General features: G+C 64.2%; 54 protein-coding genes, 1 tRNA gene and 1 other RNA gene (1 of these 56 running past the window's edge). 21 read left to right on the forward strand and 35 right to left on the reverse strand.

Annotation, left to right across the window (positions count from 1 at the left end; all coding sequences use genetic code 11):
* Together ACO2Q4_RS11445 and ACO2Q4_RS11450 are read left to right on the forward strand one after the other, a co-directional pair.
* Nucleotides 1-467 carry the 3' portion of a class I SAM-dependent methyltransferase gene (locus tag ACO2Q4_RS11445; protein WP_423319400.1) on the forward strand. The gene continues 292 nt to the left of window position 1, outside the view, so the window shows 467 of its 759 coding nt (coding positions 293-759); the start codon falls outside the window, past its left edge; the stop codon is at nt 465-467.
* Nucleotides 464-886, forward strand: coding sequence for a thioesterase family protein (locus ACO2Q4_RS11450; RefSeq protein WP_423319402.1), 423 nt, complete (start codon nt 464-466; stop codon nt 884-886). The genes ACO2Q4_RS11445 and ACO2Q4_RS11450 overlap by 4 nt, the downstream gene beginning before the upstream one ends.
* 129 nt (nt 887-1015) lie before the next feature.
* On the opposite strand, the gene ACO2Q4_RS11455 is transcribed toward ACO2Q4_RS11450, so the two are convergent.
* Nucleotides 1016-1099 (reverse strand) — tRNA-Tyr (locus ACO2Q4_RS11455).
* A 163-nt stretch (nt 1100-1262) separates the two neighbouring features.
* On the opposite strand from ACO2Q4_RS11455, the gene rlmB reads away from it, so the two are divergent.
* The 3 genes from rlmB to ACO2Q4_RS11470 all read left to right on the forward strand — a co-directional run bounded on the left by rlmB (nt 1263) and on the right by ACO2Q4_RS11470 (nt 3220).
* A complete protein-coding gene (rlmB, locus tag ACO2Q4_RS11460; protein ID WP_395133834.1) occupies nt 1263-2060 on the forward strand; it encodes a 23S rRNA (guanosine(2251)-2'-O)-methyltransferase RlmB in 798 nt (265 codons plus the stop codon).
* Nucleotides 2061-2167: 107 nt separating this feature from the next.
* A complete protein-coding gene (locus ACO2Q4_RS11465; protein WP_423319405.1) occupies nt 2168-2581 on the forward strand; it encodes a YHS domain-containing (seleno)protein in 414 nt (137 codons plus the stop codon).
* Nucleotides 2582-2767: 186 nt separating this feature from the next.
* The gene (locus tag ACO2Q4_RS11470; RefSeq protein WP_311758963.1) at nt 2768-3220 is read left to right on the forward strand and encodes a CoA-binding protein; all 453 of its coding nucleotides are present in this window, start codon (nt 2768-2770) and stop codon (nt 3218-3220) included.
* Nucleotides 3221-3308: 88 nt separating this feature from the next.
* Here the strand turns inward: ACO2Q4_RS11470 and ACO2Q4_RS11475 are convergent, their stop codons facing one another.
* Nucleotides 3309-4328, reverse strand: coding sequence for a ribose-phosphate pyrophosphokinase (locus tag ACO2Q4_RS11475; RefSeq protein ID WP_311758962.1), 1020 nt, complete (start codon nt 4326-4328; stop codon nt 3309-3311).
* A gap of 104 nt (nt 4329-4432) precedes the next feature.
* On the opposite strand from ACO2Q4_RS11475, the gene ACO2Q4_RS11480 reads away from it, so the two are divergent.
* Together ACO2Q4_RS11480 and ACO2Q4_RS11485 are read left to right on the forward strand one after the other, a co-directional pair.
* On the forward strand, nt 4433-5032 hold the full coding sequence (locus ACO2Q4_RS11480) for a 2-hydroxychromene-2-carboxylate isomerase (RefSeq protein ID WP_311758961.1): 600 nt from the start codon (nt 4433-4435) through the stop codon (nt 5030-5032).
* Nucleotides 5033-5037: 5 nt separating this feature from the next.
* Complete coding sequence (locus ACO2Q4_RS11485) at nt 5038-5799, forward strand: alpha/beta fold hydrolase (protein WP_395133830.1); 762 nt, start codon at nt 5038-5040, stop codon at nt 5797-5799.
* 5 nt (nt 5800-5804) lie between these two features.
* Here ACO2Q4_RS11485 and ACO2Q4_RS11490 read toward each other — a convergent pair whose 3' ends face one another.
* The 7 genes from ACO2Q4_RS11490 to ACO2Q4_RS11520 all read right to left on the reverse strand — a co-directional run bounded on the left by ACO2Q4_RS11490 (nt 5805) and on the right by ACO2Q4_RS11520 (nt 12217).
* Entirely contained in the window at nt 5805-6155 is a 351-nt protein-coding gene (locus ACO2Q4_RS11490) for an H-type lectin domain-containing protein (RefSeq protein WP_311759061.1), read from the reverse strand.
* Between the two features lie 96 nt (nt 6156-6251).
* A complete protein-coding gene (locus tag ACO2Q4_RS11495) occupies nt 6252-6698 on the reverse strand; it encodes a F0F1 ATP synthase subunit epsilon (protein ID WP_311758959.1) in 447 nt (148 codons plus the stop codon).
* 9 nt (nt 6699-6707) lie between these two features.
* The gene (gene atpD / locus ACO2Q4_RS11500) at nt 6708-8132 is read right to left on the reverse strand and encodes a F0F1 ATP synthase subunit beta (RefSeq protein ID WP_311758958.1); all 1425 of its coding nucleotides are present in this window, start codon (nt 8130-8132) and stop codon (nt 6708-6710) included.
* Nucleotides 8133-8148: 16 nt separating this feature from the next.
* Complete coding sequence (locus tag ACO2Q4_RS11505) at nt 8149-9024, reverse strand: F0F1 ATP synthase subunit gamma (protein ID WP_311758957.1); 876 nt, start codon at nt 9022-9024, stop codon at nt 8149-8151.
* A gap of 12 nt (nt 9025-9036) precedes the next feature.
* Complete coding sequence (gene atpA, locus ACO2Q4_RS11510) at nt 9037-10572, reverse strand: F0F1 ATP synthase subunit alpha (RefSeq protein WP_395133828.1); 1536 nt, start codon at nt 10570-10572, stop codon at nt 9037-9039.
* Entirely contained in the window at nt 10572-11129 is a 558-nt protein-coding gene (locus tag ACO2Q4_RS11515) for a F0F1 ATP synthase subunit delta (protein WP_423319409.1), read from the reverse strand. The genes atpA and ACO2Q4_RS11515 overlap by 1 nt, the downstream gene beginning before the upstream one ends.
* Nucleotides 11130-11416: 287 nt before the next feature.
* On the reverse strand, nt 11417-12217 hold the full coding sequence (locus ACO2Q4_RS11520) for a class I SAM-dependent methyltransferase (RefSeq protein WP_311758954.1): 801 nt from the start codon (nt 12215-12217) through the stop codon (nt 11417-11419).
* 51 nt (nt 12218-12268) lie between these two features.
* Here ACO2Q4_RS11520 and gloB point away from each other — a divergent pair, with 51 nt between their 5' ends.
* Both gloB and clpA read left to right on the forward strand, forming a co-directional pair.
* Nucleotides 12269-13015, forward strand: coding sequence for a hydroxyacylglutathione hydrolase (gene gloB, locus ACO2Q4_RS11525; protein WP_423319411.1), 747 nt, complete (start codon nt 12269-12271; stop codon nt 13013-13015).
* 263 nt (nt 13016-13278) lie between these two features.
* Complete coding sequence (gene clpA, locus ACO2Q4_RS11530) at nt 13279-15600, forward strand: ATP-dependent Clp protease ATP-binding subunit ClpA (protein ID WP_311758952.1); 2322 nt, start codon at nt 13279-13281, stop codon at nt 15598-15600.
* Between the two features lie 147 nt (nt 15601-15747).
* Here clpA and mfd read toward each other — a convergent pair whose 3' ends face one another.
* A complete protein-coding gene (mfd, locus tag ACO2Q4_RS11535; protein ID WP_423319413.1) occupies nt 15748-19203 on the reverse strand; it encodes a transcription-repair coupling factor in 3456 nt (1151 codons plus the stop codon).
* Nucleotides 19204-19247: 44 nt separating this feature from the next.
* Nucleotides 19248-19811 carry a hypothetical protein gene (locus ACO2Q4_RS11540; protein WP_423319415.1) on the reverse strand — a complete coding sequence of 188 codons (564 nt, stop codon included), beginning with the start codon at nt 19809-19811 and terminating at the stop codon, nt 19248-19250.
* 179 nt (nt 19812-19990) lie between these two features.
* On the opposite strand from ACO2Q4_RS11540, the gene hemB reads away from it, so the two are divergent.
* Together hemB and ACO2Q4_RS11550 are read left to right on the forward strand one after the other, a co-directional pair.
* Nucleotides 19991-20989, forward strand: coding sequence for a porphobilinogen synthase (gene hemB / locus ACO2Q4_RS11545; protein WP_311758949.1), 999 nt, complete (start codon nt 19991-19993; stop codon nt 20987-20989).
* Nucleotides 20990-21059: 70 nt separating this feature from the next.
* On the forward strand, nt 21060-21632 hold the full coding sequence (locus ACO2Q4_RS11550; RefSeq protein ID WP_311758948.1) for a YSC84-related protein: 573 nt from the start codon (nt 21060-21062) through the stop codon (nt 21630-21632).
* 72 nt (nt 21633-21704) lie between these two features.
* Here the strand turns inward: ACO2Q4_RS11550 and ACO2Q4_RS11555 are convergent, their stop codons facing one another.
* Entirely contained in the window at nt 21705-22349 is a 645-nt protein-coding gene (locus ACO2Q4_RS11555) for a lytic transglycosylase domain-containing protein (RefSeq protein WP_311758947.1), read from the reverse strand.
* Nucleotides 22350-22591: 242 nt separating this feature from the next.
* Here ACO2Q4_RS11555 and ssb point away from each other — a divergent pair, with 242 nt between their 5' ends.
* Nucleotides 22592-23116, forward strand: coding sequence for a single-stranded DNA-binding protein (gene ssb, locus ACO2Q4_RS11560; protein ID WP_311758946.1), 525 nt, complete (start codon nt 22592-22594; stop codon nt 23114-23116).
* A gap of 152 nt (nt 23117-23268) precedes the next feature.
* Here ssb and rpmG read toward each other — a convergent pair whose 3' ends face one another.
* From rpmG to ACO2Q4_RS11600, 8 genes are all read right to left on the reverse strand, one after another.
* The gene (rpmG, locus tag ACO2Q4_RS11565) at nt 23269-23436 is read right to left on the reverse strand and encodes a 50S ribosomal protein L33 (protein ID WP_311758945.1); all 168 of its coding nucleotides are present in this window, start codon (nt 23434-23436) and stop codon (nt 23269-23271) included.
* 215 nt (nt 23437-23651) lie between these two features.
* An RNA gene (rnpB, locus tag ACO2Q4_RS11570) (RNase P RNA component class A) lies at nt 23652-24021 on the reverse strand.
* A gap of 58 nt (nt 24022-24079) precedes the next feature.
* The gene (locus tag ACO2Q4_RS11575) at nt 24080-24856 is read right to left on the reverse strand and encodes an STAS/SEC14 domain-containing protein (protein WP_423319418.1); all 777 of its coding nucleotides are present in this window, start codon (nt 24854-24856) and stop codon (nt 24080-24082) included.
* A gap of 54 nt (nt 24857-24910) precedes the next feature.
* Nucleotides 24911-27307, reverse strand: coding sequence for an ATP-dependent helicase (locus ACO2Q4_RS11580; protein WP_423319420.1), 2397 nt, complete (start codon nt 27305-27307; stop codon nt 24911-24913).
* A 59-nt stretch (nt 27308-27366) separates the two neighbouring features.
* Complete coding sequence (gene folE2, locus ACO2Q4_RS11585; protein ID WP_311758942.1) at nt 27367-28335, reverse strand: GTP cyclohydrolase FolE2; 969 nt, start codon at nt 28333-28335, stop codon at nt 27367-27369.
* 96 nt (nt 28336-28431) lie between these two features.
* Nucleotides 28432-29604, reverse strand: coding sequence for an O-succinylhomoserine sulfhydrylase (gene metZ / locus ACO2Q4_RS11590; protein WP_311758941.1), 1173 nt, complete (start codon nt 29602-29604; stop codon nt 28432-28434).
* A gap of 64 nt (nt 29605-29668) precedes the next feature.
* A complete protein-coding gene (locus ACO2Q4_RS11595) occupies nt 29669-30274 on the reverse strand; it encodes an inner membrane-spanning protein YciB (protein WP_423319422.1) in 606 nt (201 codons plus the stop codon).
* A 92-nt stretch (nt 30275-30366) separates the two neighbouring features.
* Nucleotides 30367-31488, reverse strand: a complete 1122-nt coding sequence (locus ACO2Q4_RS11600; protein WP_423319424.1) for a DUF1223 domain-containing protein — start codon at nt 31486-31488, stop codon at nt 30367-30369.
* Between the two features lie 254 nt (nt 31489-31742).
* On the opposite strand from ACO2Q4_RS11600, the gene acnA reads away from it, so the two are divergent.
* Entirely contained in the window at nt 31743-34514 is a 2772-nt protein-coding gene (acnA, locus tag ACO2Q4_RS11605; RefSeq protein WP_423319426.1) for an aconitate hydratase AcnA, read from the forward strand.
* Between the two features lie 117 nt (nt 34515-34631).
* On the opposite strand, the gene ACO2Q4_RS11610 is transcribed toward acnA, so the two are convergent.
* Both ACO2Q4_RS11610 and rpsD read right to left on the reverse strand, forming a co-directional pair.
* Nucleotides 34632-35243, reverse strand: coding sequence for a hypothetical protein (locus ACO2Q4_RS11610; protein WP_311758937.1), 612 nt, complete (start codon nt 35241-35243; stop codon nt 34632-34634).
* A gap of 172 nt (nt 35244-35415) precedes the next feature.
* On the reverse strand, nt 35416-36036 hold the full coding sequence (gene rpsD / locus ACO2Q4_RS11615) for a 30S ribosomal protein S4 (protein ID WP_311758936.1): 621 nt from the start codon (nt 36034-36036) through the stop codon (nt 35416-35418).
* 188 nt (nt 36037-36224) lie between these two features.
* On the opposite strand from rpsD, the gene ACO2Q4_RS11620 reads away from it, so the two are divergent.
* The 5 genes from ACO2Q4_RS11620 to ACO2Q4_RS11640 all read left to right on the forward strand — a co-directional run bounded on the left by ACO2Q4_RS11620 (nt 36225) and on the right by ACO2Q4_RS11640 (nt 40106).
* A complete protein-coding gene (locus ACO2Q4_RS11620; RefSeq protein ID WP_311758935.1) occupies nt 36225-36596 on the forward strand; it encodes a HesB/IscA family protein in 372 nt (123 codons plus the stop codon).
* Between the two features lie 114 nt (nt 36597-36710).
* Nucleotides 36711-37454 carry a triose-phosphate isomerase gene (gene tpiA, locus ACO2Q4_RS11625; RefSeq protein ID WP_423319429.1) on the forward strand — a complete coding sequence of 248 codons (744 nt, stop codon included), beginning with the start codon at nt 36711-36713 and terminating at the stop codon, nt 37452-37454.
* Nucleotides 37455-37585: 131 nt separating this feature from the next.
* Entirely contained in the window at nt 37586-38635 is a 1050-nt protein-coding gene (locus tag ACO2Q4_RS11630; RefSeq protein WP_311758933.1) for a methionine ABC transporter ATP-binding protein, read from the forward strand.
* Nucleotides 38625-39299: a methionine ABC transporter permease gene (locus tag ACO2Q4_RS11635; protein ID WP_311758932.1), complete on the forward strand. Its 675-nt coding sequence runs from the start codon at nt 38625-38627 to the stop codon at nt 39297-39299. The genes ACO2Q4_RS11630 and ACO2Q4_RS11635 overlap by 11 nt, the downstream gene beginning before the upstream one ends.
* Nucleotides 39300-39323: 24 nt before the next feature.
* Nucleotides 39324-40106 carry a MetQ/NlpA family ABC transporter substrate-binding protein gene (locus ACO2Q4_RS11640; protein ID WP_423319432.1) on the forward strand — a complete coding sequence of 261 codons (783 nt, stop codon included), beginning with the start codon at nt 39324-39326 and terminating at the stop codon, nt 40104-40106.
* Nucleotides 40107-40195: 89 nt separating this feature from the next.
* Here the strand turns inward: ACO2Q4_RS11640 and ACO2Q4_RS11645 are convergent, their stop codons facing one another.
* Nucleotides 40196-41698, reverse strand: coding sequence for an acetyl-CoA hydrolase/transferase family protein (locus ACO2Q4_RS11645; protein ID WP_423319434.1), 1503 nt, complete (start codon nt 41696-41698; stop codon nt 40196-40198).
* A gap of 131 nt (nt 41699-41829) precedes the next feature.
* Nucleotides 41830-42255, reverse strand: coding sequence for a DoxX family protein (locus ACO2Q4_RS11650; protein WP_311758930.1), 426 nt, complete (start codon nt 42253-42255; stop codon nt 41830-41832).
* A gap of 107 nt (nt 42256-42362) precedes the next feature.
* On the opposite strand from ACO2Q4_RS11650, the gene ACO2Q4_RS11655 reads away from it, so the two are divergent.
* On the forward strand, nt 42363-43277 hold the full coding sequence (locus tag ACO2Q4_RS11655) for a LysR substrate-binding domain-containing protein (protein ID WP_423319436.1): 915 nt from the start codon (nt 42363-42365) through the stop codon (nt 43275-43277).
* Here ACO2Q4_RS11655 and ACO2Q4_RS11660 read toward each other — a convergent pair.
* The 10 genes from ACO2Q4_RS11660 to coxB form a co-directional block, all read right to left on the reverse strand.
* Nucleotides 43237-44652, reverse strand: coding sequence for an FAD-binding oxidoreductase (locus ACO2Q4_RS11660; protein WP_423319438.1), 1416 nt, complete (start codon nt 44650-44652; stop codon nt 43237-43239). The two genes, ACO2Q4_RS11655 and ACO2Q4_RS11660, sit on opposite strands and share 41 nt — an antisense overlap.
* 3 nt (nt 44653-44655) lie before the next feature.
* Nucleotides 44656-45237, reverse strand: a complete 582-nt coding sequence (locus ACO2Q4_RS11665; RefSeq protein ID WP_311758927.1) for a GNAT family N-acetyltransferase — start codon at nt 45235-45237, stop codon at nt 44656-44658.
* A complete protein-coding gene (locus ACO2Q4_RS11670) occupies nt 45237-46502 on the reverse strand; it encodes a M16 family metallopeptidase (protein WP_311758926.1) in 1266 nt (421 codons plus the stop codon). Before ACO2Q4_RS11670 ends, ACO2Q4_RS11665 begins: the two co-directional genes overlap by 1 nt.
* Entirely contained in the window at nt 46499-47887 is a 1389-nt protein-coding gene (gene thrC, locus ACO2Q4_RS11675) for a threonine synthase (RefSeq protein ID WP_423319440.1), read from the reverse strand. The genes ACO2Q4_RS11670 and thrC overlap by 4 nt, the downstream gene beginning before the upstream one ends.
* 9 nt (nt 47888-47896) lie before the next feature.
* Entirely contained in the window at nt 47897-48568 is a 672-nt protein-coding gene (locus ACO2Q4_RS11680) for an SURF1 family protein (RefSeq protein ID WP_423319442.1), read from the reverse strand.
* 65 nt (nt 48569-48633) lie between these two features.
* On the reverse strand, nt 48634-49458 hold the full coding sequence (locus tag ACO2Q4_RS11685) for a cytochrome c oxidase subunit 3 (protein WP_311758923.1): 825 nt from the start codon (nt 49456-49458) through the stop codon (nt 48634-48636).
* 33 nt (nt 49459-49491) lie between these two features.
* Entirely contained in the window at nt 49492-50076 is a 585-nt protein-coding gene (locus ACO2Q4_RS11690) for a cytochrome c oxidase assembly protein (protein WP_311758922.1), read from the reverse strand.
* Nucleotides 50073-50342 (reverse strand): hypothetical protein, encoded by a 270-nt coding sequence (locus tag ACO2Q4_RS11695; RefSeq protein WP_311758921.1) that lies wholly within the window; start codon nt 50340-50342, stop codon nt 50073-50075. Before ACO2Q4_RS11695 ends, ACO2Q4_RS11690 begins: the two co-directional genes overlap by 4 nt.
* Entirely contained in the window at nt 50342-51259 is a 918-nt protein-coding gene (gene cyoE / locus ACO2Q4_RS11700) for a heme o synthase (RefSeq protein ID WP_395133789.1), read from the reverse strand. Before cyoE ends, ACO2Q4_RS11695 begins: the two co-directional genes overlap by 1 nt.
* Before the next feature lie 9 nt (nt 51260-51268).
* Entirely contained in the window at nt 51269-52165 is an 897-nt protein-coding gene (coxB, locus tag ACO2Q4_RS11705; protein ID WP_423319445.1) for a cytochrome c oxidase subunit II, read from the reverse strand.
* A 161-nt stretch (nt 52166-52326) separates the two neighbouring features.
* Here coxB and tldD point away from each other — a divergent pair, with 161 nt between their 5' ends.
* Nucleotides 52327-53748 carry a metalloprotease TldD gene (gene tldD / locus ACO2Q4_RS11710; RefSeq protein WP_423319447.1) on the forward strand — a complete coding sequence of 474 codons (1422 nt, stop codon included), beginning with the start codon at nt 52327-52329 and terminating at the stop codon, nt 53746-53748.
* Nucleotides 53749-53909: 161 nt separating this feature from the next.
* Nucleotides 53910-55022 (forward strand): DNA-processing protein DprA, encoded by a 1113-nt coding sequence (gene dprA / locus ACO2Q4_RS11715; RefSeq protein WP_423319449.1) that lies wholly within the window; start codon nt 53910-53912, stop codon nt 55020-55022.
* A 165-nt stretch (nt 55023-55187) separates the two neighbouring features.
* Here dprA and ACO2Q4_RS11720 read toward each other — a convergent pair whose 3' ends face one another.
* A complete protein-coding gene (locus ACO2Q4_RS11720) occupies nt 55188-56126 on the reverse strand; it encodes a hypothetical protein (RefSeq protein WP_423319451.1) in 939 nt (312 codons plus the stop codon).
* Nucleotides 56127-56187 lie beyond the last annotated feature (61 nt).

Genomic DNA, 56187 nt, shown 5'->3' on the forward strand with positions numbered 1-56187 from the left:
ACGGGGCCGACCTGATCGCAGCCGCGCAGGCCGCACATTGGTTCGACCGCCCCGCATTCTATGCCCAAGCGCGCCGCCTTGCCGTCCCGGATGCGATCATCGCCCTGATCAGCTATGGCGTCCTGCATCTTGACGACAACGCCCTGAACGACCGGTTTACAAAGTTCTACCGCGACGAGATCGACCCGTTCTGGCCAGCAGAGCGCAAGCTGGTCGACGGCGGCTACGCCGATATCGAGTTCCCGTTCGACGAACTGCCTGCCCCCACCCTTGCCATCGAACGAGATTGGGAACTGGGCGAGTTCCTGGGCTATATCTCGACCTGGTCCGCCGTGCGCCGCGCCGTCGATGCGGGACAGGACGGCATCCTGACCGACTTCGTCCGGGAACTTTCCGACCTTTGGGGTGACGACCGGCACGCGCATCGCGTCACCTGGCCCATCAACATGCGGGTAGGACGGATATGAGCACTCCCGCCCTTGGTTTGCTTCACCGCGAGACCATGCGAGTTGAGGCGCGCCACACAGTCCCCGCCATTGCGCCCGACTGGCCCGGCTTTGCCGACATGCCCCCGGTCCTCGCCACGGCGATCATGGTGGGGTTCATGGAGCAGACCTGCATCACAGCGCTTCGCCCATACCTGCAGGCAGGGCAGCATACCGTCGGAACCCGCGTGGACATGAGCCATGTCGCCGCAACTCCGGTCGGAATGCGGATCACGGCAGAGGTCGAACTTACCTCGGTTCAAGGACGGACGTTGACGTTCCGGGTATCCTGCCACGACGATGCTGGCCTGATCGGCGAAGGGACCCACAACCGTGCCATCATTGACGTCGAACGGTTCCTGGCCCGCGTCGCAAGCAAGCAGGGTGAAGCGGGGGCATAGCCGGCAAGCATTGAAAATGCGCGATCACAGCACCCGTCGCGCATCCATAACGCATTGTTTCCTTGGGATTCATGCGCCGCGCATCTGGGCGTTCATCCACCATCTTCAATATCATGTCATATTGGGAAATGGTGGGCGACCCTGGAATCGAACCAGGCATGGGTCTCCCCGGCGGAGTTACAGTCCGCTGCCGCACCTTGCAGCACGTCGCCCGCCGAACGCCTCGGCGTGGGGGGTGATTACCCATAGGGGGCGGGGGCGTCAAGCGCTGAAACGGGGAAAAATCATCCTGCCGGCAAGAACTGTGCAGGACCCAGCGAAAGGTTGCATTTGTCGGCGATTTCTGCGCTACCACTAACGCAAGCAAGGAAGCGTCATGGCCGAGAAACCGCAGAAAACGAAGAAGCCCACCTGGGTAATCGACAAGGAACGTGCGCGCCGTGCCGCTGCCGCCGAAACTGTCTGGCTGTTCGGCCTGCACGCGGTCCGCGACGCGCTGGCCAACCCCGCCCGTGAAAAGCTGCGCCTTGTCGTGACCCAGAACGCGCTGGACCGGCTGGGACCCCTGCCCGATGGGATCGAACCAGAGATCGCGGATGCGCGCAGCTTCGACAAGTCCGTGCCCCTTCCCCCAGAAAGCGTCCACCAGGGGGCCGCGCTTGAGGTGAAGCCCCTGAAATGGGGCAACCTGGCAGATCTGGCGCTTTCGGGTCCGGGCAGGCCGCTGCTGGTTGCGCTGGACCGCGTGACCGATCCGCATAACGTCGGCGCGATCCTGCGCTCGGCCGAGGTGTTTGGCGCGCGCGCGGTCATCGCGCCGTCGCGCCACAGCGCGCCTGAAACCGGCGCATTGGCCAAGACCGCCTCGGGCGCGCTGGAGCGACAGCCCTATCTGCGGGTGGGGAACCTTGCGGACGCACTGATCGAATTGAAAGAGATGGGCTATCTGGTCCTTGGGCTTGACGGCACCGGAGAAGAGAGCCTGCCCGACGCGCTGGCCACCCTGTCTGGCCGTGCCCTCTGCCTGGTCCTTGGGGCCGAGGGACCCGGCCTGCGCGAACGCACACGTGAGACCTGCGACAAGATCCTGCGCATTCCCTTTGCTGCGGATTTCGGATCGCTCAACGTCTCGAACGCGGCGGCAGTCGGGCTGTACGCGGCCTCACGCATCTGAGGCTGGGAATCACAACGCGGATAGCTGTGCCCCACGCAGGTTGAGATTCGGGCGGGGATTTGTCAGATCAATAGCATATCCCCATTCGCATTGCCCTCCTCACTGCCATGATTCGAACTATCGCCCTGCTTCTGTCCCTGACCTTCGCGAGCCATGCCGCGCAGGCGCAGGAATGGGCATTGGACGGCATGGATCCCGTTTCCTATAGCCGTGAGGGCGCGGCGATTCCGGGACGCTCGGACATCGTGACCATGTGGCGCGGCAAGTCCTGGCATTTTGCGACCGAGGACAACCGCACCGCGTTCGAGGCCAATCCCCGTGCATTCGCGCCGGGATTGGGCGGGCTTTGCGTCGTGGCTTTGTCCGAGGGTCGGTCCGAGCCGGGTAACCCGCGCTATTTCGCCGTGATCGGCCAGCGGACCTATCTTTTGCGGTCCGAAGCGGCACGGAGGCGCCTTCTGGCCGACCCGCAGCACGTGCTGATGCAGGCCAAGGCGGTCTGGGCGCGCCTTCATCCGTAAATTTTTCACAAAATGGTGAAGCCTGTGGAACTTTCGGGCCACAGTGCGCATTTATTTGGGGAACATGGGCACGGAACGCTCATGTTCAGATCACTGTCCCTCGTTCCGCGACTTGCGCCCGGCCAGATACACTGGACCGGGCGCTTTTTCCATGCCACTTTAGTTTGAGATCTGGGGGAGGATCACATGCAGTATGCCATACTTCGCGACATCGGTGTTTCGCCGATGGACGATGACATTGCACGAATCGCCCGCGAAACACGCTGTATCGCCATGGTCGGTCTGTCGCCGAACGAGTTGCGCCCCGCTTGGGGCGTGGCACGGTTTCTGAAGTCCCAAGGGTACCGAGTGATTCCCGTAAATCCGTTTCATGCAGGCACCGAGATCCTGGACGAGCCCGTCTTTGGCAGCCTTGCGCAGATTCCCGCCGATATTCGCGTCGATATGGTGGATATTTTCCGGCGGGCCGAGGCCATCCCCTCGATCGTCGATGAGGCGCTTGCCCATCTGCGTGATGTGCGGACGATCTGGATGCAACTTGGCATCTTTCACGAGCCCGCCGCGCAGCGCGCGCGCGCCCGCGGCCTGACTGTGATCGAGGATCGCTGTCCGAAAATCGAGTTCCCGCGCTTCCTGTAACGGGACCTTCCTGCAACGGAAAAGCCCCGGCCGCCATCTGGCCGCCGGGGCTTTCGGACGTGGATGGGCCACGCCGCGATACCGTCTGTCAGAAGCCGGTATAAAGACCTTCGTAGATCGGACCGAGCGTATCGACCTCGAAGAGCGAACTGACCGAAGTGCCGTTCCAGATGTTCAGGATAGCCTGCGCGAACATCGGTGCGGTCGGCACGATGCGGATGTTGCTGGCCGAACGAACCTTGTCGCCCGGCTCGATCGAGTCGGTGATGACCAGCGATTTCATTACGGATTTCTGCACGCGCTCGACCGCGGGGCCGGACAGCACGCCGTGCGTGATATAGGCATGAACTTCGACCGCGCCATGCTCGGTCAGCACTTGCGCCGCTTTGCACAACGTCCCGGCCGTGTCACAGATGTCGTCGACGATAATGCAGGTCTTGCCCGTCACGTCACCGATCACGGTCATCTCGGCAATTTCGCCCGGCTTTTCGCGACGCTTGTCGACGATGGCAAGGGGCGCTCCGATCCGCTGCGCCAGTTCGCGCGCACGCGCGACGCCGCCGACGTCGGGGGAAATCACCATCAGGTCCGACAGGCGGTCCTTGAAATGGTGCTTGATGTCCAGCGCAAAGACCGGAGCGGCGTAAAGGTTGTCCACCGGGATATCGAAGAAGCCCTGGATCTGTGCGGCGTGCAGGTCCAGCGTCAGGACCCGGTCGACGCCCGCCTCGGTCAGCAGGTTCGCAACCAGCTTGGCGCTGATCGGCGTGCGCGCCTTGGCGCGGCGGTCCTGCCGGGCATAGCCGAAATAGGGGATCACCGCCGTGATGCGCGATGCCGACGAACGCTTCAGCGCATCCGTCATGATCAGCAGTTCCATCAGGTTATCGTTCGCGGGATTCGAGGTCGACTGGATGATGAACATGTCCTCGCCACGGACGTTCTCATAGACCTCGACGAAGATTTCCTGGTCGTTGAAACGTTCGACGCGCGCCTCGATCGGAGCGACGTTCATGCCGCGATGCATCGACATGCGCCGGGCAATGGCATTGGCCAGCGGCCGGTTGGCATTGCCCGCAATAAGCTTGGGTTCGGTCATGGCCGGCATGGCTTGCTCCGTCTATCAGAATTGGCTGGATTATTGCTGGATTCGTGCGATTGCACACCGCTTATCACCGGGTTAGCTTGCCCGCAAACCCCGGAGGCCCGCTTATGGCGCATATCGACTATTACTTTGGGACACAAAGCCCCTGGACGTATCTTGCCGGTGCCCGGCTTGAGGAAATCGCCGCACGGCACGGGGCCGAGATCACTTACAAACCCGTCGACCTGCTTCAGCTTTTCGACCGGACCGGCGGCGTTCGTCCGGCGAACCGCCATCCTTCGCGGCTGGAGTATCGCGATCAGGAATTGCGGCGCTGGTCCGACCTGTTGGGACTGCCCCTGAACATGCGTCCCGCCTTCTGGCCGGTAAACGCCGCCCCCTCGGCCTATGCCGTGATTGCGGCACAAAAGGCTGGCGGAGGGGATCTGGCCGGGCTGGTGCAAAGCTTTGTCCGCGCCGTCTGGGCCGAACAGCTGGACATCGCCGATGATGAGGTCATCCGCGCCAAACTGTCTGGCGCGGGCTTTGATCCGGGTCTCGTCAACAGCGGGCTTTTCATCGGCGCACAGGTATATGAGCGCAATCTTGAGGAAGCCGTCGAAGCCGGTGTCTTCGGCGCTCCCTTCTATATCGTGCGCGAAAGCAACGAACGTTTCTGGGGACAGGACAGGCTCGACTTCCTGGACCGGCACCTCGCCGCGCTGTGATCGACATGAGCCCAAGAACATGGCCGGGCAACCAGGATCGCCCGGCGCTGGCGCTGCATTGCATGATGGGCAATGCCAGCTATTGGCGCCCCATCGCCGCGCAGCTTCAGGATCTGGTGCAGATAACTGCGCCTGACATGCCCGGCCACGGCGCCAGTCCCGACTGGGATGGCGGCCCACCAGACTTTCACACCACCGTCACCCGGCAGGCGGCGGCCCTGATCACGCGTCCGCTGGACCTGATCGGGCACAGCATCGGTGCGACGGTCGCCCTGCGCATCGCGGTCGCGGCACCCGAGGCCGTGCGCAGCCTGACACTGATCGAACCGGTTCTTTTCGCAGCCTCGCCCGATCCCGACGATACCGAGGAATTGCAGGAAATCAGCGAGATGGCGCAAAATGGTGCGCCCGAGGATGCGGCGCGGCGCTTTCTGACGACATGGGGTGGTCTCGATTGGGACATGCAGACCCCGGCTGCTCGCAAGCGATTGGCGCGGCAGATGGCAATGGTCGTTTCCGGCAATGACACCCTGCTGCATGACAGCGCCAATATCCTGCGGCCGGACGGGCTGGAATCAATCGACGCACCGGTGATGCTGATCATGGGGCAGGATTCGCCGAACTCGATTCCCTCGATCGCCCAGGCCTTGGCATCGCGTCTTCAGGATGTCGGCCGGGCCGTGGTTCAGGACGCCTCGCACATGCTGCCGATCACGCATCCGACCCAGACGGCCGAACTGATCCGGCTGAACCTTGAGCGCGCCTGAAAGACCTAGTCGTCCTCGAAATCGTCATTGTGGCGCAACGGCCCGATCGCCATCCAGCTGGCCCGGACGCGGGCAACGCGGGTGTCGCCCCAGGTGCGAAACTCGATCTGGAAACCGTCGCGGCTGACCTCGGCCGCGCGCAGGTCGGCGCGCTGGTTCGCATTGGCGCCGATGTCCCACATCACCATCGACACCTGCACGCTCGGCGGTTCGACAAAGGGTTCGCTAAAGCGAACCTCGCGGCGTTCCAGTCGCGGCCCCTCGCCCGTCCACATCGCGCTGCCGTCTTCGAATGCCGAGAACATGTCCACGACACCGCTGGCCACACCGACCGCGAAGTGATCGAATCGCCGCAAAACCGTTACCTCCGGTGCATATTTCAACGCTGCCTTCAAAACTAGTAAAGCCCCGGAACCTCCGGGGCTTACTGTTGTCTGGCATCGCAGCGCCGCTTAGTGCAGGAAGTTCGACTTTTCCGGGTCCAGACCGATATGGGTGCCAAGGGCCTCCATATCCGCAAGCAGCTTGACGGCTGCTGCGACGATCTCTTCGCCCGTGCTCGAACGCTCCTTCGCGACCTTCACCTGACGCTGGGCCTGAGCCATCATCTCGTTGAAGATCTCTTGCGTCATTTCGGCGCGCGGATGGCCACGCTCGGCCAGAAGGGTGACGGATTCGTTGTTGATCTCGGCGAAGCCGCCGGTCACCGCGAATTCCGTCTCCGACCCGTCAGCCTTGACCACGGTCACAAGACCGGGCCGCAGGTTGACGATGGCCGGCGCATGGCCGGGCATCGCCGTCAGGTCGCCATCGGCGCCGGGCAGGCGCACCTCGCGCACGGGAACGGAAAGCAGGTTCCGTTCCGGCGAGACGAGGTCGAACTGCATCGTGTCGGCCATGTTGCCCCCTTACGCCGCGTCAGCGGCGAGACGCTGAGCCTTGGCTTTCACTTCCTCGATGCCACCGACCATGTAGAAGGCGGCTTCCGGCAGGTGATCGTACTCGCCATTGACCACAGCCTTGAACGACTTGATCGTGTCTTCCAGCGGAACCTGGACGCCGTCCGAGCCGGTGAAGACTTTCGCAACGTCGAAGGGCTGGGACAGGAAGCGCTGGATCTTCCGGGCGCGGGTCACCGTCAGTTTGTCCTCTTCCGACAGTTCGTCCATGCCAAGGATGGCGATGATGTCCTGCAGCGACTTGTACTTCTGCAGGATACCCTGAACCGAACGCGCGACGTTGTAGTGATCTTCACCGACAACCGCCGGATCAAGGATCCGCGAGTTCGAGTCGAGCGGGTCGACGGCCGGGTAGATCCCGAGTTCCGAGATCGCGCGCGACAGAACGGTCGTGGCGTCAAGGTGGGCGAAGGTCGTGGCCGGAGCCGGGTCGGTCAAGTCATCGGCCGGGACGTAGACGGCCTGGATCGAGGTGATCGAGCCCTTCTTGGTCGAGGTGATGCGTTCCTGCATCGCGCCCATGTCAGTGGCCAGCGTCGGCTGGTAGCCCACGGCGGACGGGATACGGCCCAGCAGCGCCGACACTTCCGAACCAGCCTGGGTGAAGCGGAAGATGTTGTCGACGAAGAACAGAACGTCGGTGCCGGAGGCATCGCGGAACTGTTCGGCCAGCGTCAGACCGGTCAGCGCGACGCGCATACGGGCTCCCGGCGGCTCGTTCATCTGGCCATAGACCAGCGCCACTTTCGATTCCGGCAGATTGTCCGGAACGATAACGCCCGATTCGACCATCTCGTGATACAGGTCGTTGCCTTCACGGGTCCGTTCGCCAACGCCCGCGAACACCGAGTAGCCCGAGTGCACTTTCGCGATGTTGTTGATCAGTTCCATGATCAGAACGGTCTTGCCCACGCCTGCGCCGCCGAACAGGCCGATCTTGCCGCCCTTGGAATAGGGTGCCAGCAGGTCGATGACCTTGATGCCGGTGACCAGGATTTCCGAAGCCGTCGCCTGCGAGGCGAAGTCCGGAGCCGGCTGGTGGATCGCACGCTTGTCGGTGACGGTCAGCGGCGCACCTTCGTCGACGGGCTCGCCCACGACGTTCAGGATGCGGCCCAGCGTCACGTCGCCCACCGGAACCATGATCGGCTCGCCCAGGTCGGTGACCGGCAGACCACGGACCAGACCTTCGGTCGCGTCCATGGCGATGGTGCGGACGGTGTTTTCGCCCAGATGCTGCGCGACTTCCAGAACCAGGCGCTTGCCGTTGTTCTCGGTCTCAAGAGCGTTCAGAATCGCGGGAAGTTGGCCGTCGAACTGTACGTCCACGACGGCGCCGATCACCTGCGTGATTTTTCCTTTGGCCTCTGCCATGTTATACCCCTACGTGTCAGAGCGCCTCGGCGCCCGAGATGATTTCAATCAGTTCCTTGGTGATCGCAGCCTGACGCGAGCGGTTATACTCGGTGGTCAGGCGGTCGATCATGTCGCCCGCGTTGCGCGTGGCGTTGTCCATGGCGCTCATCCGCGCGCCCTGTTCGGACGCCGCATTCTCCAGCAGCGCCGCGAAGACCTGCGTTGCCACCGAACGGGGCAACAGGTCGGTCAGGATCGCGTTTTCGTCCGGCTCATAGTCGTAGAGCGCCGAGGCACCGGCCTCGGCCGTCTCGTCGAGAACGGCGGGGATGATCTGCCGGGCAGTCGGAATCTGGCTGATGACGGATTCGAACCGGTTGTAGAACAGCGTGGCCACGTCGAACTGGCCCGCGTCGAAGCGTTCCAGGATCTCGTCGGTGATGCCGCGCGCATTGTCATAGCCAATGCGTTTGACTTCGCTCAGATCGACGTGATGGACGAACAGGTCGCCGAAATCACGTTTCAGCTGCTCGCGGCCCTTCTTGCCCACGGTCAGGATGGTCACCTCTTTGCCCTGCGAGCGAAGCTCGGCAAGGTGCTGACGGGCAAGCTTGACGATGGACGAGTTGAACCCGCCCGCAAGCCCGCGCTCCGAGGTCATCACCACCAGCAGGTGACGGCGATCGTCGCCGCTTCCCGCCAGCAGGCGCGGCGCCGCGTCCGAGCCGGCCGCCGAAGCGGTCAACCCGGCCATGACAGCAGCCATCCGATCAGCATAGGGCCGCGCGGCTTCCGCCGCTTCCTGCGCGCGGCGCAGTTTCGCGGCGGCGACCATTTGCATCGCCTTGGTGATCTTGCGCGTGTTCTTAACGCTGCCGATCCGGTTCTTTAGATCCTTGAGGCTGGGCATCTATCCCTCCCCTCAGGCGTAGGTCTTGGCGTAACCGTCCAGCGCTGCCTTGATCGATGCTTCCAGCTCGCCCGCGATCTTGCGGTCGTTCCGGGTCATGTCATCAAGCAGATCGGCTTTCTGGTTGCGCAGATACTGGATCAGGCCCTGCTCCCACTTGGTCACGTCCTTGACCGGAATGGCATCGATATAGCCTTTGGTACCGGCATAGATGACGATCACGATCTCGGCGTTGGTCAGCGGCGAGTATTGCGGCTGCTTCATCAGCTCGGTCAGGCGCGCACCGCGGTTCAGCAGCTTCTGCGTGGCGGCATCCAGGTCCGAGCCGAACTGCGCGAAGGCAGCCATTTCGCGATACTGGGCCAGTTCCAGCTTGACCGGGCCGGCAACGGATTTCATCGCCTTGGTCTGTGCGGCCGAGCCGACGCGCGACACCGACAGACCGGTGTTAACGGCCGGGCGGATGCCCTGGAAGAACAGTTCCGTTTCCAGGAAGATCTGGCCGTCGGTGATCGAGATCACGTTGGTCGGGATATAGGCCGACACGTCGCCTGCCTGGGTTTCGATGATCGGCAGGGCCGTCAGCGAACCGGCGCCGTTGTCTTCGTTCAGCTTGGCCGAACGCTCCAGCAGGCGCGAGTGCAGATAGAAGACGTCGCCCGGATAGGCTTCGCGTCCCGGCGGACGGCGCAGCAGCAGCGACATCTGGCGATAGGCAACGGCCTGCTTGGACAGGTCATCATAGATGATCAGGGCGTCCATGCCGTTGTCGCGGAAATATTCGCCCATGGCGGTCGCCGAATAGGGCGCCAGGTACTGCATCGGAGCCGGGTCCGATGCGGTCGCGGCGACGACGGTCGTATAGGCCATCGCACCGGTTTCTTCCAGCTTCTTCACCAGCTGCGCGACGGTCGAACGCTTCTGACCCACGGCGACGTAGATGCAGTGCAGCGTCTTCATGCCATCGGCTTCGCGGCCGTTGTAGTTCTGCTGGTTCAGGATCGTGTCGAGCGCGATCGCGGTCTTGCCGGTCTGGCGGTCGCCGATGATCAGCTCGCGCTGGCCGCGGCCGACGGGGATCATGGCGTCAACCGATTTCAGGCCGGTCGCCATCGGTTCGTGAACCGATTTGCGCGGCATGATGCCGGGGGCCTTCACGTCGGCAATGCGGCGCTCGACGTTTTCCAGCGGGCCCTTGCCGTCGATCGGGTTGCCGAGCGCGTCGACGACGCGTCCCAGCATACCCTTGCCGGCGGGAACTTCCACGATGGCGCCGGTACGTTTGACGGTGTCGCCTTCCTTGATCGAACGGTCGTCGCCGAAGATCACGATGCCGACGTTGTCGGTTTCAAGGTTCAGCACCATGCCGCGGATGCCGCCCGGGAATTCGACCATCTCGCCAGCCTGGACCTTGTCCAGGCCATAGACGCGGGCGATACCGTCACCGACGGACAGCACCTGCCCGACCTCGGCCACCTCGGCGTCCTGACCGAAATTCTTGATCTGATCCTTGAGGATGGCCGAGATTTCGGCTGCCTGGATTCCCATTATCCGACCTCTTTCATAGCATTCTGGAGGGAGGCGAGCTTCGAGCGGATCGAGCTGTCGATCATCTGCGAGCCCAGTTTGACGATCATGCCGCCGATGAGGCTCTCATCGACGCGCGTGTTCAGCTTGACTTTCTTGCCCGATTTGCTGGCGAGAGTCTCGGCCAGGCGGGTCTTCTGGTCCTTGGTCAGCTCCTGCGCGCTGACGACATCGGCGGTGACTTCGCCCTTGGCTTCGGCGATCAGGCCGCGCAGCTTGGCGATGAATTGGGGCAACGTGAACAACCGGCGGTTCCGGGCCAGCAGGCGCAGCGTGTTCGCCAGCTCGACCGACAGCCCCATGCGTTCGGCCAATGCGGAAATCGCGGCCTCCTGCGCGTTGCGGTCGTAAAGCGGCGAGACGGTCAGGTCACGAAGATCCGCGCTTTTACCATAGGCGGCAGCCAGGTCGTCGACTTGCGTGGACAGGGCATCAAGACCCGAATCCTTCACCAGTTCGAAAAGGGCCTGTGCATAACGCCCGGCGATATCAGCGGAAATCGAAGCGGAATTGGCCACGGTCATCCTTCCGGTTTGCGCAAGCTCCGCTGGCGGGCCGGTCAGTGGAACCGGTCTGTCACGGAGCGCAGGTCAAGAGGAACTCCAAGCCGTGCCCGACCGAACGTTCCCGAAAATCTGCCGCGTCCTTAGCAGGTGATTTCTTGTGCCGCAACCGCATTGCACACGGAAAAGCGAGCGTTTCCGCCCTTAGTTCGATGACGCCGCGTGGTATGGAAGAACGGTGGCGCTAACGCCACGCGGCGATCCGCCGACACTTACCATTCCGAGAGGAAGTTTGCCGAAATTCAACCGTCGCGGGAAAGCTGTCCCTTGCCTTCGCGGACGTGTTTTCCGCGCCCAGTGGCGGGCTTCGGACGGGCGATGCCCTCCAGCACATCCAGCGGGCTTGGCACGCTGACGCGTCTTGTCTTGCCGATGGGGGCCTGCACCTGCTTGCTGAACTCGGCCAGGGTCACGCCCGCCACCAGCATCTGGCTGATGCGCAGTCCGGTCCGCTCCCACATCTGTGCGCTGCGCAGCCAGAAGCGCCGGTCCGAGGGCGGGATGTAAAGCGCGGCCCCCGTCGCCTCGGTGACGAATCCCGCGCTGCGCGCCAGCGCTTCCAGCTGTCCGGCGGTGTAGCTTCTTCCGAAGCCGAACGGCGTCGCATCCGAACGCGCCCACAGCCCGGCCCGATTGGTGGCCATGACCAGCATTCTGCCGCCGGGACCAAGGACGCGCGACGCCTCGGCCAGCAGCGCCTGCGGGTTGTCGCCGGATTCCAGCGCGTGAAGCAGCACCAGGCGATCGACGCTGCCCGTATCCAGCGGCCACGCGGTCTCTTCGCACAGGACCGAGCAGTTCGGCAGGCCGGGCGGCCAAGCCATCACCCCTTGCGGCCCCGGCATCAGGCTGATGACCCGACGCGCGCGGCCCCGATAGGGTCGCAGCAGTGGCGCGGCAAAGCCGTATCCTGCCACGGTCATGCCCGCGGATTGGTCGGGCGGCCAGGATTGCGTCAGCCGGTCGCGCAGCACCTTTTGCACCACGCGCCCCAGCGCCCGGCTGTAGTAGAACTTTCGCAGCTCGATCACGTCCTGATGCATTGCGCCTCTCGTTCCGTCGGGCCAGACTGCTGCAAAGTAAAGGAATTGCCAATGCCGCTGGAACTGGTTCCCGTCCGCTGCCTGACCGACAACTATGCCTGGCTTCTTCATGGAAACGGGCAGACCGCACTGATCGACGCGCCCGAGGCCACGCCGATCCTGGCCGAATTGAAAGCGCGCGGCTGGACGCTTAACCTGATCGCCCTGACCCATCATCATGCAGATCACATCCAGGCCGTCCCCGAGATCGTGGCAGCGACCGGGGCAAAGGTCATGGGAAATCCCGCGGATGCCGCCCGTCTGCCCCGCCTGGACCTGCAGGCCGCGGTCGGCGCCAGCGTCGAGATCTGCGGCGAAGCCGCCGAAGTGATCGATGTTTCCGGCCATACGATCGGCCATGTCGCCTTTCACCTGCCCCAGTCCGGCATGGCCTTCACGGCAGACAGCCTGATGGCACTGGGCTGCGGCCGCCTGTTTGAGGGATCGGCCGAAATGATGTGGGAAAGCCTGTCTCGGCTGAACGCCCTGCCCGGCCAGACGCTCATCTGTTCGGGGCATGACTATTGCCGCGGTAACGGCGCGTTCGCGCTTTCCGTCGATTCCGGGAATGATGCATTGCGGCAACGCCTGGACGACACAGCTGCGGGTCGCCGCCCCTGCGCACCTGCGACGCTGGATGACGAACGCGCGACCAATCCCTTTCTGCGCCCGCGCGAATTGCGGGACGGGCTGGGCATGACAGGCGCATCGGATGCCGATGTTTTTGCAAGACTTCGCACGATGAAGGACACGTTCTGACCCGGTCCTTGCGGCATACCAGAAGCATTGCAGCAGGTGCGGCGCCCCATGTTGCCCCTGTCCACCCCGGTTGCGGATGCTTGAAAAGCCAGCACCCGAACATCACATCCTATTCAACCGCCGGAGTTTCGGCATGAGCGGATGCAGATACCGCTTGAATTGCGCGAAATTCCACCAAATTCTAACCTTATGGTGACAGTCTGGTCAGGTGGACCGCCAGATTTGGTGGCCCAAACCGCCAGCAGACTGACAGGAGCTGAACCGTGCCGTCCTTTTCGAACACGCTGGAACAGGCCATTCATTCCGCGCTGGCATTGGCCAATGAGCATCGGCATGAACTGGCGACACTCGAACATCTTTTGCTGGCGCTGACCGACGAACCCGATGCCGTGAAGGTCATGCGGGCATGCAACGTCGACCTGGACGAATTGCGGCGGATGCTGGTGGAATTCATCGAAGATGATCTTTCGACCCTCATCACCGATGTCGAAGGGTCGGAGGCCGTCCCGACCGCCGCATTCCAGCGGGTGATCCAGCGCGCCGCGATCCATGTCCAGTCCTCGGGCCGGACCGAGGTGACGGGCGCCAATGTGCTGGTCGCGATCTTTGCCGAACGCGAATCCAATGCCGCATTCTTTCTCCAAGAACTGGACATGACCCGTTACGACGCGGTCAACTTCATCGCGCATGGCGTGGCGAAGAATCCGTCATTCTCGGAAAGCCGTCCCGTTCAGGGGGCCGATCAGCCGGGCGAGCAGGCCCAGGCGGAGCAAGCGCCGGCCAAGGACGAATCCGCGCTGGCGAAATACTGCGTCAATCTGAACAAGAAAGCCTCGCGCGGGGATGTCGACCCGCTGATCGGCCGCGCGGACGAGGTGGAGCGCTGCATCCAGGTTCTGTGCCGCAGGCGCAAGAACAACCCGCTTCTGGTGGGCGATCCCGGCGTGGGCAAGACCGCCATCGCCGAGGGGTTGGCGCTGAAGATCACGCGGGGCGAGACCCCCGACGTGCTGGCCGGTTCGACCATCTTCTCGCTCGACATGGGCGCGCTTCTGGCCGGAACCCGCTATCGCGGCGACTTTGAGGAACGGCTGAAAGCCGTTGTGAAAGAGCTTGAAGATCACCCCGACGCCATTCTTTTCATTGACGAGATCCACACCGTCATCGGCGCCGGCGCGACCTCTGGCGGGGCGATGGACGCCTCGAACCTGCTGAAACCGGCGCTGTCGGGCGGCAAGCTGCGCTGCATGGGCTCAACCACCTACAAAGAATTCCGTCAGCATTTCGACAAGGATCGCGCGCTGTCCCGCCGCTTCCAGAAGATCGACGTGAACGAGCCGAACGTGCCCGACACGATCAAGATCCTGATGGGACTGAAACCCAGCTTCGAAAAGCATCACGACCTGCGCTATACCAACGACGCGATCAAGACCGCGGTTGAGCTTTCGGCGCGCTACATCCATGACCGCAAGCTGCCCGACAAGGCGATCGACGTGATCGACGAAGCAGGCGCGGCGCAGCATCTGATCTCGGAGAGCAAGCGCCGCAAGACCATCGGCCCGAAAGAGATCGAGGCAGTGGTCGCCAAGATCGCGCGCATTCCTCCGAAGAACGTGTCCAAGGACGATGCGGCGGTGCTGCGCGACATGGAGGCCACCCTGAAGCGCCTGGTCTTCGGGCAGGATGCCGCGATCGAGGCGCTGTCCTCGTCGATCAAGCTGGCGCGGGCGGGACTGCGCGAGCCTGAAAAGCCGATCGGGAACTACCTCTTCGCGGGTCCCACCGGCGTCGGCAAGACCGAGGTGGCCAAGCAGCTCGCCTCGACCCTGGGCGTCGAGTTGCTGCGTTTCGACATGTCGGAATACATGGAGAAACACGCGGTCAGTCGCCTGATCGGCGCGCCTCCGGGTTATGTCGGCTTCGACCAGGGCGGGCTTCTGACCGATGGCGTGGACCAGCATCCGCATTGTGTGCTGCTGCTGGACGAAATCGAAAAGGCGCATCCGGATGTCTTCAACATCCTGCTGCAGGTCATGGACCACGGAAAACTGACCGACCATAACGGTCGCCAGGTCGATTTCCGCAACGTGATCCTGATCATGACTTCGAACGCGGGCGCCGCAGACCAGGCCAGGGCCGCGTTCGGCTTCGGCCGCGAACGCCGCGAGGGTGAGGATACCGCCGCGATCGAGCGGACCTTCACCCCCGAATTCCGCAACCGTCTGGATGCGGTCATCAGCTTCGCGCCCCTTTCGCGCGAAGTGATCGTCCAGGTTGTCGAGAAATTCGTGCTGCAGTTGGAAGCCCAGCTCATCGACCGTGGCGTCCATATCGAACTGACCTCCGAGGCTGCCCATTGGCTTGCCGAGAAGGGCTATGACGACAAGATGGGCGCGCGTCCGCTGGGCCGCGTGATCCAGGAAACGATCAAGAAGCCGCTGGCCGAGGAACTGCTGTTCGGTCGCCTGACCAAAGGCGGCGTCGTCCGGGTCCGGATCGAGGATGACAAACCCGTCTTCGACATCACCGGTCCCGAGGCGCCCCGGATCAGCAATTCCAAACCCCCGCTGCTGACGGCGGACTGACCGTCAGACCAGAACCAGAAAGGGCGGCGCGAAAGCGCCGCCCTTTTCTCATTCCAGGATCATCCGCAAAGCTGCCCGCCCCGATCCCTTCACTGTTTCGAAAATACCCCGGGGGTCCGGGGGCAGCGCCCCCGGCGCAAGGCGCAGTCAGCCCCGCGCCTTCCCTTCCTTGATCTTCGCCGCCAGATCCTTGGCCACCCCAAAGGCGCCCTTGATGCGGTCCGCGTCGCTCGGCCAGTCGCGCAGAACAACGATCTTGTTGTCGGTGACTTTCGCCTGTCCGCGCTGGTCGTGAATGAACTCGACAAGTCCGGCGGGATTGGGGAAGCGGTCGCCGTGGAACTGGATCGTCACGCCCTTGGGGCCGGCGTCCAGCTTGGAAATATTGGCCCGCTTTGCCATCGCCTTGATGCGGATCACCAAAAGCAGCGTGTTCACCTCGCGCGGCAGCGGGCCGAAGCGGTCGATCAACTCCGCCGCGAAACCCTCCAGCTCGACCTTGGTGGTCAGCTCGGCCAGTCGACGATACAGCCCCAGCCGAACGTCCAGATCGGGGATATAGCTTTCCGGGATCGTCACCGGCACGCCAAGATTCAGCTGCGGCGCCCATTCGTCCTCGGGTGTGCCCTCGATCTCGCCGGATTTCAGCTTGGCGATCGTCTCTTCCAGCATCTGCTGGTAAAGCTCGAAGCCGACTTCCTTGATATGGCCCGACTGCTCTTCCCCCAGAAGGTTCCCTGCCCCGCGCAGATCCAGATCCTGCGAGGCAAGGTTGAAGCCAGCGCCAAGACTGTCGATCGAGCCAAGGAATTTCAGCCGCCGCATCGCCTGTGGCGTCAGGGGCACTCGCGGTTTCGTCGTCAGATAGCAATAGGCCCGGATCTTGGACCGCCCCACCCGGCCACGGATCTGGTAAAGCTGGGCAAGGCCGAACATGTCGGCGCGCCAGACCACCATCGTGTTCGCGGTGGGAATATCCAACCCGGATTCCACGATACTCGTTGCCAGAAGCACGTCCGCCCCGCGGTCGTAAAAGCCATTCATCCGCGTGTCGAGATCGCCCGCGGCAAGCTGGCCGTGGGCCACGATATAGCTGACCTCGGGGACATGTTCCTTTAGCCAGTCCTCGACCTCGGGCAAGTCCGTCAGACGCGGGACGACGAAGAAGCTTTGCCCGCCACGATACTTTTCGCGCAGCAAGGCTTCGCGAATGGTCACGCTGTCGAATTCGCTGACATAAGTACGGATCGCAAGGCGGTCGACGGGGGGTGTCCCGATGATCGACAGGTCGCGCACCCCGGTCAGCGACAATTGCAGCGTTCGCGGAATCGGCGTCGCGGTCAGGGTCAGGACGTGGATGTCGCTGCGCAGTTCCTTCAGCCGCTCTTTGTGGGCCACGCCGAAATGCTGCTCTTCGTCGACGATCAGCAGGCCAAGGTTCTTGAACCGCACCTGCTTGGCCAACACGGCATGGGTGCCGACGACGATGTCGACCGTGCCTTCGGCCAGTCCCTTGCGGGTCTCGGACGCGTCCTTGGTCGAGACAAAGCGCGACAGCGGTCGCACATTGATCGCGGTGCCGCGGAAGCGTTCGGCAAAGGTGCGGAAATGCTGACGCGCCAGCAGGGTCGTCGGCGCAACGACCGCGACCTGATACCCCTGCGAGGCCGCGACGAAGGCCGCGCGCATCGCAACCTCGGTCTTGCCGAATCCGACATCCCCCACGACCAGACGGTCCATCGGTCGACCCGCGGCGAGATCTTCGGCGACATCGACAATGGCGCTGGCCTGATCCTCGGTCTCGGCATAGGGAAAGCGCGCGGCGAAGCTTTCGATCTCGTGACGCTCGGGCTCCAGGACCGGGGCGGGACGCAGCAGTCGTTCCGCCGCGACGCGCATCAGCTTGTCCGCGATCAGCTTGATGCGTTCCTTGAGCCGGGCCTTGCGCGCCTGCCAGGCTCCGCCGCCCAGCTTGTCGAGCAGCCCCTCTTCATGTCCATAGCGGGTCAGAAGCTCGATATTCTCGACAGGGAGATACAACCGGTCGCCGCCGGCATATTCCAGCGCCACGCAATCGTGCGGAATCCCAAGCGCCATCACCGTCTCAAGCCCGGTATAGCGGCCGATGCCATGCTCGACATGGACGACAAGGTCGCCGGGCGACAGCGTCTGGGTGTCACGCAGGAAATTCTCGGCACGCCGTCGCTTCTTCGCACCGCGGATCAGCCGGTCGCCCAGAACATCCTGTTCAGAGATGACCGCCAGCGGCCCGGTCGCCTGCCCGTCGGAAACGAAACCCTCGTCCAGCGGCCAGACCGCCAGACCCAGCGCACCCGGCTGGTCTGGCAGGTCGCGCAAATGTGCGATGGGCTTGGCACCGATGATCCCTTCATCCGCGATCAGCCCGGCCAACCGCTCGCGTGCGCCTTCCGAAAAGCTGGCGATGACGACCCGGCGCTGTGCTTGAAGACTTCGAATATGTTCGGCCAAGGCCTTGAACAGGTTTCCCTTCTCAGCTTGTCGCTCGGGTGCGAAATTGCGGCCCGCACGCCCGCCCGCGTCCAGCACACCCGGTCCGGGCGGCTGCGGCAGGACCGACAACTTCAGCATCCGGTGGCTTGCGAGCCAGCCTTTCCACTCGACCTCGTCGGGGAACATGGCCGAGGGCGGAACCGGGCGATAGACGGCATCCGTCCCGCCTTTGCGCTTCAGCGCCTCGTGTCGGGCGTCAAACTGCTCTCCGATCGTGTGCCAGCGCGCGTCGCGCACCTGCTCAAGATGGTCATCCGAGATGATCGAAGCGCCCGGCAGATAGTCGAACAGGCTTTCCAGCCGCTCGTGGAACCAGGGCAGCCAATGTTCCATCCCGGCCATCTTGCGACCGGCACTGACCCCTTCGTAAAGCGGGTCATTGGCCCCACCGCCATATTCGGCGCGATAGCTTTGGCGGAAACGGGTGATCGCGGCCTCGTCCAGGATCACCTCGGACATCGGCGCCAGTTCCACCCGGTCAAGCTTTTCGATGGACCGCTGCGTCTCGGCGTCAAAGCGGCGGGCGCTTTCCAGCACATCGCCGAACATGTCCAACCGGATCGGCCCGGCTTCGCCGGGCGGAAAGATGTCGATGATCCCGCCGCGAACCGCGAAATCCCCCGGCTCGGTCACGGTCGGCGACTGCGAAAAGCCCATCCGCGCCAGATAGGCGCGCAGCCCGCCTTCGTCCATCCGGTCGCCGACAGCCGCTGAAAAGCTGGCCTCGCGCAGCGCCTCGCGCGGGGGGACGCGCTGCATGGCGGCGTTCAGCGTCGTCAGCAGCACGAAAGGCCCCCGGATCGCGCCATGCGCCAGGGCGGTCAGGATCGCCATGCGCGCCGCCATCACATCGGGTGCGGGCGAAACGCGGTCATAGGGTGTGGTGTCCCAGGCCGGAAACTCCAGCACGACGGTATCGGGGGCATAAAAGGCCAGCGCCGACCGCATCGCGGCCATGCGGCGGTCGTCCCGCGCCAGGTGGATGACGCTCTCTCCGCGCGCCAGTTCCCGCAGCAGCAGCGCCGCGTCTAGCCCTTCGGGGGCTCCGGATAGGATCAGGTGATCGGCCATGGCTCGTCAGGTAAAGTGGCTGCAGTCGAAGTCAAGTCGGGTTCCTAGAAACCGAAGGGATGCTGGATCAGCCAGATCGCCCCCCGATAGGCGGTAAGAGCGACGGCGATGATCGACAGGACCGTGATGATGCGGCGATGCGCCCGCATCAACCCGGCAGCTTGCCGCGCTGCGTCGTTGATGGGCAGCGCCCCCGTCTCGGCCGCCGCGACAATCGCGCCAACGCGACGCGCCAGCCGCAGTTCGACCGGGTAAAGCAGGATGAAGGGCAATGTCAGCAGAACCAGCGCCTGCGCCATTTCCAGCCCATAGACGAAGCCCAGCAGGAACAGCGCGCTTTGTCCAAACGCGGCGACGCCCAGCAGGACCGTTCCTTCGGCCTTTGGCAATTGCCAGCGCGGCAGGCCAAGCGAGAGCCAGTCAAGCAGCAGCAGAGCGGCGGGGTCGTCTGCACCCTGTTTCGGGATCCGGCGCGCGGCGGCCACCACCTCGAACGGGACCCCCAGCACGCGGCGCCCCGCCAGCGTCCAGCACAATGTCAGCAGAAGCCAGAACCAGATCGACCCGAAGGATCTGCTGTCGAGGATGGCCAGAATGCCTTGGGTCAAGGTCAACTCGTTCATTGAAGCGTTGCAGGGAACCTAACCGCGGGACATGCGAAGGAAAACCTTGATCTTTCGCGACGGGGCGGCCGGGGTTGCGTCGCTGCAACTGACGGTGCAGTTTCGTGCCAGATCCGCGCCGCGCGGGGCCGCGTCCCCGCCGCCCAGTCAGGAAGAAGGCCATCATGTCCCCCAACCCGATCATCGCTCCGTTTCCGGCCACACGCCTGCGCCGCCTGCGCCGCACCCCTGCCCTGCGCGCCCTGACGACCGAGGTGAACCTGACACCTTCGAACCTGATCTGGCCGATCTTCGTCACCGAACTGGCGGATGGCGCGGGCGAGATCCCCTCGATGCCGGGGGTCGAGCGATTGACGCTGGACGGGGCGAAGCGCGTGGCTGAAACCGCGATGCGCCTGAACATCCCTGCGGTCTGCATCTTTCCCCATTCAGACCCCGACCTTAAGACCGAAAGCTGCGAGCGCGCCTGGGATCCCGACAATATCGGCAACCGCGCGATCCGCGCGATCAAGGAAGTCGCGCCCGAGCTTGCCGTGATGACCGATATCGCGCTGGATCCCTATAACGCGAATGGCCATGACGGGCTGGTGCGGGACGGCGTGATCCTGAACGACGAGACGGTCGAGGCGCTTGGCCGCATGGCATTGGTGCAGGCCGAATCCGGTGCGGACATCCTTGGCCCCTCGGACATGATGGACGGCCGAATCGGCGCGCTTCGCCAGCTTCTGGAGACGAACGGCCACAAGGACGTGGCGATCCTGTCCTATGCGGCGAAATATGCCAGCGGCTTCTATGGCCCCTTCCGGGACGCGGTCGGCGCCTCGGGCCGGCTGGTCGGGGACAAGAAGACCTACCAGATCAATCCTGCCAACAAGGAAGAGGCGATGCGCTGCGTCGCCCGCGACCTGGCCGAGGGCGCGGATATGGTCATGGTCAAGCCGGGCATGCCCTATCTGGACATCTGCCGGATGGTGAAGGACCGCTTTGCCGCGCCGACCTATGCCTATCAGGTCAGCGGCGAATACGCGATGATCGAAGGCGCGATCCGCAATGGCTGGCTGGGGCGTGGGGTGGTGATGGAAAGCCTGCTGGCCTTCCGCCGGGCCGGCTGCGACGGGATTCTGACCTATTACGCCCCGCAGGTGGCCGAAGCGCTGGCATGACGGGGCGAAAATCCCTATCATCGCCGGTCAAAGCGCGGAACCAACCGCCGGACAAAGGGATAAGGGAAAGATGAAATTCTCCAATGGGTTGAACAGGCGGCACCTGCTTCTGGCGGGCGCCGCGATGGGGCTGGCGGCCTGCACGAACGCGGTCGGCCAGAACGCCTCGGCCCGGTTGGATGCAAGGGTGGACGCGACCCGCGCCTATCTGCTGCAGAACTATCCCGGCGTCGGCCCGATGATCGAGAACGCCAAGGGCGTTCTTTACATGCCGCTGATGACCGAAGCGGGATTCGGGGTCGGTGGCGCCTATGGTCAGGGCGCGCTTCGCATCAACAACGCGACCGTGGATTACTATTCAGCGACGCAAGCCAGTGTCGGCTTCCAGCTGGGCGCACAGCAATATGCCCATGTCCTGATCTTCCAGACGGATGCGGCGCTGTCCGACTTCCGCCGCGCGCCGGGCTGGGTGGCAGAGGCCGATGCCTATTACGCGCTTCCCACGCGCGGACTGGCACTGGGGACCGACACGATCACGGCCCAGCAGCCGGTGGTCGCGATGATCTTCGGCCAGTCCGGGCTGATGGCCGGCGCGTCGATCGCGGGCACGAAATACAGCCGCGTCATCCCCTCGACCTTCTAAGGCTGAACACCACGGCACGGAATCGAAAAGGCCGCGGCATTGCCGCGGCCTTTTCGCAAGACGGAGGCCGGATCAGCCGCCGTGAATGATGCGGACATAGTTCTTGGTCTCGCGATAGGGTGGGACACCCCCGTATTTCGCAACCGCCGCCGGACCCGCGTTATAGGCCGCCAGCGCCAGCTGCCAGCTGCCAAAGGTATTGTACATCATCCGCAGATAGCGCGCGCCGCCTTCGAGGTTCTGCAACGGATCGCTGGGATTGACGCCCAGCTTGGCCGCCGTGCCCGGCATCAGCTGCGCAAGACCCTGCGCGCCCTTGTGCGACCGGGCCGAGGGGTTCCAGCCGGATTCCTGCTGCACGAGGCGCAGGAACAGATCCTCGGGCACGCCATGCTTGCGGGCCATCGCCTTGGCGTGGGGCAGATACTGGCTGCGACGATTTCCGCTGTAGGCCGGGATGACGCCCGGAAGATTCAGGTCGACCACGCTTTTGGTCGAGGCGCTGCCAGGCCGCAACCGCGAGGATTGCTGATATTGGCCAGCCAGACGGCTGTCCATCAGGCGGGTCTGGCGTTCGAACTGGGCAATGCGGGACTTGCCGCTTTTCTGCAGACGCAATCCATCGGCCATGGCCGGGGCCGCAAGGCCGCATCCCACGACGACCGCCAGGGCCACACGTGTCAGGTAGCGCAGCCGAGCGCGTTCAGGTGAAACCATCTCTCGTCCCTCATGCCGACATGTTTTTTGCGCAGCAGTATAGCGCAGCGGCCCGGCTTTGCCGCAAGTCCTTTACTTCTGCCACCACGGCCGAACAGGCTTCGGCGGATTCTCGCCACAGTCTTCGCCCCGATCCCCAGCCTGGCAAGCAGATTCCCAAGGGCCAAGCCCCTTGCCGCGACGGGCCCCAAGGCGTTACATCAGCCGACAAAGAAACATGCTAGAAGACAAAGGACGTTCACATGGCAGGCAGCGTGAACAAGGTGATCCTGATTGGCAACCTGGGTCAAGACCCTGAAATCCGCACCTTCCCCAGCGGGGGCAAGGTCGCCAATCTGCGCATCGCCACCTCGGAGACCTGGAAGGACCGCAATACCGGCGAGCGTCGTGAGCGGACCGAATGGCATACCGTCGCGATCTATTCCGAACCGCTGGTCCGCGTGGCCGAGCAGTTCCTGAAGAAAGGCGCCAAGGTCTATATCGAGGGTCAGCTTGAGACCCGCAAATGGCAGGACCAAAGCGGGCAGGACCGTTACTCGACCGAAGTGGCGCTTCGCCCCTTCCGCAGCGAGCTGACCATGCTGGACGGTCGTGGCGGCTCGGGCGGGGGCGGTCGCGATGACAGCTATGGCGGCGGAGGCGGCTATGACGGTGGCTCGTCGTCGGGCGGCTCGTCCGGTGGCGGCTATTCCTCGGGCGGTGGTCGCGGCGGCTCGTCTTCGGGCGGCGGTCAGCGTCCGGATTTCGATGACGAAATCCCGTTCTGAGCCATCCCCGCGGATGCAAACGACAAGGGCGCCCTCGGGCGCCCTTTTTCCTGACACGGCAAGGTCGCGCGACAGGCGCCAATCTGAAATGAAAAGAACCGCGCCCCGGTCAGGGCGCGGTTCTTTCGCATGATCATTCGGATCGGCAGATCTTACTTGATCTTGCCTTCCTTGTACTCGACGTGCTTGCGCACAACCGGGTCGTACTTGTTGACCGCCATCTTCTCGGTCATCGTGCGGGCGTTCTTCTTGGTCACGTAGAAGTGCCCCGTCCCGGCCGAGGAGTTCAGGCGGATCTTGATCGTCGTCGGCTTCGCCATTTGTTTCGCTCCTGCTGCGGGGCAAAACGCGTAGTGCAAACCCCGTGGAATCTCTTGGAGCCCGCCTTTTACTCGCAGGACGCCCGAAGTCAACCGGGAATCAGGGATAATCAGGCCGCTTCTGGGGGAAATCCCGCTTTGGACGGGCAGATGCGCCACGTCGTCGCGTCACCAACCTGATGGGACGCGCGATCCGTGATTCGCTGTGGGCCATGACGCGCGGATGGCCTGTAAGCCGGATTTTGTTCCGGGGTTGCCCCCTTCGATGACCATTCCTCTGGCCCCGCCATTACTGACGGGATCTAGCTGCCAACCCGGACCTGCTGGGGCGAAAGCAGCCCTGTCTTGCGACACGCGGTCCCTATTCGGCATTGCTCCCGGTGGGGCTTGCCTTGCCGGTCCTGTTGCCAGTCCCGCGGTGGGCTCTTACCCCACCGTTTCACCCTTACCCATGCAAGCATGGGCGGTCTGTTCTCTGTGGCGCTTTCCCTAGGGTTACCCCCGCCGGGCGTTACCCGGCACCGTGCCTTCATGGAGTCCGGACTTTCCTCGACGATTGCTCGCCGCGGTCATCCGGCCATCCGCGCAAGGGGCAGATAAGCCGCGCCGCGCGGGCGGTCAAGCGGGCGCGTCGCCATGGGCCTCAGGCATCGGTTCCGGGCTTTCCTGCCGCCGGGGCGCCGTCGCCGCTGATCCAGGCCTTTGCGGCATCTTGCGCCGCAAGTGGAAAGACTGCGACCTCACCGGGCATCAGTGGTGCGAACAGCTTCAGCGAACGGGTGATCCAGCCGATATCGGTCACCACCGCCACACGTTCGAAGCTGCGCCAATGGGTGACGCCCAGCCGCGCATCGTCCCACAACGCGCCCGCGCTGTAGCCCTCGAAATCCGGGCCGATCACCATCAGCAGCCGCAGCTTGCCCAGCTTTGACTTCTCTTGCACCAGCGGGATCAGCTTGTCTTCGTAGTCGCCCGACGTGACCTCGCCCGAGGCGCGGATCGCGATGACATTGTCGGGATAGCCATCAAGCAGCTGATAGCCTTCGGGCGCGGTTTCGGGCGATCCGGCCCAGGCGATGGCCTGATCCTGTTCCCGAAGGTCGAACTGGCGCAGCCGCGCGCGTACAAAGACATTGGCGATGCCGGGAACATGGGTCAGTCCCATCACATCGGTCACGACTGCGACCCGCGGCAGCACGGCGGATTGCTTGCGCACCAGGTCGAAATGGGCGCGCAGCGCGGCCAGCCCCTCCCAATGCGGCAAACCCTTCAGGAACACGACCAGCCCCGGCAAGCGGCCGCGTTCCCGGACATAGGCTTCGATCTCCTGCCCGAGCTTCTCGAAATCGGCAGCGGAGAGGCTGCCTTCGGGCCGCGCCAGAACCACGTTGCGGGCGGTATCGACCTCGATATTCAGCATTGCGGAACCTCCTCCTAAAGGCAGGTCACAACGCGCGAACGGGCTTCCCGGTTCTCAGAAAGGCACGTCGTCCAGACTGCCCCCGGCCTCGGACGCAGGCTGGACATAGCCCGCCTTGATGGTCTTGAAGCCGGTCGGGAATTCGACGGTCAGCGTATCCTCGGCAATGCCCATGATCGTGCCATTGCCGAACTTCTGGTGGAACACGCGATCCCCGACCGCGTATTTCGCCGCAGGCTCGGCATCGATGGTGATCGGGGCGCGATGCACGGGCTGGGCCCGTTCGGCCCCGCGCTGCTGCATCCGCTTCCAGCCCGGAGAGTTGTAGACATCAGCATGGGCCGCGCGGTCATGCATCGAGGATTGCGCAAAGGGCTGCGCAGCCGCGCCATAGCCACCGCCGTAAAGCCCTGGTGGCGTCAGCACCTCGACATGATCCTCCGGCAGTTCGTCGATGAAGCGGGACGGCATGCTGGATTGCCACTGGCCGTACATGCGGCGGTTCCCGGCGAAGCTGATCGTGACCAGCGCCTCGCCGCGGGTGATGCCGACATAGGCAAGGCGGCGCTCCTCCTCCAGCCCTTTCATGCCGCTTTCGTCCATGCTGCGCTGGCTGGGGAACAGGCCGTCTTCCCAACCCGGCAGGAAGACGATCGGGTATTCCAGCCCCTTGGCGGCGTGAAGCGTCATGATGCTGACCTCCTCGGCCTGTTCGCCCTTGTCATTGTCCATGACCAGCGCCACATGCTCGAGGAAACCTTGAAGGTTTTCAAATTCTTCCAGCGCCTTTATCAACTCTTTCAAGTTTTCCAGGCGGCCGGGCGCGTCGGGCGATTTCTCGTTCTGCCACATCGCGGTATAGCCGGATTCGTCCAGGATCCGCTCGGCCAGTTCGACATGGCTGACGCGATCGTCCAGCGCATCCGCGTGCCAGCGGCCCATGCCTTCCAGAAAGACGCGCAGCGCGGCGGCGCCCTTGCCGCCAAGCGCACCCGCCGCCAGTGTCGCGGCCGCGCCCTCCAGCAGGGACAATCCACGCGCGCGCGCCTCGCGCTGGATGGTCTGGACCGCCTTGTCGCCCAGGCCCCGCTTCGGCACGTTCACGATCCGCTCGAATGCCAGATCGTCGGCGGGAGAAACCACCAGCCGGAAATAGGCCATCGCGTCCCGAATTTCCTGCCGTTCATAGAAGCGCGGACCGCCGATGACCCGGTAAGGCAGGCCGATGGCCATGAACCGGTCCTCGAACGCCCGCATCTGGTGTGAGGCGCGCACAAGGATCGCGATGTCGTTCAGGCTGCGCCGGCCGACTGCGTGGCGATGCCCGCCCTGAAAGGCCTCGATCTCCTCTCCGATCCAGCGCGCCTCAGCCTCGCCGTCCCAATGGCCGATCAGGCGGACGGGCTCACCCTCGTCAGCATCCGTCCACAGCGTCTTGCCAAGCCGTCCCTTGTTCGCCGCGATCAGACCCGAGGCTGCCGCCAGGATATGCGGGGTCGAGCGATAGTTCTGCTCAAGCCGGATGACCTTGGCGCCGGGGAAATCCGTCTCGAACCGCAGGATGTTGCCGACTTCGGCCCCGCGCCAGCCATAGATCGACTGGTCGTCATCGCCGACGCAGCAGATGTTGCGATGCGCGCGGGCCAACAGCCGCAGCCACATGTACTGCGCGACGTTGGTGTCCTGGTATTCGTCGACAAGGATATAGCGGAACCGGTCCTGCCACTGCTTCAGCACGTCAGGATGCGCCTGAAAGATCGAGACGCAATGCATCAGCAGGTCGCCGAAATCGACGGCGTTCAGCTCCAGCAGGCGGCGCTGATAGGCCGCGTACAGCCTACCGCCCCAGCCGTCAAAGGCCCGCTCCTCGCCCCTGGGCAGGTTCACGGGGGTCAGGCAGCGGTTCTTCCAGCCGTCGATGATCCCGGCCAGCTGGCGGGCGGGCCAGCGTTTCTCGTCGATATTCTCGGCCGCGATCAGCTGCTTCAGCAACCGGATCTGGTCGTCGGTATCCAGGATGGTGAAGCTGGGCTTCAGGTGCAGCGTCGCGTCGCCCACCAGTTCAGCATGGCGGCGCAGGATCTTGACGCTGATCGAGTGGAAGGTGCCCAGCCAGGGCATGCCTTCGACCATCTCGCCCAGAAGACGGCCGATGCGGTTCTTCATCTCGCGCGCGGCCTTGTTGGTAAAGGTCACCGCCAGGATCTGGCCGGGCCGTGCCTTGCCCAGCGTCAGCAGATGCGCGATGCGGGTCGTCAGGGCGCGGGTCTTGCCCGTCCCTGCCCCGGCCAGCAGCAGGACGGGGCCGTCCAGCGCCTCGACCGCTTCACGCTGCGCGGTGTTCAGGCCGTCCAGATAGGGCGCCGGACGCGCGCCCAAGGCGCGCTGCGACAGGGGCACGGGGGACGAAGCCGCCGCCTGAAAGGCATCTGTGTCGTCGAATTCGCTCATGGTGCAAACATAGCCCCTGCCGTCGCATGGGGAAAGCCCATGTTCACGGGTTGTTCCAATCAGGCGCGCAGACCCGCAAAAATCGCCGGGTCAAGGCTGGCCTGGGCGAAAGTCTCGCCCCGACTCAGCATGCTGACCGCGTCATGGGAGTGCAGCGATTCCTGATGGCTGGCGACAACGCGGAAATCGCCGATCCTGGGATCGGCCATCAGTCCGCCGGCAAATGCGCGCACCGCATCCTCGACAAAGATCGGGTTCGCCGCATTCAGTTCGGCAAAGGCCTGCTCGTCCTCACGCTTGACCATGACCTGCGTCTCGGTCGGCACGGCACGGCGGCACAGGTCCACCATATCTTCGAACCACATGATGTGCTCGCCCTCAAGCACCGCCGAAATCCGCGCGATCGAGCGTTGGGAATGCGGCGTGGCAAGCTGGCCGCGCATCTGCCGGGCATGTTCGGACAGTTCCAGCGAACAGGGGCAGGTCGAGCTGTAGACATAGTCGAAATGCATGATCCGCAGCCGCGCGCCCGCGCGTTCCGCCAGTTCCAGCGCGATGTCGTAATATTGCCAGCCGCTCAGCCCCGAACGCAGCGAGTCCACGCGAACGGGGAAGCTGAACCGCATCTGGATGCGGGCGTCCAGGCTGTCCAGGTCCGACTTGTAGTCGTCCAGCGCCGCCTCAAGCACGCCCATCGAGAATTGCGCATCCGCATGGGCATAGAAGGACCGCATAATGCGGCTCATGTTGATGCCCTTGCGGTCGGCCTCAAGACTGACAGTGCCGGTGACCGAGGTCTCCAGCGTGATCTCGCCGCCTTCGCGCGTCATGTAGCGGATCGGCAGGCGGAAATTCGAAATCCCGACATGCTGGATCGGTGCGCGGGCACCGACGATCAGGCTGGCCGGACCGTTCTGCAGGTCGGGCAGGCTGTCCTTGTAATGCGCATCGACACGGAAATCCGAAGGATATTCCCGTGAAAGCGCGGGATAGGCGCGCTCGGTGGCGATCGGGCGGGACTCGGTCATCGGGCATCTCCCTCGGCAATCGGGAACAATCTGGGGGCTGAAGCCGGAAATTCAAAGGGGCGCCGCCCACATCCCCTGACGGGGCGGCATCCAATTTCAGGCCAACGCCTGCCGGAAATCCTCGATGAGGTCGCCGGCATCCTCAAGCCCGATGGACAGGCGCAGCAGGCCAGGGGTGATCCCCAGTTGCAGGCGCGTCTCTTCGGACAGGCGCTGGTGGGTCGTCGTGGTCGGATGGGTGACGATGGACTTGGCGTCACCCAGGTTGTTCGAGATCTGAAAGATCCGCATCCGGTTCATGGCCTTGAATGCCGCGTCCTTGCTGCCAAGGTCAACCGCGACCATGGTCCCACCCGCACCCATCTGGCGCATGGCCAGATCGTGCTGGGCATGGCTGGCAAGGCCCGGGTAGATGACGCGGGGCAGCTTCAGATCATCTTCCATCGCGGTCGCGAATTTCATCGCGCTGTCGGTCTGGGCACGGACCCGCAGGTCCATGGTCGTCAGGCCGTTCAGCATGTTCCACGCATTGAAGGGGCTGATCGCGCCGCCGGTATGCTTCAGATAGGGCTCGGCCACCTCGCGCACGAAATGGCGGCTGCCGCAGATGACGCCGCCAAGGCAGCGACCCGACCCATCGATATGCTTGGTCGCGGAATAGACGACCACATCCGCGCCCTGTTCGATTGCGCGCGAGTAGACAGGGGTCGAAAAGACGTTGTCGGCGATGACCAGCGCGCCGACGGCATGGGCCAGTTGGGCAACGGCAGTGACGTCGATCACCTCAAGCGTGGGGTTCGACACCGTCTCGAAGAACACCGCCTTGGTGTCGGGACGGATCGCGGCGCGCCACTGCTCGATATCGGTGCCGTCGACATAGCTGATCTCGACTCCGAAGCGGGCCAGCAGGTCCAGCACATACAGGCACGAACCAAACAGCGCACGGGACGACACGATGTGATCGCCGGGCTTCACGAAGCCCATCAGGGCGCCGTTCACCGCCGCCATGCCGCTGGCGGTCGCGAATGCGTCCTCGGCCCCCTCGATATTGGCGATCCGATCCTCGAACATGCGCGAGGTCGGGTTGCCGTAGCGGGCATAGATGAATTCGTCCGGACCGGAGTTGATGAAGCGGGCCTCGGCCTGCTCGGCGCTGTCGTATGAGAAGCCCTGAGTCATGAACAGAGCCTCGGCCATCTCGCCATACTGGCTGCGACGGATGCCGTGATGGACGGCGCGCGTGCGCGGATGCAAAGGCTTGTCGGACATGGGCGGTCTCCTGTGCGTGGAAGGTCCGGTTACTCCTGCCCGGCCAATGGCGCAAGGGGCAGAGCTATTCGCCGTCCTTCGGCAGGGCGTGGCGTTCGAACAGGCGGGCGTTCAGGACAAAGAAGACGACCATGATCGCAGGCAGGCCGAAGGTCTTGAAGTTCACCCACGCGGTTTCCGACATTCCGCGCCACACGATCTCGTTCGCGACGGCAAGGGCCAGGAACAGCGCTGCCAGTCGCCAGGTCAGGATGCGCCAGCCCTCGTCCTGCATCGGCAGCGCCTCGGACATCACCAGTTGCAGCCAGTTCTTGCGCAGCAGCAGGCTTAGGCCAAGAAGCCCGGCGAACAGCAGATAGATCATCGTCGGCTTCATCTTGAAGAATTTCGGATCGTTCAGCCAGACCGACAGCCCGCCGAAGACGATGACCAGAACCAGGGTTGCGATCTGCATGGGCGAAATCCGCCCGATGAGGCGCCACAGCACCAGCGTGCTGAGAACCAGCACCGGGATGAAGACCAGCGTGGCAATGATGAAGCCACCATATTCGGTCCCGCCCAGCATGACGGTCTTGTCCCGCATCCGCATGAACAGGACGAAAAAGACGATCAGCGGGCCGATCTCCAGCGCGGGCTTCAGCAGGGGATGGATCTTGCGGGGTTCGGACATTCGGGCCTCAACGGGGTCTGTCTGGATGGGGGCGGCATCACCCGCCCTGTCTTTTGACGCGCGGGGACGCGAGGGACAAGCGCGAAGCGGCCCTAGTCCAGCCGGATCGCAGCCAGGATCGCGCCCGAGGGCCGCGGCTCGCGCCCGCCGCTAAGCTGCTGGGCCAGGATGGCGTGCCGCGTGTCGGCGGGATAGCTTTCGCCCGACGGGAGGCCCGCCTTGACGTTCAGGCGCAACGGCGCCCGCCCGTCCCAATCGGCGATCCGCTCGACCCCCAGGACGACATTGCGATAGGTCACGGTCAGGCCACGGTTCTCGCCCGCCTTGATCTTGACCTCGCGCTTGGGCGCATAGCGCACCAGCATGATCGCGACGGCGCTGGGGATCTGGACGCGCGGGGTCAGCTCGATCTGGAAGCCCTCCTGTTCGGGGCGCGACGTCACCGCAATCGGAGCCGGCCGCGCCATCTGGGCATCAAGCAGCGTCATCAACTCGGCCGGGCGGACGGCGATCAGGGTGTCGGTCCCGCCCACAATCAGTTGCGGGGTATAAATTGCACGCTCGCCCCAGGAATGGGCATAGGCCTGCTGACGGCGGGTGAATTCCGGGCGGGCAAATTCATCCGCCCAGCCCAGATAATCCCAGTAATCGACATGCCAGGACAGTGCCAGGATATCGGTGCGGTCGGCCAGATCGGCCAGCATGTCATCGGCGGGCGGGCAGGACGAGCATCCCTGCGACGTGAAAAGCTCGACCACCACGGGCGGATGATCGATCGGGCCGAACTGGCGGTTGCGCATCTGGGCGGTCCGCCGCTCGGCAAAGGCCGATACCATCGGGCTGTCGTCGAACAGCCCGACATCAGGCCCCGCCAGCAGGTCGGCATCGATTCCCGGCGCGCCCTCGGGCGCCTCGATCAGGCCGATATTGCCTTCGCCGCCTTCGTCATAACCACCAGGATCCATCCCGGCACCCGGTGCCGAAGGGGCCGAGCGGGAAAACCCCTCGCCCATGCCGCCGCCGGTGGCGCTGTCCATGCCGCCATCCGTCGCAGAGGCATCCGCGCCGCCGGAACCCCCATCCTGGGCCAATGCGCCCTGGGCAAAGGTCATCGTGACCGCGACCGCGATCGACGCCCACAGGGGGACCAGCCCCCTGCAGCGCAGCCGTCTTTGACCCTGCCGCGCGCAAGTATCCGCCAAGCGTGACGCCATTTCCTGAAAATTTCCCGCCAACATTGCAGCATGACTACCGCCACAGGGCCACCTGTCACAAATCAATGCTTTGTTAGCCGCGTGCGTCAGGCTTGTGATCGTTGCGCCAAACCCACATCTTGCAGCCGCGGCAAAATTACAGCATACAATTGCATACAACGGCGACCTGACCCTCTTGATCCCATCGGGGAAAACGGGCAAATGCCTGCCAGACCGCCATTCAGCCACCTTTTTCAAGGATAGGGAGCCGAGTCATGCCCATCGAAACTGGAACCGACACCGCGCGGACGCGCCGACAGCTTGAGGTCGCGGGCCAAAGCGTCGCCTATTACTCGATCGACGCCGCGACCGAAGCGGGCCTGGGCGATTTCTCGAAGCTGCCTGCCTCGCTGAAAGTCGTGCTGGAAAACCTGCTGCGCTTCGAAGATGGCGGCCGCACGGTCGGCGTGGACGACATCAAGGCATTCGCCGAATGGGCGACCCTTGGCGGCCAGAACCCGCGCGAGATCGCGTATCGCCCCGCACGCGTGCTGATGCAGGACTTCACCGGCGTTCCCGCCGTGGTTGACCTTGCCGCGATGCGCGACGGCATCAAGGCCCTGGGCGGCAACGCACAAAAGATCAACCCGCTGAACCCCGTTGACCTGGTCATCGACCACTCGGTCATGATCGACGAATTCGGCACCCCCCGCGCCTTCCAGAAGAACGTCGAGCTGGAATATGAGCGTAACATGGAGCGTTACACGTTCCTGAAATGGGGCCAGAACGCGTTCAACAACTTCCGCGTGGTTCCGCCGGGCACCGGCATCTGCCACCAGGTGAACCTGGAATACCTGGCCCAGACCGTCTGGACCGACAAGGACCAGAACGGCCAGGAAGTCGCCTATCCGGACACGCTGGTCGGCACCGACAGCCACACGACGATGGTCAACGGCCTTGCGGTCCTTGGCTGGGGCGTCGGCGGGATCGAGGCCGAGGCCGCGATGCTGGGCCAACCGATCTCGATGCTGATCCCCGAAGTCGTGGGCTTCAAGATCACGGGCGCGCTGACGGAAGGCGTGACCGCCACCGACCTGGTGCTGAAGGTCGTCCAGATGCTGCGCAAGCATGGCGTCGTTGGCAAATTCGTCGAATTCTACGGCGAAGGCCTCGACAACATGCCGCTGGCGGATCGCGCCACCATCGCCAACATGGCCCCGGAATATGGCGCAACCTGCGGCTTCTTCCCGATCGACAACGAAACCCTGCGCTATCTGCGCCAGACCGGCCGCGAGGAGTCGCGTATCGCCCTGGTCGAGGCGTATGCCAAGTCGAATGGCTTCTGGCGCACGGCGGACTATGCGCCCGTCTATTCCTCGACGCTGGAACTGGATCAGGCTTCGGTCGTTCCGGCCATCTCGGGTCCGAAACGCCCGCAGGACCACGTTCCGCTGACCGACTCGGCCTTCGAGTTCCGCAAGTATATCTGCGGCACCCGCAAGCTGCCCGAGCCGACCGCCAATGGCGAGAAGCGCTGGAACGCCGAAGGCGGCGCCCCTGCCCCGTCGGACCTGCCCGGCCATCACGAAGGCTATAACGAGGGCGCAGTCGAAGGTCAGGACTACAGGCTGCATGACGGCTCGGTCGTGATTGCCTCGATCACCTCCTGCACCAACACCTCGAACCCCTATGTGCTGATGGCCGCAGGTCTTGTCGCCCGCAAGGCGCGCGCCCTTGGCCTGACCCGCAAGCCTTGGGTCAAGACCTCGCTGGCCCCCGGCTCGCAGGTCGTCGAGGAATACCTGAAGGCCGCAAACCTGCAGGAAGATCTGGACGCGCTCGGCTTCAACCTGGTCGGCTTCGGCTGCACCACCTGCATCGGGAACTCTGGCCCGCTGCAGCCGGAAATCTCGAAGTCGATCAACGAGAACGACCTGGTCGCGGTTTCGGTCCTGTCGGGCAACCGCAACTTCGAGGGCCGCATCTCGCCCGACGTCCGCGCGAACTACCTGGCCTCGCCGCCGCTGGTCGTGGCCTATGCCATCGCAGGCGACATGAACATCGACCTGACCACGGAACCGCTGGCCCATACCGCGGACGGCAAACCCGTCTTCCTGAAGGACATCTGGCCGACCTCGAAAGAGGTTTCGGACCTGGTCGACACCATCGTCACGCGCGAGATGTTCCAGTCGAAATACGCCGATGTCTTCAAGGGCGACGAACGCTGGCAAGCCGTCAAGGTCACCGACAGCGAGACCTATGACTGGCCGGCGGCATCGACCTACATCCAGAACCCGCCCTATTTCCAGGGCATGGGTGCGGAAAAAGGCGCGATCCACAACATCCACGGCGCGCGCGTTCTGGCGCTGCTGGGTGACATGATCACCACCGACCACATCTCGCCGGCCGGTTCCTTCAAGCCGACTACCCCGGCAGGCGTCTACCTGACCGAGCGTCAGGTCGCGCCGAAGGACTTCAACAGCTATGGTTCGCGCCGCGGCAACCACGAAGTCATGATGCGTGGCACCTTCGCCAACATCCGCATCAAGAACGAGATGCTGGACGGCGTCGAGGGCGGCTATTCGACCGGCCCCGACGGCAAGCAGACCTCGATCTATGACGCCGCGATGGCCTATAAGGATGCGGGCATTCCGCTGATCGTCGTGGGTGGGATCGAATACGGCGCCGGTTCGTCGCGCGACTGGGCGGCCAAAGGCACCAACCTGCTGGGCGTCAAGGCCGTGATCGCGGAAAGCTTTGAGCGCATCCACCGTTCGAACCTGGTCGGCATGGGCGTCATTCCGTTCGAGTTCACCGGCGGCGACAACCGCAAGACGCTGGGCCTGAAGGGCACCGAAGTCATCTCGATCGACGGCCTCGAAGGCGACTTCAAGCCGCTTTCGCTGGTCCCGGCGACGATCAAATATGCCGACGGCACCGAAAAGGTGATCCAGCTGAAAGCTCGGGTCGATACCGAAGTCGAGATCGAATACCTCGAAAACGGTGGTGTGCTGCATTACGTGCTGCGCAACCTCGCCAAAGCCTGATCTGCCACATAGCCAAATTCAGGGCCGTCCCTTCGGGGGCGGCCTTTTCGTTTTCGGCATCGTTGCAGGGGTATTTGGAAAACGGTGAACCCTGAAGGCTCGGGGCCTGCTTCTCGGCTATTCGTCGGCGCAATACCACATGGTTCCGCCCGCCGCCGCCGTACCCACCACCAGCGAGCCGACCGCGACCGGAGAGGCCGCAACCCCCATCGCCGCGGCGCCCGCCGCCTGCATGGTCCCGACCACTGTACCCGAGGTGGCGGCCAGGATTGCGGCCCCGGGCCTTTGCGTCACGGCATCAAAGCCCGCGACGGCCAGTTCATTCGCATTGCGCATGGTCGCGGACCGCGCACCGTTCACCTTCTCGCAGAAGGTCTTGCGGCAGACCGCATTGCCCTTGCGCACGCCGACCTGCGCGCCGACATAAGTGTCGCCCGCCTTGTCCCACAGCAGGCAATAGCTGCCGTCGTCTTCCATCTCGTTGCGGCGCAGGATCTCGCGAAGGGTGACATAGCCCGGGCAGCTGATCCGCCCCCAGCCCGACAGGTTCTTTTCCAGCGAGCCGACATTCTCGCGAAACTGCGCGTCGCGGACATAGTTGACCTCGGTCGCCTCGCCCATGATCGAGGTCTCGCAGGTCCACAGTCGCTCATCCGGCGCTGGCTTCTCCTGTGCTGCCGCCGGCAGCGTCATCATCACCGAAAGCAGAACCGCAAAAGACCGCAGCATCATCATCCCCACTCGTCGAATCCGGCCCGAAAATCCGCAAAGACGGCAAAGGATGCAACCGTGCTGCAGGGGTCTTCCGCGCAATGTGATGCACGAGCCCCCTGCAACGGCGCCACAAACGAAAAGGCCGCCCCCGAAAGGGACGGCCCTGAAACCCGCAATCCTGAAAGGATCAGTTTTTCGCGTAGAATTCGACGACCAGGTTCGGTTCCATCACGACGGCATAGGGCACGTCGCCAAGGGCCGGGGTGCGGACGAAGTTCGCGGTCATCTTGTTGTGGTCGACTTCCAGATAGTCCGGAACGTCACGCTCGGTCAGGGCGACGGCTTCCAGCACGATGGCCAGTTGGCGCGAACGCTCGCGGATCGAGACGACGTCGCCTTCCTTGACGCGGTAGGACGCGATGTTGACGCGCTGGCCGTTCACTTCCACGTGGCCGTGGTTCACGAACTGGCGCGCGGCGAAGATCGTCGGAACGAACTTGGCGCGATAGACGACGGCGTCCAGGCGGCGCTCCAGCAGGCCGATCAGGTTCTCGCCGGTGTCGCCCTTGACGCGCTCGGCTTCCGAATAGATGCGGCGGAATTGCTTCTCGGTCAGATCGCCGTAGTAGCCTTTCAGCTTCTGCTTGGCGCGCAGCTGGGTGCCGAAGTCGGACAGCTTGCCCTTGCGGCGCTGGCCGTGCTGGCCCGGGCCGTATTCGCGCTTGTTCAGCGGCGACTTGGCGCGGCCCCAGATGTTTTCGCCCATGCGGCGGTCGATTTTGTACTTGGCAGCGGTGCGTTTGGTCATCGCTGATCTCCTTCTTTTGCGTTGTCGAAGGGCGTTGTCCTCTGGCCGAGGCCTGACAGGGTTCCCCTTGCGGGGTCCACCAACACCAATGAAGCGGCGCTTATAGCCGCGATGCCGCCAGTGTCAAGCACCCCTTGAGCGGCGGGCCTGTTCGACCTAAATGAAAGGCAGCGAACAAGGAAGATGCGATGTTCTCGATCCCCGGAAAGTCCCCCGTCACCATCACCGAAGCGGCCGAGCGCCAGATTGCCCGGCTGATGACCGCGAAATCCGCAAGCGGGCTGCGCATCGGCCTGAAGAAGGGTGGTTGCGCGGGAATGGAATACACGATGGAACTGGCCGAGACCGCCCAGCCCGGCGATGAAGTCGTGGAACAAGGCGCCGCCCGCGTGCTGATTGCCCCCACCGCGCAGATGTTCCTGTTCGGGACCGAGATTGATTACGAAACCAGCCTGCTGGAATCCGGTTTCAAGTTTCGCAATCCGAACGTGACCGACAGCTGCGGCTGCGGCGAATCCGTCAGCTTCGGCCCGATCGAAGGCACCCGCGCGCAGCTTTGATCGCGCCTTCGGAAATTTCTTGCAACCGTTAGCGCACACATCCCCCGCGCGGCTTGATCGCGCGGTTCGGCTTGCCTAATCCCCTGTCGGAACAGATGAAAATGGGAGAGGGTGATGGCCCCGCGCAAGCTTGCAGCCGGCAATTGGAAGATGAACGGAACCCTGGCCGCCCTGGCCGAGATCGACCGGCTTCTGGCCGACCAGCCGGCACCGGGCTGTGATGTCCTGGTATGCCCCCCTGCGACGCTGATCCATGCCCTGACCGCCCGGGCATCGGGCAGGATTGCTGTCGGTGGACAGGATTGCCACGCAAACGCCTCGGGCGCCCATACGGGCGACATTTCGGCGGCGCAATTGCTGGACGCGGGTGCAAGTCACGTCATCCTTGGCCATTCCGAACGCCGTACCGATCACGGAGAAACCGACGCACAGGTCCGCGCCAAGGCTGAAGCGGCGCACAAGGCGGGTCTTGTCGCGGTGATCTGCGTCGGCGAGACCGAGGCGCAGCGCGATGCGGGCCAGACGCTCGACCTGATCGCGTCCCAGCTTGCGGGCTCGATCCCCGAAGGCGCGACCGCCGCCAATACGGTCATCGCCTATGAACCGGTCTGGGCCATCGGAACCGGCCGCACCCCGACCACCGACCAGATCGCCGAGGTTCACGCCCTGATGCGCGACCGCCTGTCCGCGCGCTTTGCAGACGGCGCGGAAATGGCGCTGCTTTACGGCGGCTCGGTCAAGCCCGGTAACGCGGCCGAAATCTTCTCGATCGCGCATGTGAACGGCGCGCTTGTCGGCGGCGCCAGCCTCAAGGCCAGTGACTTCGGCCCCATTGTCGCCGCACTTTCCGCCGCGTAATTTGCAGGAAAAGAACCTCGTTCTCTCCGTCACTGCGCGGGGGGAACGGCATTTCCGTTTTGCGGGGTCCATGCCCCTTGCAAAGACGCCCATCCCGCGCATAGGTCAGCCCTGACACTCAGGACGGACCCATGGCAGAGCCAGCAATCTCATTTCAGGACGTGACGCGCCGCTATCCGCAGAAAGGCGGCGCGGGTGATGTCGTGGCCCTGCAGGATATTTCGCTCGACGTGCCCGCGGGCGCGATCACCGGGATCATCGGCCGCTCGGGCGCGGGCAAGTCCACGCTGCTGCGGATGGTCAACGGGCTGGAGCGCCCCTCATCGGGGCAGGTCATCGTCGCGGGCCATGACGTCGGCGCGGCCTCGGACGGGTCGTTGCGTGCGATCCGGCGCGAGGTCGGCATGATCTTCCAGCACTTCAACCTGCTTTCGTCACGGACGGTGGCAGAGAACATCGCCCTGCCGCTGGAAATCGCGGGAGAGGACCGCCACCGCATCGCCCCCCGCGTCGACGAACTGATCGACCGGGTCGGACTGGGCGCGCAGCGCAACCGCTATCCGGCGGAACTGTCGGGCGGCCAGAAGCAGCGCGTCGGCATCGCCCGCGCTTTGGCAACCGGCCCGCGCGTGCTGCTGTCAGACGAGGCGACCTCGGCCCTTGACCCCGACACCACACGGCAGGTGCTTGACCTTCTGCGCGACATCAACCGCGATCTTGGCCTGACCATCCTGCTCATCACCCACGAAATGGCCGTGGTGCGCGACATCTGCAGCCATGTCGCCGTGATCGAAGCCGGGCGCATCGTCGAGGCGGGCGAGACCTATGCCGTTTTCTCGCGCCCGACCCACCCGACGACCCGCTCGTTCCTGCAGGGCGTCACGGGGGTCGCGGTGCCGCAATTCGTGGCGGGCCAACTGCGCCCCGCCCCGCAGGCCCCGGACGCCGAGGCGGTGCTGCACATCACCTTCACCGGCCGGCATGCCACCGACCCGATGCTGGCGCGGCTGACGGCCGAGCGCGGCGTCAGCGTGAACATCCTTGCCGGCGCGATCGAGGAAATCGGGGCCCAGCCCTTCGGTAGCTTGATCGTCGGCATCCCGGCAGGCAGGCTGGAGGAATCCCGCCGCTTCCTTGAAGAACACGGGCTGGTGACGGAGGTGCTCGGCTATGTCGGCTAACCTGATCCCGATCCTTTGGGAATCGACCTTGCAGACGCTGTACATGGTCTTCATGTCGACGCTTCTGGGCACGATCATCGGCGCGCCGCTGGGGATCTTCCTCGCCACGTCGCGCCGGGGCGAGCTGCTGTCCGCGCCGGTCGCGAACACCGTTCTGGGCCTGGTGGTGAACGCCGCCCGCTCGACCCCCTTCATCATTTTGGTCGTCGCGATCATCCCCTTCACGCGGCTGGTCGCGGGCACGTCGATCGGGACGACAGCGGCCATCGTGCCCCTGACCATCGCAAGCGCACCCTTCATCGCCCGCCTGATCGAAACTGCCATCCGCGAGGTCGATGCCGGCCTGATCGAGGCCGCGCGCGCCATGGGCGCGACGCCGGGCCAGATCGTGCGCAAGGTTCTGGTCCCCGAAGCGATGCCCGGCATCATCCTGGGCCTCACGCTCGCCGTGGTCAGCCTGATCGGCTATTCCGCCATGGTCGGTGCCGTCGGCGGCGAGGGCCTGGGCGATCTTGGCATTCGCTACGGATACCAGCGCTTCATGCCCGAGGTGATGCTGGCCGTGGTCGTCATCCTGATCCTGCTCGTCCAGCTTGTCCAAAGCTGCGGGGAATGGATCGCCTCCCGCTTCGACAAACGCGCCCCCCGCAACCGGGGCCGGTAACCTTCCAACCCGAAAGGACAATCCATGCGTAAACTTCGCATTGTCGCCCTCGCCTCGTCGCTCGCGCTGATCGCGGGCATCGCCTCGGCCGAAGACATCAAGGTCGGCGTCTCGGTCGGCGAACATGCCGAGATCATGGAGCAGGTCGCCAAGGTGGCCAAGGAGAAGGGCCTGAACATCGACATCGTCGAGTTCACCGACTATGTCGTCCCGAACCAGGCGCTGAACGACGGCGACCTGCAGGCGAACAGCTTCCAGCACCAGCCCTATCTTGACCAGCAGATCAAGGACCGCGGCTTCGACCTGGTCTCGATCGGCAAGACCATCACCACCCCGATGGGCGTCTATTCGCAAAAACTGAAATCGCTGGACGAACTGCCCGAAGGCGGCAAGGTCGCGCTGCCGAACGACCCGACCAATGGCGGCCGCGCGCTGCTGCTTTTGCAGGAAAAGGGCCTCATCAAGCTGGCCGAGGGCACCGGCCTGACCCCGACCCCGCTTGATGTGACCGAGAACGCGAAGAACCTCAAGTTCCTGGAACTCGACGCCGCGCAACTTCCGCGCGCGCTGGCCGATGCAGACATCGCCGTCATCAACACCAACTACGCGCTGGAAGCCGGCCTGAACCCTGAAAAGGACGCGATCGCGATCGAGGCGGCTGAAAGCCCCTATGCGAACATCATCGTCGTGCGCAGCGCTGACAAGGATGCTGACTGGGCCAAGACGCTGGTCGAGTCCTATCACTCGCCCGAGGTCAAGAAATACATCGAGGACAAGTATACCGGCGCGGTCATTCCCGCCTGGTGATCTTCACCGTTTCGAAAATACCCATTTCGGAACCTTGCCACGATCGAGCGCCCCGCAATTGATGCGGGGCGTTTCGTCTTTCCGGCCCCTTACTCGGGCTTCATCGTGCCGGTGCGACGCAACCGGTCATGCCAGCTCAGCGCTTCTTCTAGCAGATGCGGGGTGTGGCCGCCGCGAACCAGGGCGCGGGTGAAATAATCCTCCAGCCCATCGCGCCAGTCCGGGGCCACGCAATTCGCCATGATGACGCGGGCACGTTCCCGTGGCGCCAGTCCGCGCAGGTCGGCCAGGCCCTGCTCTGTCACCAGGATGTCGACGTCATGCTCGGTATGGTCCACATGGCTGACCATCGGCACGACCGAGGAGATCCGCCCCTCCTTGGCGATGGACTTGGTGACAAAGACCGACAGAAAGGCATTTCGCGCGAAATCGCCCGACCCGCCGATCCCGTTCATCATGTTGCTGCCCATCACATGGGTCGAGTTGACGTTGCCATAGATGTCGAATTCCAGCGCGGTGTTGATGCAGATCAGGCCCAGCCTGCGCACGACCTCGGGGTGGTTCGAAATCTCCTGCGGGCGCAGCACAAGCTTGGGCTTGTAGTCCTGGAACCGCTCCATCACCTGGCGGTATTTCGGGGCCGACAACGTGATCGACGAGCCCGAGGCAAAGATCATCTTGCCCGCGTCCATCAGCTCGAAGGTCGAATCCTGAAGCACCTCGGAATACATCGTCAGGTCGTGGAAGGGGCTGTCGATGAAGCCGTGCAGGACGGCGTTCGCAATGGTTCCGATCCCGGCTTGCAGGGGATGCAGATGGCTGGGCAAGCGGGAATGCGCGACCTCGTTCTTCAGGAATTCGGTCAGGTGGCCGGCGATGGCCTGCGTCCCCTCGTCCGGATCGGACACGTTCGCCGCGCTGTCCAGCTTGGTCGATACGACAATCGCCGCGATGCGTTCGGGCGGAACCGGGATGAAGGGAAAGCCCACGCGGCTTTCCGGGGTCACGACCGGGATCGGCGTCCGGCTGGGGCGATAGGTCGGGATATAGATGTCATGCAGCCCCTCCAGTTGCTCGGACTGGTTCAGGTTGATCTCGACGATCACCTTTTCGGCCAGAAGCGCGAAACTGGCCGAGTTCCCGACCGAAGTGGTGGGAATGATCCCGCCGCTTTCGGTGATCGCCGCCGCCTCGATGATGGCGATGTCGACGGGCGGCAACTGGCAGGTGCGCAGCTGTTCGACCGTCTCGCTGAGATGCTGGTCGATATACATGACCTCGCCCGCATTGATCGCGCGGCGCAGCGAGGGATCGGACATGAAGGGGATGCGGCGCGCAGTCACATGCGCCTCGGCCAGTTGCTTGTCCAGGTCATTGCCCAGTGAAGCCCCGGTCATCAGCGTGACCTTCAGCGGCGCACGCCGCGCCCGTTCGGCCAAGGCCAGCGGAACCGCCTTGGCCTCGCCCGCGCGGGTGAAACCGCTCATCCCCAGGACCATCCCGTCCCGGATCAGGTCGGCGGCCTTCTCGGCCGTCACCACCCGCTCGAGCAGGGCCTTGTTGCGGATGCGGTGAAGATAGTCCTCGGCCATGTTCGCGTCCTCCGTCGCCAGTTCCCGCGTGATTATGGTCAAGCCGTGTGACTGACAAATCAAGGCAGCCATGCACGCAGGGAAAAGCCGGCCCTAAGGCCGGCTTTTCCGTCACGATCGTAAGGGGCAGGTCAGCGGCGACGCGCCAGCGACCAGGCGCCGTCACCCAACAGGGACAGGGCGAACATCACCACCGCCCAAAGCACGGGGTATTCCCAACCGCCGCCCTGGTTACTGAAGGTGAAGCCATTGCCGCCATGGCCAAAGACCGCGGCGCCCAGCAGAACCGGCACAGTCAGCAGCGCGACCCAGCGGGTATACAGGCCCGCGATCAGGGCAAGCCCGCCCAGAACCTCGATCAGGATCGTCAGGTAGCCAAGTGCCCCCGGCAGCCCGATCGATTCGAAATATCCGGCCGTGCCCGCCGGGGTAAAGATGAAGACCTTGATCAGGCCGTGGACCAGGAAGAACAGGCCCGTCGAGACGCGAAGAACGAAGGCGGCGATGTCGGCGCGATTTTCCGCGGTCGCCGTTCCGGAAAGTGAAAGATCGGACATTTGGGAGACTCCCTTGAACAAGCTGTCGATGTCCGGGATATGGCGCTTTCCTCTTGTCGCGGAAACGGACATTATCGACGAAATATTGTCGCCACTTTGGGGATAGAATGGATCGACTGGACGGAATCCGCGCCTTCGTCGCGGTGGTGGATGCCGCCTCGTTCACGCGGGCGGGCAATCGGCTGGGCATCTCGAACAAGTTGGTCAGCAAGTATGTCGCGGCGCTCGAGGCGCAGCAGGGCATCACGCTGCTCAATCGCACGACCCGTGCCCTGTCGTTGACGCCTGCGGGGGAACGTTTCCTGGTCGCAGCGCGGCGCGTGCTTTCGGCGGTCGAGGAACTGGATGCGCAGGCGCGCGCCGATGAAGGTGTGCTCAGCGGGCGATTGCGCGTCACCGCCCCCGTCACTTTCGGCGAGATGTTCGCCCCCGTCCTGACACGGGACTTCATCGAGGCGCATCCTGGCATCTCGATCGATCTGCGATTGACCGACCGCTATGTCGATCTGGCGGCCGAGGGGTTCGACCTGGCCCTGCGCATCGGGGTGCTGGGCGATTCCAGCCTGATCGGGCGCAGGCTGGGGCGCACGGAATCCTTTGCCGTGGCCAGTCCAGAGTATCTCGCCGCGCATGACCGTCCGAAACATCCCGACGACCTGCGCGACCATGCCAATGTCCGCGACAGCAACGCGGCCTCGCCCAACCGTGCGACATTCGTGGTCGACGGCAGGGCCATCAGCGTGCCCCTGCCCGGCCGCATCACGATGAACAGCCCGCAAGCGGTGCGCAAGCTGGCGTTGGAGGGTGCAGGGATCGCCCTGATCCCGCGTTTCGTCATCGACCATGACATTGCCGAGGGCCGGCTGGAGCGGGTGCTGGCGGACTTCCCCGGACCGCAGCTGGACATTCAGGCGCTTTACCTGCCGCAGCCCTTCATTCCCCCGCGGCTGACCGCCTATCTTGAGCATCTGCGGGCAAGGCTTAGCCCGTTGCTTGGGAAAGCACCGCCCCAGGGTTCATGATCCCCAGAGGATCAAGAGCCGCCTTTATCGCCCGCATGGCCTGAAGGCGGCCGGGATCGCCCCAACGCTCCAGCTCGGCCACCTTCAAGCGACCGACGCCGTGTTCGGCCGAAAACGATCCACCACGCGCCACCGCCATTTCATGGACCAGCAGCGAAAGAGCGGCACGCTGGTCGTCGTATTCGGCGCGATGGCGACCCGGCGCAGGGAACAGGTTGTAATGCAGATTGCCATCGCCCAGATGGCCGAAGCAGTTCACACGGACATCGGCCCGCGCGGCCAGCGCCTGCCCGGCATCACGGATGAAACCCGCGATTTCCGACAAAGGCAGGCTGATGTCATGGCTTGCGACCGCGCCGATGCGGCGGTTCGCCTCGGGGATGTTTTCGCGCAGGTGCCAGAAGGTCGCCGCCTGCTGCCCGGACTGGGCAATGACGCCGTCGGTCACCAGATCCTGCTGCAAGGCCGCCTCGAACAACTCTTTCAGCGCGGCATCGGCTGGCAGGCCCTGCGGCAAGCCGACCTCGATCAGGACGGACCACGCCGCCCCCGGCAGCGGTTGTCGGATCTCGGGCAGGGTTTCCGCCAGAAAGGCCAGCCCCTCGCCCCCGATCAGTTCGAACGCGGTGACACCCCCGGCCATGTGCCGCTCGGCCAGCGCGAGCAGGCTTAGCGCGGCTTCGGGTGACGGCACCTGCAACATGGCAACGCCGGTATTCGGCGGCGGCAGGACCAGCTTCAGGCTGGCCGCGGTGATGATCCCCAGCGAGCCTTCGGCCCCGATCAGCAGGTCGCGCAGATCGTAGCCGGTATTGTCCTTGCGCAGTCGCTTGAGATCATGGACCACGCTGCCATCCGGCAGCACGGCCTCGACCCCAAGGCAAAGAGCGCGTGCGGTGCCATAGCGCAGCGCGGTCACACCGCCCGCATTGGTGGACAGGCACCCCCCGATCGCCGCGGTTCCCTGACTGGCAAGGGACAGCGGAAACAGGCGCCCCTGCGCCTCTGCCGCGTCCCGCACGGCCTGAAGCGTCATCCCCGCCTCGGCCACCAGAACGTTTTCCTCGGGCCAGATGCCGCGCAGGGCGGTCATCCGCTCAAGCGACAAAACCAGCGGAGCGGGCCCGTCGGGCATCACCTGCCCCGCGACCAGCCCCGTTCCCCCTCCCCGCGTCACGATCCCGACCCTTGCCGCGCCACAGGCCCGGACGATCTGGGCGACCTCCTCGGTCGTGCGGGGGGCGGCGACCAATCCCGCCTGCCCCTGATAGCGAGCGCGCGGCTCTTCAAGATAGGCGGGGGTGACGGGTCGCAGGACACCCGGCGGCAACCGGTCTGCAAGCGCCTGATCCGCAGGGTTCAGGGGCGACGCCATGGGTCAGCGGACCTCGGTCTTGCCGCGCCGGTCATGGCGCAGGTTCGCGTAAAGGACGTGGTTCCGCCAGCGCCCGTTGATCTGCAGATAGCTTTGCGCGACCCCTTCATATTTGAAGCCCGCCTTTTCCAGCACCCCGCGAGAGGCTGCATTCTCGGGCAGGCAGGCCGCCTCGATCCGGCTGAGGTCCATGACGGAAAACGCATGACCGACCAGCCCTGCGATGGCCTCGCGCATGTAACCCTGCCGGGCATGAGGCTCGCCGATCCAATAGCCGATGGTTGCGGATTGGGCAGGACCACGGCGGATATTGTCCAGCGTGATCGCCCCCAGCAGCACATCGTCGTTCCGGATCAGGAACAGCGGCAGTGCATTGCCATTCCGATTCGCCCGCTGCGCCCAGTAGACACGGTTGGTAAAGCTTTTCTTGGACAGGTGATCTGGCGCCCAGACGGGTTCCCAAGGGGTCAGGAAATCCCGGCTGTGGACCCGAAGCGCGGCCCATGCCTCGAAATCGGCATGGACCGGCAGGCGCAGCACCATCCGCTCGGTTTCAAGACGAGGCGGACGGCGGCGGTTGAACATCAGGCAGCAAGCCTTTGACTGAGCTTCTCTCTGGACGGAGCAGAGCGCACCGGGCCGTAGAGTGCAAGAGCCGGTCTTGCATTCTGGATCAGACGCTCGGCATGGGCGCGGACATCTGCCACAGTCACCGCGTCGATACGCTCGGCGACTTCGGCAGGTTCCGAAATGCGACCCCAGATCGCCAGCGATCGGGCCATCCGCTCGGCCTGCCCTGTCGGGCTTTCCAGCCCCATCAGCAACCCGGCCTTGAGCTGTGCGCGGGCGCGCGCGATCTCGGTCTCGGTCATGTCCTCGGCGGCGCGTTTCATCTCGTCGATGGTCAGGTTCGCAAGATCCGCGACCTGTTCGCCGGAGGTCCCGGCATAGATCGTGACCATGCCGGTATCGTCATGGAAACCCGATTGCGCGAAGATCGAATAGCAAAGGCCCCGCTCCTCGCGGATCTTCTGGAACAGGCGCGACGACATTCCGCCCCCCAGCGCCGAAGTCCAGATCTGCGCGGCATAGAAATCCGGGTCCATGTAACCCGGTCCCTCGAAGGCCAGCGCGAAATGGGCCTGTTCCAGTTTCTTGACGCGCCGCGTCTCGGCACCCTGCCAGCGGGCAGGCTCGCGCGAAGTCAGCGGGCGGGCTGGAGAATGCGAAAAGATCGTTTCGACCTGACGCAGGATGCGGTCGTGGTCCACCGCACCGGCAGCGGCCACGATCATCCGTTCGGGGCCGTAATGCTCGGTGATGAAGCCAGACAGATCCTCGCGGCTGAAATTGCTGACACGCTCGGCCGGACCAAGGATCGTGCGCCCCATGGGCTGGTCCGGATAGGCCGCCTCTTGCAGCCAGTCGAAGATCACGTCATCGGGCGTGTCCAGGGACTGCCCGATTTCCTGCAGAATCACCCCACGCTCGACCTCGATCTCGCGCTGGTCAAAGATCGGGTTCAGCACGATATCCGAGATCACGTCCAGCGCCAGTTCGACATCGCCCGCCAGAACCCGCGCGTAATACGAGGTCACGTCACGCGAGGTATAGGCGTTGATATAGCCGCCCACATTCTCGATCGCCTCGGCGATCTGCAGCGCACTGCGCGTCGGCGTTCCCTTGAACGCCATATGCTCAAGGAAATGGGCAATGCCGTTCTGCTCGGCGCGTTCGTCGCGGCAGCCGGCACCGACCCAGATCCCGATGGTGGCCGAATGCAGGCCAGGCATGTCGCGCGTCACGACGCGCAATCCGTTGGGCAGGGTGCTGATGCGGGTTTGGTTCACACTGTTCTCCGTTCAAGGATCAGCGACTTAATCTTGTCGGCATCGTTTTCAACCCGCGTGATCCGTTCGTCGCGGTCGAACAGGTCGGCCATATGCGCCGGAAGCGCCGGACGAACCGCGATGGCCGCCTCGACCGCATCCGGGAATTTGGCGGGATGGGCCGTCGACAGCGAGATCATCGGCACGCCCGGCCGCAGGTGTTCGCGCGCGACCTTGATCGCGACGGCGGTGTGCGGGCAGATCACCTCGGCCGTTTCGGCATGGACGGTGGCGGTCATCGCGGTCGTCTCATCCTCGGAGGCGCGGCCCGAGACATAGGTTTCGCGCAAGTGCTGCAGCGCGCCCTGGCTGACGGCGAAGCCCCCGGATTTCAGTTCGTCCATCAGCTGGCTGACAGCGGCGCCGTCACGGCCATAGGCCAGCCACAGCGCGCGTTCGAAATTCGAACTGACCTGGATATCCATCGACGGGCTGATCGAGGGTTCAACCGTGCCGACGCGGTATTCGCCGGTCGAAAGCGCGCGGTGCAGGATGTCGTTCTGGTTCGTCGCAACCACCAGTTTGCCGATCGGCAGCCCCATCGCCTTGGCAATGGACCCAGCAAAGATGTCGCCGAAATTCCCGGTCGGAACGGTGAAGTCGATCTCGCGCAGCGGCGCGCCAAGGCTGGCAGCAGCCGTGAAGTAATAGACGATCTGCGCAAGAACACGCGCCCAGTTGATCGAGTTGACGCCTGCCAGCCCGACCGCATCACGGAATTCGTGGTCGTTGAACAGGTCCTTCAGCCGTGCCTGGCAATCATCGAACGTACCGTCGACGGCCAGCGCATGGACATTCGCATCGGCGGGCGTCGACATCTGCCGGCGCTGCACCTCGCTGACGCGCCCATGCGGGTACATGATGAAGACATCGACATTCGAAAGCCCGCGAAACGCCTCGATCGCGGCCGAACCGGTATCGCCCGAAGTCGCGCCAAGGATCGCCACCCGATCCCCGGATTTCGCAAGCGCCAGCTGGAACAGCTGGCCGATCAACTGCATCGCGAAGTCCTTGAAGGCCAGCGTCGGCCCGTGGAACAGCTCAAGCAGGAAATGCCCCGGGGCCAGCTGGACCATCGGCGCGCGGGCGACATGGTCGAACCCCTGATAGGCGCGGGCGATGGCCCCCTTGAGTTCGTCCTGCGAAAAGCTGGTGCCGACGAACGGCGTGATCACGCGCAGCGCGACTTCCTCGTAAGGCAGCCCGTCCAACGCGGCTATGTCTTCGCGGGTGAAGGTCGGGATTGTCTCGGGAAGATACAGCCCCCCGTCACGGGCAAGCCCGGTCATCATGGCCTGCGCGAAATCCAGAACCTCTGCCCGGCCGCGGGTCGAAACGTAGCGCATCGTGATCCTCTAGAATTGACGTTGCCTGATACGCCAGATCAGCGCAACTGTCATCCCTGCCCAAACCGCAGCGATCATGAACCATTGCACCGCATAGCTCAGGTGGTTGTTCGGGATGCCCTGAATTGCGACCGGAATCGGCTCGATCCCCTGCGCGTCGCCCGAGACCTGGGCCGCGACGACCAGCAGCGGCTCGGTCCCCAGTTTCTCGGCCATGGCGGGCACGTCGCGGGCGAACCAGATGTTCTCGGACAGGTTCGGCGCGGGCGTCGATGAGCTTTTTTCCTCGGGCCAATGCAGGTTGCCGATGACGGCAAGATCGACCGGGGGGCGTGGCGCGTGGCGGTGATCCTGATCGACGAAGCCGCGGTCCAGAAGGATGCGCCGCCCGTCGTCGGTGACGAAGGCCGAGACGATCTGATAGCCGCCCCCGCTTTCACGCGTCCCCGACAGGACGTCGATTTCATCACCGGTGGTGCGACCCGACAGCGTGACCGGCGTGTATTTCATCTCGGGCTCGTACCGGGCGGGCAGTGGCCGGGGTGGCCCTTCGATCCGGCTTTGGATCTGGGCCAGCATGTCCTCTTTCCATTCAAGGCGGCCAAGCTGCCAGACACCGAGGGAAATCAGGATCGCCGTGCCAAGCACACCGATAATCAGCGGAAAAAGATAGCGGCGCATCAGCCCATCCAAAAGAAAGACGGCGCGAGGGTGCTTCCCCGCGCCGCCATGAATTCCTGCGGGGTTCAGCGGCCCCAGATATAGATTACGACGAACAGGAACAGCCAGACGACGTCGACGAAGTGCCAGTACCACGCCGCCGCCTCGAAGCCGATATGCTGCTTCTGGGTCATCTGGCCGCGCAGCAGGCGGATCAGGCAGACGAACAGGAAGATCGTACCGATGATGACGTGGACGCCGTGGAAGCCCGTGGCCATGAAGAAGGTGCCGGCATAGACCGTGTCGGCCAGCCCAAAGGCGGCGTGGCTGTATTCATAGGCCTGCAGCGCGGTGAAGCAGAGGCCAAGGATCACGGCGACGATCAGGCCGTTGATCGTGGTCTTGCGATCACCATCGTGGACAAAGGCGTGGTGCGCCCAGGTCACGGCGACGCCCGAAAGCAGCAGGATCAGCGTGTTGATCAGCGGCAGGTGCCAGGGGTCGAAGGTGGTGATCCCTTCCGGCGGCCAGACGCCGTCCTTGATCGGGCTGTCCGGTCCCATCGGGTAAAGCGCGTTCTTGATGAAGGCCCAGAACCAGGCGACGAAGAACATCACCTCGGACATGATGAACAGGATGAAGCCGTATTGCAGGCCGATCCGCACGACAGGGGTATGTTCGCCCGTCTCACCCTCGGTGATGACATCCGACCACCAGCCGAACATGACGTAAAGAACCCCGACAAAGCCGATCAGGAACATCCAGGGCCCTTCGATCGGGGCACCGAAAAAGGTGATCCCTTTCATCCAGGCCACAGCGCCGGACAACATGATGAAGGCGCCGATCGCGCCCAAGAGCGGCCAGATCGAAGGCGGAAGGATCTGATAGTCGTGGTTCTTTACATGGGCCATGGCTGCGTTCCGCTGTTGCTGCGTCTTGTTGCTTTAGTTGAACTTCTGGTCGGTCCCCTGCGTCAGCGCCGCCTGTTTCGGCGCCGCGGACTCGGTCCGGTGGAAAGTATAGGAAAGCGTGATGTCGCGAATGCGGCTTGCGTCCCGGTCATCCACGATCCCCGCATCGACGAAGAAGCTGACGGGCATCTCGACCCGCTCACCCGGTTGCAGGGTCTGCTCGGTAAAGCAGAAACACTCTATCTTGTTGAAGAAATAGCCAGCCGCGTCGGGTGCCACGTTGTAGCTGGCCGTGCCCGTGATCGGCTGGTCGGTGTTGTTGATCGCCTCGTAGAAGGCGATGGCGTTCTCGCCAATGCGCAGCTGCATGTCGCGCTGCATCGGTCGGAAGGTCCAGCCCATATTGGGATCGACATTGGCGTCGAAGCGGACACGGACCTTTTCATCCAGGATGACGTCCGAGCTTTGCTCGGCGACGTTCGTCGTCCCGCCATAGCCGGTGACGCGGCAGAACCAGTCGTAGAAGGGAACGGCAGCCCAGGCCAACGCGCCCATGGTGACGACGACGCCGACCAGCATCCCCGCAGTGCGACCATGCGAGCGTGGGTTCTGCGTCATTGCTCCACCTTTGGTTGCGACAGGGCGGCCGCGCCGGGCGTGCCGGGGGCTGCGATCGGGCCGGAATTGCGTGCCGGCGGGTTGGGATCCTTGGGCAGCATCGACGAACGAGGACGGTGGTCAAACCCCTCCATCTGGTCGCCGTTGGTGATCTTGACGATCGAAAGTCCGAAGACCAGCGCCACAAAGGCCAGAAGGACGACCAGAAGGCCAAGGTTCCGGCCGCGGCGACGCTTGTGAAGTTCGTGTTCAACCTGCGGAAACATCACCATGCCCCCACCCAATGCTGCGCAAGAAGCGCAAGGAAATGCAGGAACAGGTAATACAGCGACAGGCGGAAATACTTCTTCTCGACACGATAGCCATCGGCAATCGCCTGGTCTTCACTGCGGCGCAGGATGCGCCAGCCGCCCGCGATGAACAGCAGGTTCAGCACGGCCGAGACCGACAGATAAAGCCAGCCGCCGACCGAGGTGAAGCCCAGCCAGATCGCAAAGGGCGCAAGCACCAGCGTATAGCCGAAGACGTGGCGACGGGTCGCCGCACGGCCATGCGTCACCGTCAGCATGGGGATCCCGGCCTTGTGGTAGTCTTCCTTCATGAACAGCGCCAGCGCCCAGAAATGGGGCGGCGTCCAGAAGAAGACCAGCGCGAACATCAGCAGCGATTCCAGCCCGATGCCGCCGGTGGCGCAGGCCCAGCCGATCATGGGCGGGAAGGCCCCCGCCGCACCGCCGATGACGATGTTTTGCGGGGTCGAGCGCTTCAGCCAGATCGTATAGACCACGGCATAGAAGAAGATGGTGAAGGCCAGAAAACCCGCGGCGAACCAGTTCGCAGCCAGCCCCAGCATCATGACCGACAGCAGCGACAGCCCAAGGCCAAGCGCCAGGGCGTCCTGCTTGGGCACCAATCCGGCCGGGATCGGCCGGTTGGCGGTGCGTTTCATCACCGCGTCGATATCCGCGTCATACCACATGTTCAGCGCGCCGGATGCCCCGCCCCCCAGCGCGATGAACAGCACCGCGCAGAAGGCCACGAAGGGGTTCATCGGCTGTGGCGCGATCCACAGGCCGACAAAGGCCGTGAACACCACAAGGGACATCACCCTCGGCTTGAGCAGGGCGACATAGTCGCCAAAGCCAGCCTCGGCCGGCCCGTGATATGCGTCGATATCCGTCACGTCCTGTCCTTATTCCGCCCGGGCCAGCCTGATCGGCTGGGCGGGCAGGTAATCAGAGGCGTCGGCCGCGAATTCTTCTTTCGCGCCGGCCAGCCATGCATCGTACTTCTCCTGGCTCACGGCCTTCACGACGATCGGCATATAGGCGTGGTTGATGCCGCAAAGTTCGGAGCACTGACCGAAATACACGCCTTCTTGATCGACTTCGAACCACAGTTGCGCGATCCGGCCGGGAACGGCGTCCTGTTTGACGGCAAAGGCGGGCACGGTCCAGGCGTGGATCACGTCGGTCGCGGTGACCTGGACCAGGACCTTCTTGCCCACGGGAACCACGACGGGGTTGTCCGCGGCAAGCAGGTATTCATCCTCGGAATAGCCTGCGTCCGCAAGCGCGTCCTTTTCCAGCAGCATCGCGTCAAAGGCGATCCCGTCATTCGGATATTCATAGGACCAGTACCACTGGTGGCCGATGGCCTTGATCACCAGATCCGGATCGTTGGGCATTTCCTGGCTGCGGAACAGGATCGGCAGCGAGAAGGCGCCAATCGCCACCAGGATCAGCACCGGGATCAGGGTCCAGGTGATTTCCAGGGGCGTGTTGTGCGTGAAGCGCGCCGGGACCGGGTTCGCGCGGTGATTGTAGCGCACGATGCAGATCAGAAGCAGCAGGCAGACGAAGATCGTCACCGCGGTAATGATATACAGGGTGAAGTGGTCCAGCCATTGCTGGTCATGGGCCAGAGGGCTGGAAGCCGGCTGGAATCCCATGCCGCCATTATGCGGCTTGCCGATCACAGGCAGGTCGCCAAGTACCTCCTGTGCCGCAGCAGGAAGCCCCGCCACTGCCGTCAGTCCAAGGCCAAGTCCCACCGCAGCAGCGCGGCGCATCGTCGCAATTGCCATCATCCCATCCCGTTGCCTACGTCCCGCCGGCGGGCTCAGGTCCTCCTGCCCGGCCGACATTGGTATCGTTTGACAAGCATATCTTCCCATCACGGGCAAGTCATACCTATCGACTTGCGACCAAAAAACCCCTAGTCGATGCCTTCTGGCACAAGGACTTTCGCATGACCGACTCGCCGTTTTCACCCTTCGAAACCCACCTTGACCGCAACCGCGCGTTGCGGATCCTCAAGGATGCGCTGGATGGTGCGGACGATGGCGAGCTGTTCCTTGAGCGTTCGCGCGCCGAGACCCTTGCCTTTGACGACGGTCGCCTGCGCACCGCAAGTTATGATGCCGAGCAGGGATTCGGCCTGCGTGCCGTGCGTGGCGAAGTCACCGGCTATGCCCATTCGACCGAGATCGAGGAAAGCGCGCTGAAGCAGGCCGCGCAGACAGTCCGCCTTGCCGTGGGCGATGGCGGCGGCACCCTTGCCCTGCCCCCCAGCGGCGCCATCACCCCGCTTTACCAACCGATCGACCCGGCCGGAAATGTCAGCTTCGCCGCGCGCGTCGCGCTTTTGCGTGAAATCGACGCCTTCGCGCGCGATCTTGACCCCCGCGTCGTTCAGGTTTCGGCCAGCGTGTCGACCTCGGTGCAGGAAGTCGCGATCCTTCGTCCGGAGGGCGGGCTTGCGACCGACATCCGCCCGATGGCGCGGCTGAACGTCTCGGTCATCGTGGAATCGAACAGCCGCCGCGAATCGGGCAATGCCGGCGGTGGCGGGCGCGTCGCGCTGGACGGTCTGATCGCGCCCGAGCAGTGGCAGGCACAGGTACGCGAGGCCCTGCGGATCGCCCTGGTCAACCTGCGCTCGGTCCCGGCCCCGGCGGGTGTCATGGATATCGTCCTTGGTCCCGGCTGGCCCGGCATCCTGCTGCACGAGGCCGTGGGTCATGGGCTTGAAGGCGACTTCAACCGCAAGGGACATTCCGCCTTTGCCGGGCTTTTGGGCCAACGCGTCGCCGCGCCCGGCGTGACGGTGATCGACGACGGCACCATTCCCGATCGCCGCGGCTCGATCTCGGTCGATGACGAGGGCTCGGCCCCCGGCCGCAATGTCCTGATCGAGGACGGCGTCCTTGTCGGTTACATGCAGGACCGCCAGAACGCGCGGCTGATGGGGGTCGAACCTACCGGCAACGGGCGACGCCAAAGCTATGCCCATGCGCCGATGCCGCGCATGACCAATACCTTCATGCTGCCGGGCTCTGACGACCCCGCTGCGATCCTGTCGGATCTCAAGGACGGGATCTATGCCGTTGGATTCGGCGGCGGTCAGGTCGATATCACCAACGGCAAGTTCGTCTTTTCCTGCACCGAGGCCTATCGCGTGAAGAACGGTCAGGTCGGCGATCCGATCCGGGGCGCAACGCTGATCGGGGACGGAGCGACCGCGCTGCATCAGATCCGCGCCATCGGCAACGATCTCGCGCTGGATCCGGGGATCGGCAACTGCGGCAAACAGGGCCAATGGGTTCCGGTGGGCGTCGGCCTGCCCAGCCTGATGATCGGCGGTCTGACGGTCGGCGGCTCGGCCTCGTGATCCTGCCGGGCTGGTTCGTCTTGGCGCGCTAACCCGTTGTTAACCTTTTCCATGTCATCACCTGCGGGCGGATGAGGCTGAGGCGTGGAACAATGGCAGGACGGCTTCCCTTCGACCCCCACCACGGATGCGCCATACCTCCGGGCGATGGAGGGCTTGCCGTGCTGCGTCTCATCCGCTCGCGCAAGGTCGGCCCCGCGACCTTCCACCGCCTGCTGGCCGAACACGGATCTGCCTCAGCCGCGCTGGACGCCCTGCCGGAAATCGCGCGGATGGCCGGGATCAGCGGCTATGCCCCCTTCTCCATCGCCGAGGCAGAGGCCGAGATCGCAGCAGGCCAACGGGCCCGAGCCCAGCTGTTGACCTGGGACCACCCCGCCTATCCCCCAGCCCTGCGCGACATCCCCGAGGCCCCGCCGATCCTGTGGATCAGGGGCCGGACCGAGGCGCTGGACCCGCCATGCGTCGCGGTCGTGGGGGCGCGCAATGCCTCCTCCTTGGGTTTGCGCATGGCGCGCGGGCTTTCACTGGGGCTGGCCGAGGCAGGTGTCACGGTGATTGCCGGGCTGGCCCGCGGCATCGACACCGTCGCCCATGAAGCCGCGCTTGGCCCCGGCACGGTCGCGGTCATGGCAGGTGGCATCGACCGCATCTATCCGGCCGAGAATGGCGCGCTGGCCGACGCGATCTGCCAGACAGGCCTGCTAGTCTCGGAACAGCCGCCGGGAACCGATCCGGTGGCCCGTCATTTTCCCGCCCGGAACCGAATCATCTCGGGCCTGTCGCGCGCGGTGGTGGTGATCGAGGCCGCGCATCGCTCGGGCAGCCTGATCACGGCCCGCGCCGCACTGGACCAGGGGCGCGAGGTGATGGCGGTGCCGGGCCATCCGATGGATGCCCGCGCCGCTGGCTGCAATGCGCTGCTGCGCGACGGCGCGCTGCTGATTCGCAATTCGCAGGACGTGCTTGCGGCGCTGGGGACCGAGGCGGTCCCAACGCGGCCGGTGACTGCCCCCGATGCGGCGGCACCCGTCCTGCCCCCGCCTTCCACCCAGCCAGATCGGCCTTTGCCAATGCGGGGGCGCGATCAGGGCGGCCCGGTCGGCCTTGAAGGGCGGATCCTCGCCATGCTGGGGCCCAGCCCGACCGAGGAAAACCTGTTGATTCGGGACCTTGGCATTCCTGCCGCGACGATGGCCCCGGTGGTGCTGCAACTGGAACTGGCGGGCCGCATCCAACGCCTCAGCGGCGGACGGATCGTGCGGCTGGCCTGAACCGTCAGCCCCGCCGCCGACAAAACGCCCAAATTTCCCGGAGATATGCATTTCGCCCAGCTATTCCTGCCAATGCGCCATCGGCGGGATATGGCCCGTCGACGCCCGGTAACGGGTTTGTTGGGGAACTGGGCATCCGCAACAGTGGTTTTTCATGCAATCCCATCAGGCGTCATCGGAAGAGGAACCGACATGCGTCGCATCTTGAAAACTACCACCGCCATCGTGGCGAGCCTGTCCCTGATCGCGCCGCAGATTGCCCCCGCATTCGCGCAGGGCGCTCCGGCGCAGGAACAGGTCATCCTGCCCCAGAAAGCGCTGCAGGAGCGCCAGCAGCAACAGCAACGCAAGCAGCAAGAGCAGAAGCAGAAAGAGCAGAAGGCGCGGGCCGAGCAGCAGCGCCAACAGCAGCAACGCCAGCAGCAGCAGCGCAAGCAGCAAGAGCAGAAGGCTCATGCAGAACAGCAGCAGCAACAGCGCAAGCAGCAGGAACAGCAGCAGCAGCGACGCGAACGCGCCGAGCAGCAGGAAAAACAGCAGCGTCCCAAGCCTCAGGTCCAGCAGGCGCAGCAGGAACAGCCGCGCAAGCCGAAGCCCGCCGAGCAACAAAAGCAGGCGCAGCCCGAACAGCGCCGGCCCCAACCGCAGCGTGAACAGCGCCAGCCCGAACAGCAGGCCAAGCCGCGTCCGCAGCCCAAGGACCAACCGGGGGCACCGGACCGCGCGCGCGATTCCCGTGACGCGGCACGCAACGCGGTGATGGGCGATGAAGGTCAACGCCCGCAACGCAATACCCAACAGCAGCCCCCGCGCGCCGAACCGGGTCGCCAGCAGAAGGCGCCGCCAGCAAACGCGGACGAACTTCGCCGCGCGATGGAAGAAAAGCAGCGGCCGCGGCAAAATGCCGATCAACAGCGCATGGATCAACAGCGCCGCGCCGGTCACCAGGGCGATGCGCAGCGCGCGGACGAGGCGCGGCGCCGACAGCAGCAGGCCAATCAGCAGCGCCCGAACCCGCCGCGCCCCGATGGCCAGCGCGCGGTTCAGCCGGGCAATAACGCCCAGCCCCGCCCGTTGACTGCTGAGCAGCTGCGCCAGCGACAAGAACAGCAGCGCGCGGCCAATCAGAACACCCGGCCCCAGCCCCAGCAGCTGACCTCCAAGG

The organism is Paracoccus sp. KR1-242 (genome assembly GCF_049446195.1).
Classification (GTDB): domain Bacteria; phylum Pseudomonadota; class Alphaproteobacteria; order Rhodobacterales; family Rhodobacteraceae; genus Paracoccus; species Paracoccus broussonetiae.

Coding starts and splice junctions, on each gene's coding strand:
- ACO2Q4_RS11635 (WP_311758932.1), top strand. CDS start 38,625: ATGTCGGCTAACCTGATCCCGATCCTTTGGGAATCGACCTTGCAGACG.
- ACO2Q4_RS11655 (WP_423319436.1), top strand. CDS start 42,363: ATGGATCGACTGGACGGAATCCGCGCCTTCGTCGCGGTGGTGGATGCC.
- ACO2Q4_RS11580 (WP_423319420.1), bottom strand. CDS start 27,307: ATGAGCGAATTCGACGACACAGATGCCTTTCAGGCGGCGGCTTCGTCC.
- rpsD (WP_311758936.1), bottom strand. CDS start 36,036: ATGACCAAACGCACCGCTGCCAAGTACAAAATCGACCGCCGCATGGGC.
- acnA (WP_423319426.1), top strand. CDS start 31,743: ATGCCCATCGAAACTGGAACCGACACCGCGCGGACGCGCCGACAGCTT.
- ACO2Q4_RS11640 (WP_423319432.1), top strand. CDS start 39,324: ATGCGTAAACTTCGCATTGTCGCCCTCGCCTCGTCGCTCGCGCTGATC.
- folE2 (WP_311758942.1), bottom strand. CDS start 28,335: ATGACCGAGTCCCGCCCGATCGCCACCGAGCGCGCCTATCCCGCGCTT.
- ACO2Q4_RS11600 (WP_423319424.1), bottom strand. CDS start 31,488: ATGGCGTCACGCTTGGCGGATACTTGCGCGCGGCAGGGTCAAAGACGG.
- ACO2Q4_RS11520 (WP_311758954.1), bottom strand. CDS start 12,217: ATGCATCAGGACGTGATCGAGCTGCGAAAGTTCTACTACAGCCGGGCG.
- ACO2Q4_RS11695 (WP_311758921.1), bottom strand. CDS start 50,342: ATGTTTCCGCAGGTTGAACACGAACTTCACAAGCGTCGCCGCGGCCGG.
- ACO2Q4_RS11660 (WP_423319438.1), bottom strand. CDS start 44,652: ATGGCGTCGCCCCTGAACCCTGCGGATCAGGCGCTTGCAGACCGGTTG.
- ACO2Q4_RS11495 (WP_311758959.1), bottom strand. CDS start 6,698: ATGGCCGACACGATGCAGTTCGACCTCGTCTCGCCGGAACGGAACCTG.
- rlmB (WP_395133834.1), top strand. CDS start 1,263: ATGGCCGAGAAACCGCAGAAAACGAAGAAGCCCACCTGGGTAATCGAC.
- ACO2Q4_RS11480 (WP_311758961.1), top strand. CDS start 4,433: ATGGCGCATATCGACTATTACTTTGGGACACAAAGCCCCTGGACGTAT.
- tldD (WP_423319447.1), top strand. CDS start 52,327: ATGACCGACTCGCCGTTTTCACCCTTCGAAACCCACCTTGACCGCAAC.
- ACO2Q4_RS11555 (WP_311758947.1), bottom strand. CDS start 22,349: ATGGTTTCACCTGAACGCGCTCGGCTGCGCTACCTGACACGTGTGGCC.
- ACO2Q4_RS11595 (WP_423319422.1), bottom strand. CDS start 30,274: ATGTCCGAACCCCGCAAGATCCATCCCCTGCTGAAGCCCGCGCTGGAG.
- mfd (WP_423319413.1), bottom strand. CDS start 19,203: ATGGCCGATCACCTGATCCTATCCGGAGCCCCCGAAGGGCTAGACGCG.
- thrC (WP_423319440.1), bottom strand. CDS start 47,887: ATGCGCTACGTTTCGACCCGCGGCCGGGCAGAGGTTCTGGATTTCGCG.
- coxB (WP_423319445.1), bottom strand. CDS start 52,165: ATGATGGCAATTGCGACGATGCGCCGCGCTGCTGCGGTGGGACTTGGC.
- ACO2Q4_RS11485 (WP_395133830.1), top strand. CDS start 5,038: ATGAGCCCAAGAACATGGCCGGGCAACCAGGATCGCCCGGCGCTGGCG.
- atpD (WP_311758958.1), bottom strand. CDS start 8,132: ATGGCAGAGGCCAAAGGAAAAATCACGCAGGTGATCGGCGCCGTCGTG.
- ACO2Q4_RS11470 (WP_311758963.1), top strand. CDS start 2,768: ATGCAGTATGCCATACTTCGCGACATCGGTGTTTCGCCGATGGACGAT.
- ACO2Q4_RS11450 (WP_423319402.1), top strand. CDS start 464: ATGAGCACTCCCGCCCTTGGTTTGCTTCACCGCGAGACCATGCGAGTT.
- ACO2Q4_RS11645 (WP_423319434.1), bottom strand. CDS start 41,698: ATGGCCGAGGACTATCTTCACCGCATCCGCAACAAGGCCCTGCTCGAG.
- metZ (WP_311758941.1), bottom strand. CDS start 29,604: ATGTCCGACAAGCCTTTGCATCCGCGCACGCGCGCCGTCCATCACGGC.
- rpmG (WP_311758945.1), bottom strand. CDS start 23,436: ATGGCGAAGCCGACGACGATCAAGATCCGCCTGAACTCCTCGGCCGGG.
- ACO2Q4_RS11505 (WP_311758957.1), bottom strand. CDS start 9,024: ATGCCCAGCCTCAAGGATCTAAAGAACCGGATCGGCAGCGTTAAGAAC.
- ACO2Q4_RS11550 (WP_311758948.1), top strand. CDS start 21,060: ATGAAATTCTCCAATGGGTTGAACAGGCGGCACCTGCTTCTGGCGGGC.
- ACO2Q4_RS11610 (WP_311758937.1), bottom strand. CDS start 35,243: ATGCTGCGGTCTTTTGCGGTTCTGCTTTCGGTGATGATGACGCTGCCG.
- ACO2Q4_RS11680 (WP_423319442.1), bottom strand. CDS start 48,568: ATGCGCCGCTATCTTTTTCCGCTGATTATCGGTGTGCTTGGCACGGCG.
- ACO2Q4_RS11665 (WP_311758927.1), bottom strand. CDS start 45,237: ATGTTCAACCGCCGCCGTCCGCCTCGTCTTGAAACCGAGCGGATGGTG.
- ACO2Q4_RS11620 (WP_311758935.1), top strand. CDS start 36,225: ATGTTCTCGATCCCCGGAAAGTCCCCCGTCACCATCACCGAAGCGGCC.
- ACO2Q4_RS11650 (WP_311758930.1), bottom strand. CDS start 42,255: ATGTCCGATCTTTCACTTTCCGGAACGGCGACCGCGGAAAATCGCGCC.
- gloB (WP_423319411.1), top strand. CDS start 12,269: ATGCCGCTGGAACTGGTTCCCGTCCGCTGCCTGACCGACAACTATGCC.
- ACO2Q4_RS11685 (WP_311758923.1), bottom strand. CDS start 49,458: ATGGCCCATGTAAAGAACCACGACTATCAGATCCTTCCGCCTTCGATC.
- ACO2Q4_RS11690 (WP_311758922.1), bottom strand. CDS start 50,076: ATGACGCAGAACCCACGCTCGCATGGTCGCACTGCGGGGATGCTGGTC.
- atpA (WP_395133828.1), bottom strand. CDS start 10,572: ATGGGAATCCAGGCAGCCGAAATCTCGGCCATCCTCAAGGATCAGATC.
- ACO2Q4_RS11475 (WP_311758962.1), bottom strand. CDS start 4,328: ATGCCGGCCATGACCGAACCCAAGCTTATTGCGGGCAATGCCAACCGG.
- tpiA (WP_423319429.1), top strand. CDS start 36,711: ATGGCCCCGCGCAAGCTTGCAGCCGGCAATTGGAAGATGAACGGAACC.
- ACO2Q4_RS11630 (WP_311758933.1), top strand. CDS start 37,586: ATGGCAGAGCCAGCAATCTCATTTCAGGACGTGACGCGCCGCTATCCG.
- ssb (WP_311758946.1), top strand. CDS start 22,592: ATGGCAGGCAGCGTGAACAAGGTGATCCTGATTGGCAACCTGGGTCAA.
- ACO2Q4_RS11465 (WP_423319405.1), top strand. CDS start 2,168: ATGATTCGAACTATCGCCCTGCTTCTGTCCCTGACCTTCGCGAGCCAT.
- hemB (WP_311758949.1), top strand. CDS start 19,991: ATGTCCCCCAACCCGATCATCGCTCCGTTTCCGGCCACACGCCTGCGC.
- ACO2Q4_RS11575 (WP_423319418.1), bottom strand. CDS start 24,856: ATGCTGAATATCGAGGTCGATACCGCCCGCAACGTGGTTCTGGCGCGG.